Annotated in this window: 63 protein-coding genes and 1 tRNA gene (2 of these 64 cut by a window edge); 50 read left to right on the top strand and 14 right to left on the bottom strand. The window is 65.4% G+C overall.

Annotated features, from left to right (window positions below):
• Positions 1–425: the 5' end (the start) of an endonuclease/exonuclease/phosphatase family protein gene (locus GQ651_RS08175; RefSeq protein WP_227257995.1), read on the bottom strand. Its footprint begins 430 nt before the window's first position; only the first 425 of its 855 coding nucleotides appear in the window; it begins with the start codon at positions 423–425; the stop codon falls past the left edge of the window.
• Positions 426–534: 109 nt separating this feature from the next.
• Positions 535–624 (bottom strand) — tRNA-Ser (locus GQ651_RS08170).
• A 127-nt stretch (positions 625–751) separates the two neighbouring features.
• Between GQ651_RS08170 and GQ651_RS08165 the strand changes: the two genes are divergently transcribed.
• From GQ651_RS08165 to GQ651_RS08130, 8 genes are all read left to right on the top strand, one after another.
• Positions 752–1,573 (top strand): DUF2059 domain-containing protein, encoded by an 822-nt coding sequence (locus GQ651_RS08165; RefSeq protein WP_160763679.1) that lies wholly within the window; start codon positions 752–754, stop codon positions 1,571–1,573.
• Between the two features lie 202 nt (positions 1,574–1,775).
• Positions 1,776–2,438, top strand: coding sequence for a 50S ribosomal protein L21 (locus tag GQ651_RS08160; protein WP_160763678.1), 663 nt, complete (start codon positions 1,776–1,778; stop codon positions 2,436–2,438).
• A 5-nt stretch (positions 2,439–2,443) separates the two neighbouring features.
• The gene (gene rpmA, locus GQ651_RS08155) at positions 2,444–2,713 is read left to right on the top strand and encodes a 50S ribosomal protein L27 (protein ID WP_160763677.1); all 270 of its coding nucleotides are present in this window, start codon (positions 2,444–2,446) and stop codon (positions 2,711–2,713) included.
• Positions 2,714–2,872: 159 nt separating this feature from the next.
• Positions 2,873–3,412 (top strand): GNAT family N-acetyltransferase, encoded by a 540-nt coding sequence (locus tag GQ651_RS08150; RefSeq protein ID WP_160763676.1) that lies wholly within the window; start codon positions 2,873–2,875, stop codon positions 3,410–3,412.
• A gap of 4 nt (positions 3,413–3,416) precedes the next feature.
• Complete coding sequence (locus tag GQ651_RS08145; protein WP_160763675.1) at positions 3,417–4,448, top strand: GNAT family N-acetyltransferase; 1,032 nt, start codon at positions 3,417–3,419, stop codon at positions 4,446–4,448.
• Positions 4,445–5,479, top strand: a complete 1,035-nt coding sequence (gene obgE, locus GQ651_RS08140; RefSeq protein WP_160763674.1) for a GTPase ObgE — start codon at positions 4,445–4,447, stop codon at positions 5,477–5,479. Before GQ651_RS08145 ends, obgE begins: the two co-directional genes overlap by 4 nt.
• Positions 5,467–6,567: a glutamate 5-kinase gene (proB, locus tag GQ651_RS08135; protein WP_160763673.1), complete on the top strand. Its 1,101-nt coding sequence runs from the start codon at positions 5,467–5,469 to the stop codon at positions 6,565–6,567. The genes obgE and proB overlap by 13 nt, the downstream gene beginning before the upstream one ends.
• A 93-nt stretch (positions 6,568–6,660) precedes the next feature.
• Positions 6,661–7,926 carry a glutamate-5-semialdehyde dehydrogenase gene (locus tag GQ651_RS08130; protein WP_160763672.1) on the top strand — a complete coding sequence of 422 codons (1,266 nt, stop codon included), beginning with the start codon at positions 6,661–6,663 and terminating at the stop codon, positions 7,924–7,926.
• Here GQ651_RS08130 and GQ651_RS08125 read toward each other — a convergent pair.
• Positions 7,916–8,509 carry a histidine phosphotransferase family protein gene (locus GQ651_RS08125; protein ID WP_160763671.1) on the bottom strand — a complete coding sequence of 198 codons (594 nt, stop codon included), beginning with the start codon at positions 8,507–8,509 and terminating at the stop codon, positions 7,916–7,918. The two genes, GQ651_RS08130 and GQ651_RS08125, sit on opposite strands and share 11 nt — an antisense overlap.
• Positions 8,510–8,557: 48 nt before the next feature.
• Here GQ651_RS08125 and GQ651_RS08120 point away from each other — a divergent pair, with 48 nt between their 5' ends.
• From GQ651_RS08120 to GQ651_RS08110, 3 genes are all read left to right on the top strand, one after another.
• The gene (locus GQ651_RS08120) at positions 8,558–8,740 is read left to right on the top strand and encodes a DUF3553 domain-containing protein (protein WP_160763670.1); all 183 of its coding nucleotides are present in this window, start codon (positions 8,558–8,560) and stop codon (positions 8,738–8,740) included.
• Between the two features lie 112 nt (positions 8,741–8,852).
• A complete protein-coding gene (locus GQ651_RS08115) occupies positions 8,853–9,623 on the top strand; it encodes a GNAT family N-acetyltransferase (protein ID WP_160763669.1) in 771 nt (256 codons plus the stop codon).
• A gap of 17 nt (positions 9,624–9,640) precedes the next feature.
• The gene (locus tag GQ651_RS08110; protein ID WP_160763983.1) at positions 9,641–10,459 is read left to right on the top strand and encodes a lysophospholipid acyltransferase family protein; all 819 of its coding nucleotides are present in this window, start codon (positions 9,641–9,643) and stop codon (positions 10,457–10,459) included.
• Positions 10,460–10,466: 7 nt separating this feature from the next.
• Here GQ651_RS08110 and GQ651_RS08105 read toward each other — a convergent pair whose 3' ends face one another.
• Positions 10,467–11,087 (bottom strand): thiamine phosphate synthase, encoded by a 621-nt coding sequence (locus GQ651_RS08105; protein ID WP_160763668.1) that lies wholly within the window; start codon positions 11,085–11,087, stop codon positions 10,467–10,469.
• 228 nt (positions 11,088–11,315) lie between these two features.
• The gene (locus GQ651_RS08100) at positions 11,316–11,648 is read right to left on the bottom strand and encodes a TfoX/Sxy family protein (protein WP_160763667.1); all 333 of its coding nucleotides are present in this window, start codon (positions 11,646–11,648) and stop codon (positions 11,316–11,318) included.
• Between the two features lie 48 nt (positions 11,649–11,696).
• Between GQ651_RS08100 and GQ651_RS08095 the strand changes: the two genes are divergently transcribed.
• The 3 genes from GQ651_RS08095 to GQ651_RS08085 are packed head-to-tail and all read left to right on the top strand — an operon-like array spanning position 11,697 to position 15,102.
• Entirely contained in the window at positions 11,697–12,434 is a 738-nt protein-coding gene (locus GQ651_RS08095; RefSeq protein ID WP_160763666.1) for an RNA methyltransferase, read from the top strand.
• 56 nt (positions 12,435–12,490) lie between these two features.
• Positions 12,491–13,633: a heme A synthase gene (ctaA, locus tag GQ651_RS08090; RefSeq protein WP_160763665.1), complete on the top strand. Its 1,143-nt coding sequence runs from the start codon at positions 12,491–12,493 to the stop codon at positions 13,631–13,633.
• Positions 13,630–15,102: a carboxypeptidase M32 gene (locus tag GQ651_RS08085; protein WP_160763664.1), complete on the top strand. Its 1,473-nt coding sequence runs from the start codon at positions 13,630–13,632 to the stop codon at positions 15,100–15,102. The genes ctaA and GQ651_RS08085 overlap by 4 nt, the downstream gene beginning before the upstream one ends.
• Before the next feature lie 4 nt (positions 15,103–15,106).
• Here GQ651_RS08085 and GQ651_RS08080 read toward each other — a convergent pair whose 3' ends face one another.
• The gene (locus tag GQ651_RS08080; RefSeq protein ID WP_160763663.1) at positions 15,107–15,496 is read right to left on the bottom strand and encodes a DUF1801 domain-containing protein; all 390 of its coding nucleotides are present in this window, start codon (positions 15,494–15,496) and stop codon (positions 15,107–15,109) included.
• A gap of 39 nt (positions 15,497–15,535) precedes the next feature.
• On the opposite strand from GQ651_RS08080, the gene GQ651_RS08075 reads away from it, so the two are divergent.
• The 3 genes from GQ651_RS08075 (at position 15,536) to GQ651_RS18895 (ending at position 17,281) form a co-directional block, all read left to right on the top strand.
• Complete coding sequence (locus GQ651_RS08075; RefSeq protein WP_160763662.1) at positions 15,536–15,958, top strand: PaaI family thioesterase; 423 nt, start codon at positions 15,536–15,538, stop codon at positions 15,956–15,958.
• A gap of 79 nt (positions 15,959–16,037) precedes the next feature.
• Entirely contained in the window at positions 16,038–17,018 is a 981-nt protein-coding gene (locus tag GQ651_RS08070; protein ID WP_160763661.1) for a ketopantoate reductase family protein, read from the top strand.
• A gap of 131 nt (positions 17,019–17,149) precedes the next feature.
• Positions 17,150–17,281: a hypothetical protein gene (locus GQ651_RS18895; RefSeq protein WP_264464686.1), complete on the top strand. Its 132-nt coding sequence runs from the start codon at positions 17,150–17,152 to the stop codon at positions 17,279–17,281.
• A 34-nt stretch (positions 17,282–17,315) separates the two neighbouring features.
• Here the strand turns inward: GQ651_RS18895 and GQ651_RS08065 are convergent, their stop codons facing one another.
• Positions 17,316–18,047 carry a methyltransferase domain-containing protein gene (locus tag GQ651_RS08065; RefSeq protein WP_160763660.1) on the bottom strand — a complete coding sequence of 244 codons (732 nt, stop codon included), beginning with the start codon at positions 18,045–18,047 and terminating at the stop codon, positions 17,316–17,318.
• 219 nt (positions 18,048–18,266) lie between these two features.
• On the opposite strand from GQ651_RS08065, the gene GQ651_RS08060 reads away from it, so the two are divergent.
• On the top strand, positions 18,267–18,818 hold the full coding sequence (locus GQ651_RS08060) for a class IV adenylate cyclase (protein WP_227257994.1): 552 nt from the start codon (positions 18,267–18,269) through the stop codon (positions 18,816–18,818).
• A 57-nt stretch (positions 18,819–18,875) separates the two neighbouring features.
• Here GQ651_RS08060 and GQ651_RS08055 read toward each other — a convergent pair whose 3' ends face one another.
• The gene (locus GQ651_RS08055; protein ID WP_160763658.1) at positions 18,876–19,895 is read right to left on the bottom strand and encodes a ribose-phosphate pyrophosphokinase; all 1,020 of its coding nucleotides are present in this window, start codon (positions 19,893–19,895) and stop codon (positions 18,876–18,878) included.
• Positions 19,896–20,006: 111 nt separating this feature from the next.
• On the opposite strand from GQ651_RS08055, the gene GQ651_RS08050 reads away from it, so the two are divergent.
• Positions 20,007–20,606 carry a 2-hydroxychromene-2-carboxylate isomerase gene (locus GQ651_RS08050; protein ID WP_160763657.1) on the top strand — a complete coding sequence of 200 codons (600 nt, stop codon included), beginning with the start codon at positions 20,007–20,009 and terminating at the stop codon, positions 20,604–20,606.
• 13 nt (positions 20,607–20,619) lie between these two features.
• Here the strand turns inward: GQ651_RS08050 and GQ651_RS08045 are convergent, their stop codons facing one another.
• Positions 20,620–20,847, bottom strand: a complete 228-nt coding sequence (locus tag GQ651_RS08045; RefSeq protein WP_160763656.1) for a hypothetical protein — start codon at positions 20,845–20,847, stop codon at positions 20,620–20,622.
• Positions 20,848–20,935: 88 nt separating this feature from the next.
• Between GQ651_RS08045 and GQ651_RS08040 the strand changes: the two genes are divergently transcribed.
• Positions 20,936–21,823, top strand: coding sequence for a LysR family transcriptional regulator (locus GQ651_RS08040; RefSeq protein ID WP_160763655.1), 888 nt, complete (start codon positions 20,936–20,938; stop codon positions 21,821–21,823).
• Positions 21,824–22,089: 266 nt separating this feature from the next.
• Here GQ651_RS08040 and moaA read toward each other — a convergent pair whose 3' ends face one another.
• Positions 22,090–23,097, bottom strand: a complete 1,008-nt coding sequence (gene moaA / locus GQ651_RS08035; protein WP_160763654.1) for a GTP 3',8-cyclase MoaA — start codon at positions 23,095–23,097, stop codon at positions 22,090–22,092.
• Positions 23,098–23,183: 86 nt separating this feature from the next.
• On the opposite strand from moaA, the gene GQ651_RS08030 reads away from it, so the two are divergent.
• Both GQ651_RS08030 and GQ651_RS08025 read left to right on the top strand, forming a co-directional pair.
• Positions 23,184–23,630 carry a hypothetical protein gene (locus GQ651_RS08030; RefSeq protein ID WP_160763653.1) on the top strand — a complete coding sequence of 149 codons (447 nt, stop codon included), beginning with the start codon at positions 23,184–23,186 and terminating at the stop codon, positions 23,628–23,630.
• Positions 23,620–25,242 (top strand): AMP-binding protein, encoded by a 1,623-nt coding sequence (locus tag GQ651_RS08025; protein WP_160763652.1) that lies wholly within the window; start codon positions 23,620–23,622, stop codon positions 25,240–25,242. Before GQ651_RS08030 ends, GQ651_RS08025 begins: the two co-directional genes overlap by 11 nt.
• 91 nt (positions 25,243–25,333) lie before the next feature.
• Here the strand turns inward: GQ651_RS08025 and GQ651_RS08020 are convergent, their stop codons facing one another.
• From GQ651_RS08020 to glmU, 3 genes are read right to left on the bottom strand one after another with little or no spacing between them, the layout of a single operon-like run.
• The gene (locus GQ651_RS08020; protein WP_160763651.1) at positions 25,334–25,744 is read right to left on the bottom strand and encodes a hypothetical protein; all 411 of its coding nucleotides are present in this window, start codon (positions 25,742–25,744) and stop codon (positions 25,334–25,336) included.
• Between the two features lie 13 nt (positions 25,745–25,757).
• On the bottom strand, positions 25,758–27,572 hold the full coding sequence (gene glmS / locus GQ651_RS08015; RefSeq protein ID WP_160763650.1) for a glutamine--fructose-6-phosphate transaminase (isomerizing): 1,815 nt from the start codon (positions 27,570–27,572) through the stop codon (positions 25,758–25,760).
• A gap of 3 nt (positions 27,573–27,575) precedes the next feature.
• Positions 27,576–28,931, bottom strand: a complete 1,356-nt coding sequence (gene glmU, locus GQ651_RS08010) for a bifunctional UDP-N-acetylglucosamine diphosphorylase/glucosamine-1-phosphate N-acetyltransferase GlmU (RefSeq protein WP_160763649.1) — start codon at positions 28,929–28,931, stop codon at positions 27,576–27,578.
• Between the two features lie 124 nt (positions 28,932–29,055).
• On the opposite strand from glmU, the gene GQ651_RS08005 reads away from it, so the two are divergent.
• Positions 29,056–29,724, top strand: coding sequence for an HAD-IA family hydrolase (locus tag GQ651_RS08005; protein ID WP_227257993.1), 669 nt, complete (start codon positions 29,056–29,058; stop codon positions 29,722–29,724).
• A 55-nt stretch (positions 29,725–29,779) separates the two neighbouring features.
• Here GQ651_RS08005 and GQ651_RS08000 read toward each other — a convergent pair whose 3' ends face one another.
• Positions 29,780–30,262: a pyridoxamine 5'-phosphate oxidase family protein gene (locus GQ651_RS08000; protein ID WP_160763647.1), complete on the bottom strand. Its 483-nt coding sequence runs from the start codon at positions 30,260–30,262 to the stop codon at positions 29,780–29,782.
• Positions 30,263–30,388: 126 nt separating this feature from the next.
• Here GQ651_RS08000 and GQ651_RS07995 point away from each other — a divergent pair, with 126 nt between their 5' ends.
• The 27 genes from GQ651_RS07995 to nuoH form a co-directional block, all read left to right on the top strand.
• Complete coding sequence (locus GQ651_RS07995) at positions 30,389–31,552, top strand: isovaleryl-CoA dehydrogenase (RefSeq protein WP_160763646.1); 1,164 nt, start codon at positions 30,389–30,391, stop codon at positions 31,550–31,552.
• Entirely contained in the window at positions 31,549–31,839 is a 291-nt protein-coding gene (locus GQ651_RS07990; protein ID WP_160763645.1) for a hypothetical protein, read from the top strand. Before GQ651_RS07995 ends, GQ651_RS07990 begins: the two co-directional genes overlap by 4 nt.
• Positions 31,840–31,903: 64 nt before the next feature.
• Positions 31,904–32,698 carry an EcsC family protein gene (locus GQ651_RS07985; protein WP_160763644.1) on the top strand — a complete coding sequence of 265 codons (795 nt, stop codon included), beginning with the start codon at positions 31,904–31,906 and terminating at the stop codon, positions 32,696–32,698.
• Positions 32,695–33,210: a lysozyme inhibitor LprI family protein gene (locus GQ651_RS07980; RefSeq protein ID WP_160763643.1), complete on the top strand. Its 516-nt coding sequence runs from the start codon at positions 32,695–32,697 to the stop codon at positions 33,208–33,210. The genes GQ651_RS07985 and GQ651_RS07980 overlap by 4 nt, the downstream gene beginning before the upstream one ends.
• Entirely contained in the window at positions 33,207–34,811 is a 1,605-nt protein-coding gene (locus tag GQ651_RS07975) for a carboxyl transferase domain-containing protein (protein ID WP_160763642.1), read from the top strand. The genes GQ651_RS07980 and GQ651_RS07975 overlap by 4 nt, the downstream gene beginning before the upstream one ends.
• 94 nt (positions 34,812–34,905) lie before the next feature.
• On the top strand, positions 34,906–35,319 hold the full coding sequence (locus tag GQ651_RS07970) for an ASCH domain-containing protein (RefSeq protein ID WP_160763641.1): 414 nt from the start codon (positions 34,906–34,908) through the stop codon (positions 35,317–35,319).
• Positions 35,316–37,247: an ATP-binding protein gene (locus tag GQ651_RS07965; RefSeq protein ID WP_319637360.1), complete on the top strand. Its 1,932-nt coding sequence runs from the start codon at positions 35,316–35,318 to the stop codon at positions 37,245–37,247. Before GQ651_RS07970 ends, GQ651_RS07965 begins: the two co-directional genes overlap by 4 nt.
• Entirely contained in the window at positions 37,244–37,912 is a 669-nt protein-coding gene (locus tag GQ651_RS07960; protein ID WP_160763640.1) for a glutathione S-transferase family protein, read from the top strand. The genes GQ651_RS07965 and GQ651_RS07960 overlap by 4 nt, the downstream gene beginning before the upstream one ends.
• A gap of 108 nt (positions 37,913–38,020) precedes the next feature.
• Positions 38,021–38,890 carry a hydroxymethylglutaryl-CoA lyase gene (locus tag GQ651_RS07955; protein WP_160763639.1) on the top strand — a complete coding sequence of 290 codons (870 nt, stop codon included), beginning with the start codon at positions 38,021–38,023 and terminating at the stop codon, positions 38,888–38,890.
• Entirely contained in the window at positions 38,887–39,672 is a 786-nt protein-coding gene (locus GQ651_RS07950) for a crotonase/enoyl-CoA hydratase family protein (protein WP_160763638.1), read from the top strand. Before GQ651_RS07955 ends, GQ651_RS07950 begins: the two co-directional genes overlap by 4 nt.
• Positions 39,673–39,727: 55 nt before the next feature.
• Positions 39,728–40,240 carry a hypothetical protein gene (locus GQ651_RS07945; protein ID WP_160763637.1) on the top strand — a complete coding sequence of 171 codons (513 nt, stop codon included), beginning with the start codon at positions 39,728–39,730 and terminating at the stop codon, positions 40,238–40,240.
• A 108-nt stretch (positions 40,241–40,348) separates the two neighbouring features.
• Complete coding sequence (locus tag GQ651_RS07940; protein WP_160763636.1) at positions 40,349–40,714, top strand: NADH-quinone oxidoreductase subunit A; 366 nt, start codon at positions 40,349–40,351, stop codon at positions 40,712–40,714.
• A gap of 763 nt (positions 40,715–41,477) precedes the next feature.
• On the top strand, positions 41,478–42,011 hold the full coding sequence (locus tag GQ651_RS07935) for a NuoB/complex I 20 kDa subunit family protein (RefSeq protein ID WP_160763635.1): 534 nt from the start codon (positions 41,478–41,480) through the stop codon (positions 42,009–42,011).
• Between the two features lie 11 nt (positions 42,012–42,022).
• Positions 42,023–42,625, top strand: a complete 603-nt coding sequence (locus GQ651_RS07930) for an NADH-quinone oxidoreductase subunit C (protein WP_160763634.1) — start codon at positions 42,023–42,025, stop codon at positions 42,623–42,625.
• Positions 42,626–42,632: 7 nt separating this feature from the next.
• A complete protein-coding gene (locus GQ651_RS07925; RefSeq protein ID WP_160763633.1) occupies positions 42,633–42,818 on the top strand; it encodes a hypothetical protein in 186 nt (61 codons plus the stop codon).
• Complete coding sequence (locus GQ651_RS07920; protein WP_160763632.1) at positions 42,815–43,663, top strand: sulfotransferase; 849 nt, start codon at positions 42,815–42,817, stop codon at positions 43,661–43,663. Before GQ651_RS07925 ends, GQ651_RS07920 begins: the two co-directional genes overlap by 4 nt.
• Positions 43,664–43,670: 7 nt before the next feature.
• Positions 43,671–44,879: an NADH-quinone oxidoreductase subunit D gene (locus GQ651_RS07915; RefSeq protein WP_160763981.1), complete on the top strand. Its 1,209-nt coding sequence runs from the start codon at positions 43,671–43,673 to the stop codon at positions 44,877–44,879.
• 46 nt (positions 44,880–44,925) lie between these two features.
• The gene (locus GQ651_RS07910; RefSeq protein ID WP_160763631.1) at positions 44,926–45,459 is read left to right on the top strand and encodes a hypothetical protein; all 534 of its coding nucleotides are present in this window, start codon (positions 44,926–44,928) and stop codon (positions 45,457–45,459) included.
• Entirely contained in the window at positions 45,452–45,877 is a 426-nt protein-coding gene (locus tag GQ651_RS07905; RefSeq protein ID WP_160763630.1) for a hypothetical protein, read from the top strand. The genes GQ651_RS07910 and GQ651_RS07905 overlap by 8 nt, the downstream gene beginning before the upstream one ends.
• Before the next feature lie 66 nt (positions 45,878–45,943).
• Entirely contained in the window at positions 45,944–47,095 is a 1,152-nt protein-coding gene (locus GQ651_RS07900; RefSeq protein ID WP_160763629.1) for an NADH-quinone oxidoreductase subunit E, read from the top strand.
• A 65-nt stretch (positions 47,096–47,160) separates the two neighbouring features.
• Positions 47,161–47,754 carry an NADH:ubiquinone oxidoreductase gene (locus GQ651_RS07895; protein WP_160763628.1) on the top strand — a complete coding sequence of 198 codons (594 nt, stop codon included), beginning with the start codon at positions 47,161–47,163 and terminating at the stop codon, positions 47,752–47,754.
• A 136-nt stretch (positions 47,755–47,890) separates the two neighbouring features.
• The gene (locus GQ651_RS07890) at positions 47,891–48,115 is read left to right on the top strand and encodes a DUF5337 domain-containing protein (protein WP_160763627.1); all 225 of its coding nucleotides are present in this window, start codon (positions 47,891–47,893) and stop codon (positions 48,113–48,115) included.
• Positions 48,116–48,156: 41 nt separating this feature from the next.
• Positions 48,157–49,452, top strand: coding sequence for an NADH-quinone oxidoreductase subunit NuoF (nuoF, locus tag GQ651_RS07885; RefSeq protein ID WP_160763626.1), 1,296 nt, complete (start codon positions 48,157–48,159; stop codon positions 49,450–49,452).
• 30 nt (positions 49,453–49,482) lie between these two features.
• Positions 49,483–49,710: a hypothetical protein gene (locus GQ651_RS07880; RefSeq protein ID WP_160763625.1), complete on the top strand. Its 228-nt coding sequence runs from the start codon at positions 49,483–49,485 to the stop codon at positions 49,708–49,710.
• Positions 49,711–49,852: 142 nt separating this feature from the next.
• On the top strand, positions 49,853–50,251 hold the full coding sequence (locus GQ651_RS07875) for a DUF5333 domain-containing protein (RefSeq protein WP_160763624.1): 399 nt from the start codon (positions 49,853–49,855) through the stop codon (positions 50,249–50,251).
• Between the two features lie 47 nt (positions 50,252–50,298).
• A complete protein-coding gene (gene nuoG / locus GQ651_RS07870; RefSeq protein WP_160763623.1) occupies positions 50,299–52,317 on the top strand; it encodes an NADH-quinone oxidoreductase subunit NuoG in 2,019 nt (672 codons plus the stop codon).
• Positions 52,318–52,417: 100 nt separating this feature from the next.
• A protein-coding gene (nuoH, locus tag GQ651_RS07865) for an NADH-quinone oxidoreductase subunit NuoH (RefSeq protein ID WP_160763622.1) crosses the window boundary here: on the top strand, positions 52,418–53,316 show its 5' portion. It continues 139 nt past the right edge of the window; only the first 899 of its 1,038 coding nucleotides appear in the window; it begins with the start codon at positions 52,418–52,420; its stop codon lies off the right edge, out of view.

Raw genomic sequence — 53,316 nt, 5'->3', positions numbered from 1 at the left:
CCATAACCAACAGGGGAATAGTTCTTGTGAACAAAGCCTTGCACCTGTCCGATGATCGGAAAAGAGCGATGTACGAAGGTCGCAAGACCCCATTGCGATGGGATCGAGGTATCATCGTCCCAAAGCACCCCTTGCGCTGCCGGACAGAAGATTGCGAGATGCTCCGGCAGAGCGGCGCTGACGTCACGAAAAAGATTGGCGCGTTGCGGCAGAACGTGATCGCCGTCACGATAAGTCAGCCAGTCTTTTTGAGATGCTGGGCTATGGATGACTTCCTGCAGGCACAGAATATCGGGAGCCGTCCCGGCGAGATATGGCAGTAGTGCTTCATGGAGCTTTCCTCCCCAGCCATTGAGACACATGATCTCCATTGCTTGCTCCCTGTTCTTGGAGCGGACATTCGCTGCAACGAAGAAAAGAAGCAAGTTGGGCTCGAAGCAGACTTTCGCTGCAAACGCGATATGACGCGGGGGCCTTTGAAATTGGCAACCCGGATTGGACCTCATCCAAAATACTAAAAAATTCAATGGAAAGTGGCGGAGAGACAGGGATTCGAACCCTGGGTTCCCTTGCGAGAACAACGGTTTTCGAGACCGCCCCGTTCGACCACTCCGGCACCTCTCCGCGGGGGTCAGGCCGCGCTTATAGCTATCCGTGCCGGTCGCGCAACCCCTTTCGCTCAATGTTGCGGAAAGCCTTGGATGCAAGCGGGGGAGGGACTAGATTTCCCTTGTCCCTAGGGAGGTTCGATATGGCCGTGACACCGACGATCAGGGCCGCCGTTCTGGCGGTTCTCGTCTCCGCGCCTGCTTATGCCGCGAGCGAGGCCGAGCTCGATGCGCTTTACGCGGCGATCGGCACGCCGCGCCTTCTGGAGATCATGCGGATCGAGGGTATGGAGCAGGCCGGGGAGATGGCTTCGGACATGTTCGGCGACGGGGCAGGGTCCTTCACGCCGATGGCCAGCCGCATCTACGACACCGCCCGCATGGCCGAAACGTTCCGCGTCGAGTTCGACGCGGTTCTGGCGGATGCCGATGTCGGCCCGCTTCTGGATTTCTTCGGCTCCGACCGGGGGCGGCAGATCGTTGAGCTCGAACTCTCTGCGCGCGAGGCCCTTCTGAACCCCGATGTCGAGGATGCCGCCGAGCGCGCCGCCGAGGCACTGATCGACGACGACCCCGACCGGCGCGCCCTGATCGAGGGTTTCGTCGACGCCAACGACCTGATCGAGCTGAATGTGATGGGCGCGATGAACGCCAGCGTCGCCTATTATCAGGGGCTGGCCGATGCCGGCGACGTGACGCTGCCGGAAAGAGAGCTTCTGGCCGAGGTCTGGGCGCAGGAACCGGATATCCGGGCAGACACCAGCACATGGGTCTTCGCCTATCTGGGCATGGCCTATGAGCCCTTGTCAGACGACGATCTCAAGGCCTACACGGCGCTTGCCGGATCGCCTCATGGACGCGCGCTCAACCGGGCGCTGTTCGAGGGATTCGATGACGTTTTCAACGAGATCTCCTATCTGCTCGGCGGAGCGACGGTGCGCTTCGGTCAAAGCGAAGAGCTTTGACGCCGAAAGGGGCGGATTCAGGTCCTACGGGGCTTGACTTGTGACCGGCTCCGGTCAATAAGCCGGGCCTCTGGCGGGCGTGGCCCGCCTTTCATGTTTGAAGGACGCCCCGACCGGGGCGCGCAGTTCGAGGCGGCGAGATGCCGGGAACACCGGGTAACCCCGGGGGCCGAAGGACGCGGAAGCGAAAAGGAAAGACCTTATGTTTGCGGTCATGAAGACCGGTGGCAAGCAGTATCGGGTCCAGGCGGGCGATGTGCTCCGCGTGGAAAAGATCGCGGCCGATGCCGGTGAAAAAGTTCAATTCAACGACATTCTGATGGTGGGCAACACCATCGGCACCCCGTTCGTGTCGGGTGCGGCCGTGCAGGCCGAGGTCATCGACCAGATCAAGGGTGATAAGGTCATCCACTTCGTGAAGCGTCGCCGTAAGCACGGCTCGAAGCGCACGAAGGGCCACCGCCAGCAGCTGACGCTTCTGCGGGTGACCGAGGTCATGGAAAAGGGCGCCGACAAGTCGGGCGTCAAAGCCGCGATCGGTGCTGGCCTGGCAATTGCCGGTGTTGCTGCAGTCGCCGCCGGTGCGGCCGCTGCCGTCGCCGCGTCGTCGGAGAAAAAGCCCGCCGCGAAGAAAGCCGCGCCCAAGGCCGACGCCGCCGGTGCGGACGACCTCAAGAAGCTGTCGGGCGTTGGCCCGGCGCTTGAGAAGAAACTGAATGACGCTGGCGTGACCACCTTCGCTCAGATCGCATCCTGGACCGAGGCCGACGTCGCCGAATTCGACGAGAAGCTGTCGTTCAAGGGCCGTATCGAGCGTGAAGGCTGGGTCGAGCAGGCGAAAGCCTACGCCGAAGGTAAGGAGTAAGCGAGATGGCACATAAAAAAGCAGGTGGTTCCAGCCGTAACGGTCGCGACTCAGCCGGTCGTCGTCTTGGCATCAAGAAGTTCGGCGGCGAAGCCGTGATCCCGGGCAACATCATCGCGCGTCAGCGCGGCACCAAGTGGTGGCCGGGCGAAGGCGTCGGCATGGGCCGTGACCACACGATCTTTGCGACCGTCGAAGGCGCGGTGACGTTCCGCAAGGGACTCAAGGGCCGCACTTTCATTTCGGTAATGCCGGTGGCCGAGGCCGCAGAATAAGCTGATCCTTTAGAGACACATTCAAAGGGGGATCGGCGCGCCGGTCCCCCTTCACTTTTCAGGGATCGGCTTGCGCGCCGCCATCCCGGTACGCATTTCTTAATGGTTCTGCGCTGTGAGGGGGCGCAAGACCTGTGACGAGGCGAAGGAGGAAGCCCCGTGCAACTTGAAACCATTCCGAACCAGCCGGTCATCGACACCGAACGGTTGATCCTGCGCCCCTTGCGCAAATCCGACAGCGGTCCCCTTGAAATGTTTTGCGCCGACGAGCGCGTGGCGCGCATGACGCGCGACATCCCCCATCCGTTGCCCCCCGGCGCGATCGAGGGCTTCGTGGCCCGCGCCACCGCAGAAGAGCGGGACGAGGACGTCTGGGTCATGGATGGCAGCCAGTCGGGACAGGGCACGATGCTGGGCCTGATCTCGCTCGAACGCATGGACCGTGCGCAGTCCGAGATCGCCTACTGGGTGGTTCCCGCCTTCTGGAACACGGGTCTTGCCTCGGAAGCGGTGCGCGCGCTGGTCGCGGCCAACCCGCGCGGCGACAAAACCATGTTCGCCAGCGTGTTTCAGGATAACCCGGCCTCGGCCCGCGTCCTGACCAACACGGGTTTCGAATATCTGGGCGATGCCGAAGCCTATTCCGTCGCACGTGCCCATATCGTACCAACCTGGACCTATCTGAAGCGTTTGGAGTGAGCCTATGTCACACGCGGCGCTTCCCGAACTGAGGACGCCGCGGCTGACGCTCCGGCCCCTCGAAATGACCGATGCCGACGCCATCGTGGAGGGCGTCGGCAATTTCGACGTGTCCAAATGGCTGGCCGTCGTGCCCTATCCCTATGGCCGCGCCGATGCGCGGTGGTTCCTGAACCGTGTCCGCGAAGAGCGGCGCAAGGTCTGGGCGATCTGCAATGCACATGGGCTGATCGGTGTGGGCGGGATTGAGGACGAGCTCGGATATTGGCTGGCCCGGCCCGCGTGGGGCAAGGGGTATGGCTTCGAAGCGGCCCACGCCATCGTCGCGCACTGGTTTTCCGACCCGGAGGCCGGAACGCTTCTATCCCATGTCTTCGACGGCAATGACCGCTCGGCAGCGATCCTGACCGCACTCGGCTTCCGCCCCGTAGAGCGGGTCGAGCGGGATGCCCGCGCGCTCAGCCAGAGGGTGACCGCGCTTCGCGTCTCGCTGACCCGCGCGGATTGGGAGCGTCGGCAGGACTTCACGCTCTATACGCCGCGCCTGACGATCCGGCCCCTGACGCTGGACGACGCGCCCGCCTTCAAAGCGCTTACCGTGCGCGAGGTCGCGCGCAATCTCGGCCGCGTGAAGCCCGACATGACGCTGGACGAGGCGCGGGCGGACATGCCCCGCCGCATCTGGCGCGGTTATCCGGGCTTTACCCTCGCGGTCGAGCAGGGCGACCGGATGATCGGCTGGGTCGGCTTCGGGGGGCTGCCTCTCAGCGTCGGCTACGCTCTTGCGCCGGACGCCTGGGGGCAGGGGCTGATGACCGAGGCGCTCTCGGCGGTCATGCCCGAGCTTTTCATGCGTTTTCCCGTGAACCGCATCGTTGCGGACCATTTCGAAGACAACCCCACATCGGGCGTGGTCTTGCGGAAACTGGGCTTCGATGTCACTGGCGAAGACGTCTCCACATCGCAAGCAAGGCTTGAGCCTTGCCGCGTGATAACCTACGCCGTGACGCGCGACAGCCTGAAGGTGCCGGTATGAAATTTCTAGACCTTGCCCGCGTCACGATCCGCTCCGGATCGGGCGGCAACGGATGCATCAGCTTCCGTCGCGAGAAGTTCATCGAATATGGCGGCCCCGATGGCGGAGATGGCGGTGACGGCGGCGATGTCTGGGCCGAAGCGGTCGAGGGGCTGAATACGCTTATCGACTTCCGCTACCAGCAGCACTTTTTCGCCAAGAACGGCCAGCCCGGCATGGGCCGGCAGCGGACGGGCAAGGATGGCGACGATATCGTGCTCCGCGTTCCCGTGGGCACCGAGATCCTCGATGAGGACGAAGAGACCGTGATCGCCGACCTGACCGAGGTGGGCCAGCGTGTCTGTCTTGCCAGGGGCGGCAATGGCGGTTTCGGCAACCTGCATTTCAAATCCTCGACAAATCAGGCGCCCCGCCGCGCCAATCCCGGCCAGCCCGGTGTCGAACGCGAGATCTGGCTGCGCCTTAAACTCATCGCGGATGCGGGGCTATTGGGTCTGCCCAATGCGGGCAAGTCCACCTTCCTCGCCGCCACGTCAAACGCGCGGCCCAAGATTGCGGATTATCCCTTCACCACGCTTCACCCGAACCTCGGTGTGGTGGGCGTCGACGGAGCGGAATTCGTCATGGCCGATATCCCCGGCCTGATCGAAGGCGCCCACGAGGGGCGGGGAATCGGCGACCGCTTCCTTGGCCATGTCGAGCGCTGTTCGGTGCTTTTGCACCTCGTTGACGGCACGTCCGAGGATGTGGCCGCAGACTGGCAGACCATCATCACCGAGCTTGAAGCCTATGGCGGCGAGCTGGCCTTCAAGCCCCGGATCACGGCGCTCAACAAGATCGACGCGCTGGATGACGAAGAGCGCGCCGAGCGCATCGCAGCGCTCGAGGCGGTGGCCGGCCCGGTTCTGGCCATGTCGGGCGTCAGCCGCGAAGGTCTGACCGAGGTGCTGCGGGCCGTCCGGGCCAAAATCGAGAAGGACCGGAAGCTGGCCCGCGACGCCGACAAGGAGGACGAGCCTTGGCGTCCCTGAGCGCGGCCCGCCGTGTCGTCGTCAAGATCGGCTCGGCGCTGCTGGTCGAGAACGGGGCGCTTCGGGCGCGCTGGCTCAACAGCCTGGCCGAGGATGTGGCGGCGCTCAGGTCGCGGGGGGCAGAGGTCATTCTGGTCTCGTCCGGCTCCATCGCGCTTGGCCGCGCGGTCCTGAACCTGCCCACCGGGACGCTGCCCTTGGAGCAAAGCCAGGCAGCGGCGGCGGTGGGGCAGATCCGGCTGGCGCGCGCCTATGAAGAGGCGCTTCAGCCCCACGGGATCACCACGGCACAGGTCCTTGTGACCTTGGAAGACAGCCGTGACCGCCGCCGCTATCTCAACAGCCGCGCGACGCTGGAGCAGCTTCTGTCGCTCGGCGTCGTGCCCATCGTGAACGAGAACGACACGGTCGCCACCGACGAGATCCGCTATGGCGACAACGACCGTCTTGGCGCGCAGATCGCCGTGACGGTGGGGGCGGATGTGCTGGTGCTGCTCTCCGACGTGGACGGCTTCTACACCGCCAACCCCAAGGACGACCCGACCGCCCGCCGCTTCGACGTGATCGACCGGATCACACCCGAGATCGAGGCGATGGCAGGCGATGCCGGGACGGGTCTCTCCAAGGGTGGGATGAAGACCAAGCTGATGGCCGCCAAGACTGCGACGGCGGGTGGGGCGGCCATGGTAATCACTTTGGGGTCGCCCGATAACCCTCTGGAACAGATCGAAAAAGGCGCGCCTGTCACGTGGTTCGCGCCCGAGACCGACCCCCAGCTTGCCCGCAAGCGCTGGATCGCCGCGATGAAGCCGAGGGGGCGCGTGGTGGTCGATGCGGGCGCGGCGCGGGCGCTCGGTCAGGGCAAGTCGCTTCTGCCTGCCGGCGTTATGCAGGTCACCGGCGCCTTCGGGCGGGGCGACCCCGTCGATATTGTCGGACCGGACGGGGCGCGGCTGGCGCTCGGGCTTGCGCGATACACCTCCGACGAGGCTGACGCGATCAAGGGCCAGCGCTCGGATCGGATCGAAGAGATCCTCGGCTATCCGGGCCGCGCGGCGCTGATCCATCGCGACGACATGGCGGTGTAGCATAGCGCGTCGTGGCTCGGTGCGAACGTCAACAAATCTGGCGGGACGCCGAAACTTCCCTTACACTCTGACGAACCCAGAAGGACCGGACACATGAAAGACGCATCCGATATCCATGAAATCATGATGGAAATCGGCCGCAAGGCGAAAGCGGCCGCGGCTGAGCTCGCCTTCGCGCCGGCCGAGGTCAAGCGTCAGGCGCTGGAAGCCGCCGCCGATGCCGTCTGGGCGCGCCGGGGCGAGATTGTCAGCGCCAATGCCAAGGATATGGAGTTCGGCCGTGAAAAGGGTCTGAGCGACGCGATGCTCGACCGTCTGTTCCTCGACGAGGACCGGATCAGGTCAATCTGCGACGGACTCCGCACCGTCGCGGCGCAGGACGATCCGGTGGGCGAGATCATCACCGAATGGGACCGGCCCTCTGGGCTACATATCCAGCGCGTCCGCACGCCCCTTGGCGTGATCGGCGTGATCTATGAAAGTCGGCCCAACGTGACCGCGGATGCGGGGGCGCTTTGCCTCAAGTCCGGCAATGCCGTGATCCTGCGCGGCGGCTCGGAAAGCTTCCATTCGTCCGGCGTCATTCATGACTGCCTTGTGGACGGGCTGGAGCAGGCCGGGCTGCCCCGCGCCGCGATCCAGCGGGTGCCCACCCGCGACCGTGCGGCGGTGAGCGAGATGCTGACCATGACCGACCATATCGACGTGATCGTGCCCCGTGGGGGCAAGGGCCTTGTCGGGCTTGTCCAGCGCGAGGCCCGCGTGCCCGTTTTCGCCCATCTCGAAGGGATCGTGCATGTCTATCTCGACGCCGCAGCCGACCCCGAAAAGGCGCTTAAGGTGGTCATCAATGCCAAGACCCGGCGCACCGGCATCTGCGGCTCGGCGGAATGCCTGCTGATCCACCGCGATATCGTCGACACGATCGGGCAGGGCGTCATCAAGGCGCTTCTGGACGCCGGTGTCGAAGTGCGGGGCGACGAGATGCTCCAGAAGATCGACGGCGTGACACCTGCCACGGATGACGACTGGGGCCGCGAGTTTCTCGACATGATCATCGCCGCCAGGGTGGTGGACGATGTCGACGCGGCGATCCAGCACATCCGCAGCTATGGCTCGAACCACACCGACTGCATCATCACCGAGGATGACGCCGCCGCAGCCCGCTTCTTCCAGAGGCTGGACAGCGCCATCCTGATGCGAAACGCCTCGACCCAGTTCGCGGACGGGGGCGAGTTCGGCATGGGCGCGGAGATCGGGATCGCTACTGGCAAGATGCATGCGCGCGGCCCCGTGGGCGCGGCGCAGCTTACCAGCTTCAAGTATCTGGTGACAGGCGACGGAACCGTCAGAAGCTGACGGTCACCGTATCCTCGCCGAGCGCGACCGAGAGTGAGCGCCCGGCATCTCCTGCCGCAAGAGGCAATAGCGCGAAGTGCACGTCGGACGCGGGCAGCCGCTCGGGCATGGCCCGGCCGCGGGCGAGTTCCCAGAGCATCTGATCGTCCCTCAGCCGTTCGCCGTGACCGCTCACGCGCCAGGCATTGCCCGTTTCGCTGACCGTGATCGTGCCGCCCCGGGGGAGGTAGCCCTCGACGCATTGGATCGCCAGATAGGCCAGCTTGACGTCGCGGCGTGGCCGGTCGCCGTCGAGCGTCCACCTGACCGACACCCGGCCCGAGCGGTAGGTGGCGTCGAGAATCCCCATGATCTCGCTCCGTGCCATGGATGCCTCGGCCGATGCGGCCCCGAAGGCGACCCGGAAGAAGCGTATCCGCGCATTCGCGTTCTCAACCGATTCCGAAATCAGCGCCAGCTCCGGACCCTGCGCCTGTCCGGACATCTGCAGCAGCTCCACACCGTTGCCGATCGCGCCAAGGGGAGAGATCAGGTCGTGACAAATCCGCGATCCGATCAATGCGTTGAGGTCAATCCCGCTCATCGTGCTATCTGTCCTCTCGAAACCCATCTTGATCACCTCAGGACCGCTATGACCGACATGACTTCACTTCTCGAGCCGGGAATGCTCGTCCGGCACCCCGACCGGCCCGATTGGGGCACGGGGCAGGTGCAATCCAATATCGGCGGCACCGTCACGGTGAATTTCCCCGAAGAAGGGAAGGTCGTCATTGATGGAAAACGCATCGGCCTCATCCCCGTGTTCGATGCCTGACCCGACGGGTCTAGCACAACCATTGCGTGTGGGCAATTCGCATGACGCCCCGTTGCATCGCGCGGGGCCTGCACATAGAAGGCCTGAACCGTCACGACCCGCCCCGAGGGCCATGCAAGAAGACGACAGCCACCTTGTCACGCGTTTCGCCCTGTCAGAGGCTGACCGCCTCGCTGCCGAGCGTCTGCGCTATACTGTCTTCGTCGAGGAACTGGGCGGCGACGGCTCCCTTGTCGATCACGAGGGCCGCTTCGAGCGTGACCGTTTCGACGACCACGCCCGTCACCTCGTTCTCATTGACACGAGACGCGACAAGGCGGCGCTCGAACATGTGGTGGGCGTCTATCGTCTGATGGATGGCGAGATCGCCGATAAGCTCGGCGGGTTCTACAGCGAGGGCGAATACGACCTGACCCCTCTCAAATCTTCGGGCCGGAAGCTGCTGGAACTCGGGCGCTCCTGCGTGCACCCCGATTTCCGGGGCGGGACGGCGGTCTACCGGCTTTGGAACGCACTGGCCCAGCATGTCGAGGAGACCGGAATCGAGGTTCTGTTCGGCGTGGCCAGTTTCCATGGCCGCGATCCGCAAGCCATCGCACCTTCGCTCTCGCTTCTCTACCACGCTCATCTGGCCCCGCGCGAGCTGCGCGTCCGCGCCCGTGAGTACCAGCCGATGAACCTTGTCGCGCGTGACAAGATCGACAAGGCCAAGGCGATGCGCGACGTTCCTGCGCTGATCAAGGCTTACCTCCGGCTCGGCGGGTTCGTGGGCGACGGCGCCTATATCGACCACCAGTTCAACACGATCGATGTCTGCCTCGTTATGGATATGGAGCGGCTGAATGCCCGCTCTCGGGCGATCTACGGAAAATCCCGGCTGTGAGCCGCGATCCGACATGGATGGGCGAGGATGACGTCCCGCCGCTCGAGCTGACGGCTTTGGGCTATCTGCGCGCTGTCCTGCGCGGTCTGGTTCTGGCCGTTCTGGTCTTCGGCTGCCTGCTGATCCTTCTGCTCCTGCGTCTGGCCGAGCGTCCGCTTCACGGAGTCCAGCGCCCCTGGACGCCGCATATCACCCAGTTCGTCTGCCGGAACGCCTTCCGCATCCTCGGGATACGCTACGAGAGCCACGGCGAACGCATGACGGAACCCGGCGCGGTTGTGGCGAACCATTCCTCCTGGCTGGATATCTTCACGCTGAATGCCGAGAAACGGGTTTATTTTGTCGCCAAGGCCGAGGTCGCCTCATGGCCGGGGATCGGCTGGCTGGCGAGGGCAACGGGCACGGTCTTCATCCGGCGGGACGCGCGCGAAGCGGCGGCCCAGAAGCAGATTTTCGAAGAGCGGCTGACGGCTGGCCATAAGCTCCTGTTCTTTCCCGAAGGCACCTCTACCGACGGGCTGCGCGTGTTGCCGTTCAAGCCGACGCTTTTCGCGGCCTTCTTCAGCGACGCGCTCCGCGATGTGCTCTGGGTGCAGCCTGTCACCGTCGTCTATCATGCGCCTCGAGGTGCCGAAGAGCGCTTCTATGGCTGGTGGGGGGACATGAGCTTTGCCTCGCATCTCGCAAAGACACTCGCCGCATGGCCGCAGGGCCGGGTCGAGGTCTGGTGGCACAAACCTGTCCGTGTGAACGCCTTCAAGGACCGGAAAGCTCTTGCCCGTCATTGCGAAATCGCAGTACGCGAGGCCCATCCTCTGGCGGTCGGAAAGAGCTGAGCGCGCCTCAGCCCATCGCCGCGATCAGACGTCCGAGAGCCTCAGCGGGATCGTCGGTGGACCAAATTTCCTCTCCTATGGCGAAGAAATCGGTGATCGGCGCAAGCCGCGCGATGGCGTCCGCATCGAGAGCGCCTTCGGCCACCACCGGCACCTCGATCATCTCGGACCACCACGCAAAAAGGTCATCCCCGGCCCGGCTTCCGTCGCCGAGCGCTGTGGCGCCGACCGGTCCGAAGGCGACATAGTCGGCGCCTGCTTCGCCCGCCGTCATGCCGTCGTGACGGGAGGAGGCGCAATAGGCCCCGACGATGGCGTCCGCGCCGAGCGCGGTGCGCGTCTTCCGGACCGACCGGGCGCCATCGGTCAGATGCACCCCGTCCAGCCCCAGACGCTCGGCCAGTGCCACATGGGTGTCGATGACAACGGCCACGTCGCGCGCATGGGCGACCTCTCGCAGCGCATCCGCCGCCCGCGCCAGCCGGTCCTCGTCCCGCGTGGCAAGCGCGATGCGAAGGCAGGCCACCTCATGGGCGTCCATCACCCGCGCCAGCTCGGCAGGGAAGCTCGACAGCTCGATTTCGGGCGGTGTCAGAAGATAGATTTGCGGAGTCTCGGTCTCGGCCACTGGCTTGGGGTCCTTCGAAGTCTTTGCCCCTCATAGGCAGAAACGCGGAGCGGCGAAAGCCCGCTTGAATGCACCCGGCAGGAGGCGAGGGGCCAGCCCCTCGCGCTCCCCGGAGTATTTCTCAACAGAAGAAGCGAAAATTTGAGTCAAATTGTTTTCGCCTGTTCGGAAATATCCCGGGGGGAGGCGCGCGGCAGCGCGGCGGGGGGCAGAGCCCCCTCTGTCCGGTCAGACCCTGGGCGGCAGGTCGGCCACGTTGGCCAGCGCCAGCGCCATGAGAGCGGAGCGGCGCGCGTCATCCGCGAGGGCCTCGTCCGTGACGTCCACCAGACCGCCCATCGGGCGGCCGGTGAAAGCCATGGGCGACGTCCCGTCGATCTTCAGCGCCTGGGAATGGCGGGATTTGCCCACCCGGAACATGCCGCCACCCTTGTGGACGCCGCAGAGCATGTGCCCGTCCTTCATGAAGCAGAGACCGCCGAACATCCGCCTTTCCTCGATCGTTCCGAACTCTGCCAGATCGCCGCGCAAAAGCTCCGCCAGTCCTTCATCATATGCCATGACACCCTCTCTTGCGCTTGCCGTCCGTCGTCCTTAATCCCCGCCATTATGACAGACCAACCCGCATTCGTCCTCATTCGTCCGCAGATGGGCGAGAATATCGGCGCCGCCGCGCGCGCCATGTGGAATTTCGGCCTCGACCGGATGTGCGTCGCGGCACCCCGGGACGGCTGGCCCAATGCCCGCGCCGTCGCCATGGCGAGCGGGGCCGGACGGCTTCTGGACGAGGCGCGGCTGGCCGCAACCACCGCCGAGGCCATCGGCGAGGCGCAGTATGTCTATGCCACCACCGCACGTCAGCGCGACCTGACAAAGCCCGTCTTCACGCCCGAGGCCGCCATGCAGGACGCCGCTGCCCGCATCGCGCGGGGCGAGCGGGTGGCGGTCATGTTCGGGCCCGAGCGTGCCGGGTTGGAGAATGACGACATCGCGCGGGCGAACGCCATCATCTCGGTTCCGGTGAACCCCGAGTTTCCGTCACTCAACCTTGCCCAATGCGTCCTCCTCACGGCCTATGAATGGCGCCGTGCGACCGAGGAGACCGAAGCGGTGACCACCGAGATGGCCGGCACCGAGTGGGCCAGCCAGATCGAGGTCGAGAAGCTGGCTGAGCACTATGAGGACCGCCTCACCGAGGCCGGTTTCTTCTTTCCCGAGACCAAGGCGGAGGGCATGAAACGCACGCTCCGCAATCTCTGGAGCCGGATGCCGCTGACCCGCGCCGACATACAGGTGCTCCATGGCATCCTGCGTCAGATGGTCCGCTGGAAAGAGCGGGGCGACTGACTGGACGGCGTCTCGCCCGAGACATAGGTTTCGCGCAAGCGACAGGGAATGAACCGATGAGCGAGAAGCGCAGCATCTTCGAAGAGGTCGACGCAAAGGCGAAACCCGCCGCCAAACCGGCGGGCGGCGTCATCGACAACGCGGCGCGGCGGGGCGCGCGGCGTGCGATCCGTCTCTGGCTGATGGTGCTGTTCGCGCTGGTCGTTGTGATGATCGCTGTGGGCGGCCTGACCCGGCTGACAGACTCGGGCCTTTCCATCACCGAATGGGCGCCAGTCACCGGGGCGATCCCGCCCCTCAGCGAGGCCGACTGGCAGGCCGAATTCGACCTCTACCGGCAAATCCCCGAGTACCAGCTTCAGAACCGGGGCATGTCGCTGGAAGAGTTCAAATACATTTACTGGTGGGAATGGGGCCACCGGCAGCTTGGCCGCGTCATCGGACTGGTCTGGGGCATCGGTTTCCTCTTCTTCCTGCTGACCAAGCGCATTCCCACAGGCTGGACCGGGCGCCTGCTGCTTTTGGGTGGTCTGGGCGGCCTGCAGGGGGCCATCGGCTGGTGGATGGTGTCTTCGGGCCTAACCGGCACAATGCTGGACGTGGCGTCCTACCGGCTTGCCACGCATCTCGGGCTGGCCTTCGTGATCCTTGGGCTGATCGCGTGGTTCGTCTTCCTTCTGGGACGAACCGAGGCCGACCTCTTGCAGGCGCGCCGGAGCCGCGATGCCAAGCTCTTCTCGATGGGCACGGGGCTGACCCATTTCGCCTTTCTGCAAATCCTCATCGGCGCACTCGTGGCCGGTATCGACGCGGGCCGGACCTATAACGAATGGCCGCTCATGGGCGGGCAAATCTTCCCTCCGACGGCCTTCGATCTGGAACCGGTCTGGCGGAATTTCTTCGAGAACGCGGGCCTTGTTCAATTCATCCACCGGATGGCGGGGTACCTGCTCTTTGCCTTCGGCATCGTCGTCTGGCTTCGTGCCCGCAAATCGGCCAATGCGCGGACCCGCTTCGCCTTCAACGCGATGATGGCGATGATGGTCCTGCAGGTTCTGATCGGGATCATGACGGTGCTCTACTCGGCGCCGCTTCTGCTTGCGATCCTGCACCAGTTCGGCGCGGTCGTGCTGTACGTCCTGATCCTGCGGGCGCGGTTTCTTGCGCAATACCCCGTCAATCAGTCGGTGCGCGGATGAGCGGCGCCTTCGACGCGCTGATGCGCTTCCAGCGCGAGACCGAGGCGCTGAGCCAGGTCATGGGCCGTCTCGGCTGGGACCAGGAGACTATGATGCCCGAGGGCGCCGCCGAACAGCGCGCCGAGGAGATGGCGGCGCTGGCGGGTGTGTTGCACCGCCGCCGGACCGATCCCCGCATCGGTGAGTGGCTGGCCGGGGCCGAAGCCCCGGATGAGCTCGGCGCACGCCAGCTTGCCGAGGTTGCGCGCGAATTCGAACGAACGGCACGCGTTCCCGAAGAGCTTGCGAGTGCGCTCGCCCGCACCACGTCGCTCGCCCACCGGGTCTGGGCCGACGCGCGGGCGACCGAGGATTTCGCGCTCTTCCTGCCCAAGCTCGAAGAGGTCGTGGACCTCTCGCGCGAGAAGGGCGCGGCACTGGCGGATGGGGGCGACGCCTATGACGCGCTTCTCGAAGACTACGAGCCGGGCACGACGGCGGCGGATCTGGATGCGATGTTCGGCGCACTCCGCCCGCGCCTGACCGCACTTCGTGACCGGGTGCTTGGGGCCGATCGTGCGATCCCGTCGCTCGGTCGCGACTTCGACGAGGCCGGGCAACTGGCGATCTCGACCGATCTGGCGCGCGCCTTTGGCTATGACACGAACCACGGGCGGATCGACAAGGCGGTCCATCCGTTCTCGTCCGGTTCGGGTCTCGATGTGCGCATCACCACGCGGACCGAAGCGCATAACCCCGCCAATTGCTTTTACTCGACCATCCACGAGGTCGGCCACGCCACCTACGAGCAGGGGGTTGCCCGTGCGCTTCTCCTGACGCCGCTCGGGCGGGGCGCGTCCATGGGCGTCCACGAGAGCCAGAGCCGCATCTTTGAGAACCAGCTGGGCCGGAGCCGCGCCTTTACCGGCTGGCTGCATGGGCGAATGGAGGCGGAGTTCGGTGACATCGGGACCGATGCGCATGGCTTCTACGGCGCGATGAACGCCGTCCGTCAGGGCTATATCCGGACCGAGGCGGACGAGGTGAATTACAACCTGCACGTCCTGATGCGCTTCGACATCGAGCGTGACCTGATCGCGGGCCGTCTTGCACCCGCCGACTTGCCCGAGGCGTGGGATACCCGTTTCGAGTGGGATTTCGGCGTCGCGGTCGACAAACCGTCGAACGGTTGCCTTCAGGACGTCCACTGGTCCGAGGCGTTGTTCGGCTATTTCCCGACCTATACGCTTGGCAATGTCTATGCGGGCTGCCTCCATGCGGCGATCCGGGCGGATATTCCCGACCTCGACGATCATCTGGCCAAGGGTGATCCGATGCCCGCGGTCCTTTGGCTTCGCGAGCGGGTCCATGTCCACGGCGCGGCAAAGGAGCCTGCGCAGATCATCGCGGATGCAACCGGCCGGACACCGGACGAGGGGCCTCTTCTGGATTATCTCGAAGACAAGTTCGCGGCACTCTACGGCGTGTGACGCGTCAGGTCGGCTCGACGGGCCATGTCTTTGCCAGATCGTCCAGACCGGAGCGGATCAGATCGGCCAGAGCCTCGGTGTCGATCTCGTCCATCCGTTTGACGTACCAGCAGCTTTTGCCGCGCCTGTGCGGGCCGAGCCGTGCGGCGAGGGACGGAAACTCGGTGTATCCCGGCAGGATATAGATCGAGAATTCGCGCTTGCCGATGCCGAACCCGGTGGCCAGCCAGTCGCCCTCGCGCCCGCTGTCATAACGGTAGTGATATTTCCCGTAGCCGATTTTCTCGCCCCAGAGCCTGGGCTGAAATCCGGTCACCTCGCGGAAGAGAGCATCCAGGGCAAGCGCATCCTGTTTGCGGGTGTCGTCGGTCAGGGCTGCGATGGGGGCCAACATGGGATTGTCCTTTCCGGCCGCTGGGGTAAAGCATAGTTCATGGAACCGAAAATGACATTGGCCGAGTTGCGCGACTTCTTCGCGCGGGATTTCCCGCAGGTGGGACCGGAATTCGGCATCGACGCCGTGGGCCCCATGGAGGCTGTGGTCCGCTGGTCGCCCTCCGACGCGCATCTGAGGCCGGGGGGCACCGTCTCGGGGCCGACACTCTTCGCGCTTGCCGATCTGGGTGTCTATGCCGCGCTTCTGGCGATGATTGGGCCCAAGGCGCTGGCCGTGACCACCAATGCCAGCATCGACTTCATGAGGAAACCCTTGCCGGGACAGGATATTCTGGCCGAAGTGCGGCTTTTGAAACTGGGCCGCGCCCTGGCGGTGGGGGATGTTCTGATGCGGTCGGACGGGTCAGACGCCACCGTGGCCCGCGCCTCGATGACCTATTCGATCCCGCCCAAGGGATAAGCGGCGCGGGACTTCGCCCTTGCCCGGCGGCCTTATGCGGTGCCTACTGGCGATGGGACAGCGGACGGGGGGCGAAGCCATGAGCGGGGATGACTATCACGTTGCGGTTTTCGGCGGCGGTTCGGTGGGCCTTTGCCTTGCCGCGCATTTCGCCGTGGCGGGTGCGCGGGTGACCCTTCTGGTGCGGGACGCATCAATTCCGACCCTCAGGGGCAAGCCGATCACGGTGACCGGTCTTCTGGGCGATCACACCATCCCGGCCGGAACGATTGCGCTCTGCGACGCGGCCCGTCCCACCGACGATGTGCTGGGCGCGGATATGCTGGCACTGACCACCAAGGCCCAGGATGTCGAGACGGCCTTGAAACCCTTCGCCGCCGCCGGGACGTGCCCGCCGCTTCTTCTGTTGCAGAACGGTATGGGCTCGGCCGAGATTGCCCGCCAGACGGTAGGGCCGGGTGCCCCGGTCTATTCGACCGCCATGATGATCGGCATGGTCCGCGGTGCTCCGGGCGAGGTCGAGGTCACGGCGCAGGCCAGCCCGATCAACTGCGGGGCCCTTCTGGGGGACGCTACAGGACTGCTCGACCGGATGATCGACGTGGCTGGAGCCGGGTTCATCCCGATGAGGCATGACCCGGCGATCCGCGAAACCATCGCCTTCAAGCTGTTGTTCAACTGTTGCATGAACCCGACGGGGGCGCTGACCGGACAGACCTATGGCGAGCTTCTGGAAAACCCCGACAGCCGCGCCCTGATCGTCGGTCTCGCGGACGAGGCGCTGGCCGCCTTCGCAGCCGCATTCGACTACCGGCCCGCCGCCAGCGGGCAGGACTATGTCGATACGACGCTGGACAAGATCGTTTTCCCGCGCGGGATCAAACACCGTTCATCCATGCTGCAGGACCTGCAGGCCGGCCGGACAACCGAAGTCGATTTCCTCAACGGCGCGGTCATCAGGATCGCGGAAGAGCATGGCCTGTCTGCTGCTCGACACGAAACTATCCTCTCCCTGATCAAGGCCCGCGCGGCCACGGGAGAGGCGACGCGGGCGGGGTGAAGCACAAGCCGCACTTTTGCGCACGTGCGGCAACATCCTGACCGGCAACACTTTGTTTCCCACACGGCACTCGCCTTTTGTCGGCAGCGCCGCCAAAATATCACCGGGTTGTTAATTGTGGGGGGCTGGTTATGCCGAAACGACTGCTCGCGTTCATTCGCGGATCCGAAGACGCCTATCCGGGCGATTACCTTGTGGCGATCGTTGCGGTGGTGGTCATCATGCTGTCGATCGTCGCGGTAATGATGCGCGGACTGGTCTGACGGGCAGGGCCGTGGGCGAGCGGACAAGAACCGCTCAGACAGTCCTGACCAGCCGATAGCCGAGGTCGCAGGTCTCGCGGTCAAGCAGCGCGCCGTTTCGTGCGTGCCATGCGCCGCTGTCCAGATCATCCGCGAGCCTCGCAAGACCCGGCGACGCGTCCTCGAGCGCCCAGAACGAGGACATTGCCGCGCGCGCCTTTGCCTCCAGATAGACCTCCGGTCGCCGCCAATAGGCGTAGAGAAACCCGTCCACGCAATCATGCGGGATGGGAACGGCCTCGGTCTCGACCGGCCCCAGCCATTCCTCATAGGCTTCCATTGGGGGGAAACGGCGGTCGTCCTGTTCAGCGAATTCGGGGAAATAGTCGATCAGCCACGCCTCGCGGAATGCGGGGTCGAACGTCAGCAGGACGACCGGGCCCGTCGCGACCCGCCTCATTTCCGCACAGCCCCGCGCCTTGTCCGTCCAGTGATGGAGCGACAGAACCGACATGGCGGCGTCGAAGGCGTCGTCCTCGAAAGGCAGGTTCTCGGCATAGCCGCGAATTGCAGGAGCCGCGCCAGGTGGCCGCTGGCCGATCATCTCTGCGGAGGGTTCGACAGCGGTGACTTCCCTGTCGGCAGGCTCGTACGATCCCGTGCCCGCGCCCACGTTCACGACCCTGCGCGCCGAGCCGAGCGCACCGTCGATGATGGCGCCGATCCTGGGGTCGGGGCGGCGTTTCGTGGCATAGCCCTTGCCGATGGTATCGTAGGTCGGGGACATGAACCGCACTATCGTCCGTTGCCGCGCGCCCGGCAACCGCTACCCGCCGCGCAGCGGCTCCTCGTCCAAATCGGCGGGCGCGCGTCGCCCTCGGGATTGCCTCTGGCCCCGCGAGGGGGTGCCACCTATCAAGGTCGCGGGACCGGCTGTGAAAGGCCAGACCAGCGAGGGATAGGTCAGAATATGTTTGAACGGACGGAAGACCTTGAATCCAAAGGGATGTTGAGTGCTCCGGGCGACCACTTTCGCGGCCGTTACGAGGTCGAGCGCAAGTTCAGGGTGCCCGAGACCGCGCCCGTGCGACAAAGGCTTCAGGAATTCGGCGCGGTGCCTTTCACGCTTGGAAACACGGAGACTGACATATTTCTGGACCTGTCCGATGGACGATTGGAACGAAACCATCAGTTCCACACGCTCAGGGCCATGCAGCCTTCGGGCCGGGTTCTGTGGATCTCGAAAGGCCCGGCGAAAGACGCCTGCGTCGCGATGGACCTCCCGGATTTCGACAAGGCGCTCGCGATGCTTTCCTCACTCGGCTTTCAGGAGAAAAGAAGGATCACCAAGCGGCGGGACATCTATTTCCATGGCGATTTCCACGTGACGCTGGACCATGTCGATGGCCTTGGTGCCTTTGTCGAGGTCGCCGTGATGACGGATGACGAAGACCGTCTGCCTGCGCTGAGGCTGGGTGTTCAGGATGCGGTGACCGAACTCGGCCTCGCTGCGCATCAGGAAGAGTACAGGTCGTACCGCGAGATGCTTTTCGGCTAGCACCTATGCCGGACGCACACGACGGCGCCTATGTTCCGCTCAGACGTCTGCTCGGCGTCAGGCCGGCGAGTACATCCCGTCATAGATCGGCTCCAGCGTCTCGGGCTGGAACAGGCTCGACACGCTGGTGCCATGCCAGATGTTCAGAATGGCCTGCGCGAACATCGGTGCCATGGGCACGATGCGGATGTTCTTGGCCTTCTCGACCTGGGGCGTCGCCTGGATCGAGTCGGTGATGACGAGGCTCTTCATCACCGATTTGCTGACCCGTTCAACGGCCGGGCCGGACAGAACACCGTGGGTAATATAGGCGTGGACCTCTTTCGCGCCGGCTTCCATCAGGACTTCCGCCGCCTTGCAGAGCGTCCCGGCGGTGTCCACGATGTCGTCCACGATCACGCAGATACGGTCCTTCACGTCACCGATGACGGTCATCTCGGCCACTTCGCCTGCCTTCTCGCGGCGCTTGTCCACGATTGACAGCGGCGCGCCGATCCGGGTCGCCAGTTCGCGCGCCCGCGCCACGCCGCCCACGTCGGGGGAAACAACCGTTACACCGTCCAGACGGCCCCGGAACGCGTGCTTGATCTCCAGTGCAAAGACCGGCGCGGCATAGAGGTTGTCGACGGGGATGTCGAAAAAGCCCTGAATCTGCGCGGCGTGCAGGTCCATGGTCAGCACCCGCTCGATGCCTGCGCTCACCATCATGTTGGCGACCAGCTTGGCGGTGATGGGGGTGCGCGCCTTGGTGCGGCGGTCCTGACGGGCATAGCCGAAATAGGGGATCACGGCGGTGATCCGCTGCGCCGACGACCGGCGGAGCGCATCGGACATGATCAGAAGCTCCATCAGGTTGTCATTGGCCGGGTTCGACGTGGATTGCAGGATGAACATGTCCTCGCCACGCACGTTCTCGAAAACCTCGACGAAGATCTCCGCGTCGTTGAACCGCTCGACCCGCGCATCGACCAGCCCGACATTCATGCCGCGATGCATGGACAGGCGCCGGGTGACGGCCTTCGCCAGACGCTGATTGGAGTTTCCGGCGATGATCTTGGGCTCGTCGACGTTGGGCATGGCGGCGCGCTGTCCTTGGCTTCGAGGTCTGATGACAGAATCGTGACGTTGACACCGCTTAGCACGGGCATAGGGTCTCGCAAACGCACAAAGCCCCGGGACATATCAGAAATGGCGCATATCGACTATTATCTCGCAACGATCTCGCCCAATTGCTACTTTGCCGGGCGCCGCCCCGGCGAGATCGCTGCAAAGCATGGCGCCACGATCACCTACAAGCCGCTCGACATCATGGGCCTCTTCGGCCGGACCGGTGGTTTGCCCCCCGGTCAGCGGCACCCCAGCCGTCAGGAATACCGCCTGATCGAGATCGAGCGGACGGGCCGGGTGCTGGACATGCCGGTCAACGTCAAGCCTGCGCATTTTCCCACGAACCCTGCGCCTGCATCCTATGCGATCATTGCGGCGCAATCGGCAGGCGGCGGCGATGTGGGCGATCTGGTGGCCCGGATCACCGAGGCCTGCTGGGCGGGCGAGAAGGACGTGGCAGATGACTCCGTGATCAAATCCTGTCTCGAGGCGTCGGGCTTCGACCCGTCACTGGCCGACAGCGGCCTTCTGGCCGGTGCGCAGGCTTATGAGCAGAACATGGAGGACGCGGTCGCCGCCGGCGTCTTCGGCGCGCCGTTCTTCATCACCGATGACGGGGCGCGCTTCTGGGGTCAGGACCGGCTCGACCAGCTCGACCTCCACCTGGCGGGGAAACTCTGACGGGGCGGGCGCCTCAGAACCGGCCGGGATAGACGCTCATCATGCACTGGATGTCGGCCTCGCTCTGAAAGGCGTCGCCGTTCCGGTCCAGCATGTCGGTCAGAAGGGCCCGCCGCGCGCGGCACTCTTCTGCTGTTTCCGGAGTGGACGGCACCTCGGGTGCGAGCCATTTGAAGAACCGGCCGATCATCCCCGGAATATCGGTTTCGCGTCGTGCCATTCCTGCGTCGATCATCGCCATTTGGGCCTCCTGATGTGCTGTCTTGCTCAAAGCTAGCGAAGCGCACTCAAGGCTGGTATCCGGCGCGGCGTTGTGCTGTTCTACAAAAATGAAGAGCCAATTCGCGAATTGGTCGGATGTTCGGGTCTTCCTCGCGGTACTCCGCGAAGGCTCGACCCTTGCCGCCTCGCGCAAACTGGGGATGGCGCAGCCCACCGTGGCGCGCCGGATCGACGCGCTCGAACACGCGCTGGGGCTGACGCTCTTCGACCGCGATACGCGCGGTTTTCGCCCGACACCGGCAGCGCAGGAGCTGACCCAAGCGGCAGAAGCCATCGAGCGGGCATCCTGCACTTTTTCCGAGCGCGCCACCGATCTGGCCCGGCCACGTCCAATCCGTGTGACCGCGTTCAGCGCCAATTTCTCAAGCCGGGCAAGTGCGATCTTCAGCGACTACTCGCAGCGTCACCCGGAGGTGGATTTCGAATTTCTGCCGAGCACGTCGCGGCTCGATCTGTTGGCAGGCGAGGCGGATATCGCACTGCGCCTCACCCGGCAACCGCCCGAGCCCGAACTCATTCAACGCAAGATCAGCACTGCCCGCTTCGCGCTCTTCGCCTCCCGGTCCTACGGAGACGAAAATGGGCTGCCCTCGTCCGAGACCGACCTTGCCGGACACCGGTTCATTTCCTTCAGGCGCAACGACGTCCCCGCCTATTTCGACACCTACCTGCGCGCCCGCGTCTCCCCCCAGCAGATCATCATGACATGTTCGGAGATCGACCTGATGACCGCCGCCATCCGGTCGGGACGCGGGATCGGCATCATGAATGTCAGGCTGGCGGAACATGAGGCTGATTTCGTCCAGTGCTTCGAGCCTCCGCCGGAACTCGACGCCGAACACCTCCTGCTGGTCTCGCCGGATGCCTGGCGGCGGCCCGAGGTGAAGGATTTCGTGAAATTCTTCGCTCCGCGCTACGCCGCGCTCTACAAATAGCGCCGGAGCGATCTGCTTCTTCTGTTCGGAAATACTCCCGCCGGAGGCGGAAATCGCCGCGAAGCGGCCCACCGCGACGGCGAAGCCGGCGCAAAAAGGTCGTCAGCCGATGGCTCGAGGCAGATGTTCGGCCTGCCCAGGGCTCGGCCCGTTCGGCTCAGAAATCGGCTCACCGGACCGATTTCCGGGCGCGCCCTGCCTGGGCTCCGCCCGTTCGCGCCTTGAAAGGTCCACTGGACCTTTCACCGGCTACGCCGGACCGGCGCTCACCCGCCAGTATGGCTCATGTGGCGGCTGACCTGACCGTCGGCGCGCTGGCGGGAATAGTCGAAGTCGTGGCCCTTGGGTTTCCGGCCGATTGCCGCGCGGATCGCGTCTTCAAGCGGTGCGTCCGACTCGGACGCCCGAAGCGGCGCCCGAAGGTCGGCCATGTCCTCCTGACCGAGGCACATGTACAATTCGCCCGTGCAAGTCAGCCGCACCCGGTTGCAGCTTTCGCAGAAGTTATGAGTGAGCGGCGTGATGAAGCCTACCTGCTGCCCTGTTTCTTCCAGCCGAACATAGCGCGCCGGGCCACCGGTCCGGTAGTCGAGATCGGTCAGCGTATAGCGCTCGCGCAACTGGCCGCGCAGGTCCTTCAGCGACCAGTACTGGCCCACCCGATCCTCGCCGCCGAGATCTCCCATAGGCATGACCTCGATGAAGGTCAGGTCCATGTCGCGCTCGGCGCACCATTCGGTCAGACGGAACAGCTCGTCCTCGTTGAAGCCCTTCAAGGCCACCACGTTGATCTTGACGCGAAGACCCGCCTTTTGCGCCGCGTCGATCCCCTTCAGAACCTGGGGCAGGCGACCCCACCGGGTGACGCGGGCGAACTTGTCCTCGTCCAGCGTGTCGAGCGATACGTTGATCCGGCGCACACCGGCGTCGAAAAGATCGTCCGCAAAGCGCGCAAGTTGCGAACCGTTCGTGGTGACCGTCAGTTCCTTGAGCGCGCCAGACTCCAGATGCCGGGTCATCGAGCGGAAAAACGTCATGATGTCCCGCCGGACCAGCGGTTCGCCGCCGGTGATCCTGAGCTTCTCGACCCCCATCCGCACAAAGGCCGAACACATCCGGTCCAGCTCTTCCAGCGTCAGAAGCTCCTTCTTGGGAAGGAAGGTCATGTTCTCGGCCATGCAATAGACACAGCGGAAATCGCAACGGTCGGTGACCGAGACGCGCAGGTACGTGATGGCGCGGGCGAACGGGTCTATGAGCGGCGGTGTCGACATATCCTGCAGACGATATGTGCGCTGTCTGCCGCCTGCAAGAGGAAGCGGCGATTGCCGAAGCCCCTCGCGGCCCCTAGGTTTCGGGCATGACTCGTTTTCTTTTTATCCCCGCCATTGTCGTCAGCCTCGCGGGCTGCGCCGTCCTCGAACAGGCGGCCGCGCCGCCGACCGGCGAGACGGTCGCCGAGACGCCGACGAATGCGCCCCCGCCGCCGCCCGCGAATGCGCGTACGGTCGAGGATTTCGACACCACAAGTGCCGAGGACCGCGCGGCCGCCGCGACGGTTTCGGCGGATGGCCGTCTTCTGGGCTCGGTCGTTGCCTCTCTGGGCGACCCGACGCGGCCGGGCTTCTGGATCGAGACGCCGCTCGTGAGCGAGGCCGGCCGGGGGCGCGTGGCGCTGTCGGGCGGGAAAAGCGTCGAGGTGGACCTGATCCCGGGTGCGGCAGGCAGCCGGCTGTCGCTGGCCGCGCTTCGCCTGCTTGAGGTGCCGCTCACCGATCTGCCCACCGTTCAGGTCTATGCGTTCTGACCGCCGGACGCTCGGCCCCGGCGACTGGCCGTCGGTCCGCGCGGGCTTCCGCTGGAACATCCCCCAGCAGTTCAACATCGCCGCCGCCTGCGCCGATGACTGGGCGCGGGTCACGCCCGACGCGCCCGCGATCATCGATATCGGCGGCGACGGCCTCCGCCGCGTCTGGACGTATGCGGAGCTGAAAGACGCCTCCGACCGGCTGGCGAGCGCGTTCAGGGCATGGGGCGTGGTCAAGGGCGACCGGGTTGCGGTGCTGCTCAGCCAGTCGCCCGAGGTCATGGTGGCCCATTTCGCCGCGATGAAGCTGGGCGCGGTGGTGCTGCCGCTCTTTACGCTTTTCGGCGAGGATGCGCTCGCGTTCCGGCTGTCCGACAGCGGGGCGAAAGTGGCCGTGACGGACGACGCCAATCTCGACAAGCTCTTGGGCGTCGCCGCCGGGCTCGACACGCTCGAGACGGTGGTGAATGTGGGCCACCGGGGCAGGGGCATTCCGCGGCTCGACGATATTCTGGCCGAGGCGGCGCCGCTCCCGGCGCCCGAGCCGACGCTGGCCGACGATCCGGCGATGCTGATCTATACCTCGGGCACCACGGGCGACCCAAAGGGCGCGCTTCACGCGCATCGCTTCCTGATCGGGCATCTGCCGTCGGTCGAGATGCATCTCGAACGCTTCCCGGCAGACGGCGACGTCTCTTGGACGCCCGCCGACTGGGCGTGGATCGGGGGGCTGATGGACCTCGCCATGCCGACGCTCTATTTCGGGCGGCCGCTTGTCTCGCACCGGATGCGCAAATTCGACCCCGACGCGGCCTTCCGGCTGATCCGGGACGAGTGCGTCTCGACGCTCTTCCTGCCGCCCACTGCGCTGAAGCTGATGCGGCAGACGGATGTGCCGGGCGGGCTGAAGATCCGGGCGATCGGTTCCGGCGGCGAAAGCCTTTCGGTCGACCTGCTGGACTGGGGTCAGGACAAGCTCGGCGCGCCGATCAACGAGCTTTACGGCCAGACCGAGTGCAACCTCGTGGTGTCGTCATGCGCCGGGCTGGGCGTATTGCGCCCCGGCACGATGGGGCAGGCGGTGCCGGGGCACCATGTGGCGATCCTCGATGCCGAGGGGAGGGAGGTTCCGCCCGGCACCGTTGGCGAAATCGCCGTCCGGCGGCCCGATCCCGTCATGTTCCTCGGCTATTGGAACCAGCCTGAAAAGACGGCGGCCAAGTTCACGGGCGACTGGCTGAGGACGGGGGACCTCGGGCAGGCGGACGAGGACGGGTATCTCACCTATGTCTCGCGCGACGATGACGTCATCACCAGCGCGGGCTACCGGATCGGGCCGACCGAGATCGAGAATTGCCTCACGGGCGACCCCGACGTGGTGATGGCCGCCGCCGTGGGCCTGCCCGATCCGGTCCGGACCGAGATCGTGGCGGCCTTCGTGGTGCTCCGGGCCGGGGCCGCTCGGGACGGGCTGGAGGAGCGGCTGGTGGCCCGCGTGCGCGAGCGCGTCAGCCCACACGTGGCGCCGCGCAGGGTGGTCGTGGTCGAAAGCCTGCCGATGACGGCCACGGGAAAGATCATGCGCCGGGCGCTGCGGGAACGGGCGGATTAGGGGGCTCCGCCCCCGGCCCCTGAAGGGGCCTCCCCCGGAGTATTTTGGAACAGAAGAAGCGCAAATTTGATTTAAATTGTAGCGGTTTGCCTCAGACCGTACAGAGGAGGGCCGAGCGCATATGCACGAGGATCACGAGCGTCTGGAGGATCAGCGCCGTGACGATGGCCGGGCGGAAGGGGGCGAGGCGGGCCCGAAATGCGCGTCCGCCGAAGGCCGATGCAAGACTGAGGCTGATAACGCTCAGTCCGAAGAGGAGCGTTGCGGCGGGAAATCCCCAGATGCCCGTCAGGCAGGCCCGCATCGCGATACTGCGTTCGGCGGTGAACCAGAGGCCAAGAAGCGCGATTGTCGCCTGTAGCGGCACGATCCAGAAAAGCGCGGTCAAAAGTCCCGGTCGGTCGATGCCGGAGCGGCGCCAGAGGAGCGCGGCGAGACCGGCGCAAAGGGCGATCAGCAGGGCGGTATAGACCGGAGCCGGGGTGACGGCGATGTAGAGCACCGGCGCGCTGCTCCTATTCCACCGTCACCGATTTGGCGAGGTTCCGGGGCTGGTCCACATCTGTCCCTTTGGCGATGGCCGTGTGATAGGCCAGAAGCTGGGCCGGGACTGCGTAGAGGATGGGCGCGAGGACATCGGGCACGTCCGGCATCTCGATCACGGCCATGGCACCGTCGCCGGCCTCGGCCGCGCCGGTGCTGTTCGTGACGAAGACGATCTGGCCGCCGCGGGCCATGACCTCCTGCATGTTCGAGACGGTCTTGTCGAAGAGCGCGTCATGGGGTGCCATGACGATCACCGGCACAGTGCGGTCGACCAGCGCGATGGGGCCGTGCTTCAGCTCGCCCGAGGCGTAGCCTTCGGCGTGGATATAGCTGATTTCCTTGAGTTTCAGGGCGCCTTCCAGCGCCAAGGGGTACATCTGGCCCCGGCCCAGGAACAGGATGTCATCGGCCTCGGCCAATTTGCGGGCGACCTTTGCGATCCGATCCGAGGTCTGAAGCGCCTGGTTCATGCGTCCGGGGAGGGTGCGCAACCCCTCAAGTGTCTCGGCCAGCGTCTCGGGCGCCAGGCGGCCCCGGTCCGTTCCGGCGCGGAGCGCCAGAAGGAGCAGCACCAGAAGCTGGCAGGTGAAGGCCTTGGTGGACGCCACGCCGATCTCGGCGCCGGCGAGGATCGGCAGGGCCACGTCCGATTCCCGCGCGATCGAGCTTTCGGCCACGTTGACCACCGACAGGATCTGCGCCTTTTCGGCGACATGGCGGAGCGCGGCCAGCGTGTCGGCGGTCTCGCCGGACTGGCTGACGAAGATGGCCAGAGTGTTCGGGCCGATGGGCGGTTCGCGGTAGCGGAATTCGGACGCGATATCGACCTCGACCGGGATGCCCGCCATCCGTTCGATCCAGTATTTCGCCGTGGCACAGGCCAGATAGGCGGTGCCGCAGGCGACCATGACGATCCGGTCGATGGTCGCGAAATCCGGGACTGCGTCGGGCAGGTCGATGGTGTCGCCGGAAAGGTAATGGCTGAGTGCATCGGAGAGGACCGTGGGCTGTTCCGCGATCTCCTTGGCCATGAAGTGCTTGTGCCCGCCCTTTTCGATCCGGGTGGTGTCAATCTGGACGCGGCGCATCTCGCGATTGGCGCGGCGACCGTCGGCATCCACGATCTCGACGCCGGCGCGGGTCAGGACAGCGATGTCGCCTTCTTCCAGATAGGTCACGCGGTCGGTCATGGGCGCGAGCGCGATGGCATCCGAGCCGAGGAACATCTCGCCGTCGCCATGGCCCACGGCAAGGGGCGAGCCCTTGCGCGCGGCGACGATCAGGTCCTCTTCGCCGTCGAAGAGGAAGGCCAGCGCGAAGGCGCCCTCCAGCCGTGCCACGGTCTGTTCGGCGGCGTCGCGTGGGGCGAGGCCCTGATCCAGATAGGATTGCGCCAGGAGCGACACGGTTTCCGTGTCGGTTTCGGTTTCGGTCTTGTAGCCCTTCTCGGTCAACTCGGCGCGGAGCGCCTTGAAGTTCTCGATAATCCCGTTGTGCACGACCGCGACCGGGCCGGAGCGATGGGGGTGCGCGTTGGTCTCGGTCGGTGCGCCGTGGGTGGCCCAGCGGGTGTGGCCGATGCCGATCTTGCCCGCCAGCGGCTCGTGGACCAGCTTGTCGGAGAGGTTGACCAGCTTGCCCACCGCGCGGCGGCGGTCGAGATGTCCGTCCGAGACAGTGGCGATCCCGGCGCTGTCATAGCCGCGATATTCCAGCCGCTTCAGCGCCTCGACCAGAACCGGCGCCACCTCGTGGTTTCCCAGAATTCCGACAATGCCACACATGGCCTATTCCTTTGATTTCGCAGCCTTTGCCGCGCGAAGTTTTTCGAAAAACCTTGTGGCCAGACCGGCCTTGTTCACCTGGGGCGCACGACCCAGGGCCATATCGCCCGCGGGGACGTCCTTGGTCACGATGGTGCCTGTCGCGGTCATCGCGCCGTCGCCCACCGAGACGGGGGCGACCAGCATGGTGTTCGAGCCGATAAAGGCGTTCCGTCCGATCTCGGTCCTGTGCTTGAAGACGCCGTCGTAATTGCAGGTGATGGTGCCCGCGCCGATATTCGTGCCGTCACCGATCGACGCATCGCCGATATAGGTCAGGTGATTGACCTTGGCGCCCTCTCCGATCTCGGCGTTCTTCACCTCGACGAAATTGCCGATGCGGACACCGTTCGACAGCTCCGCGCCGGGGCGGAGGCGGGCATAGGGGCCGACGATGGCGCCCGCGCCCACATGGCAGCCCTCCAGATGGCTGAAGGCGCGGATGCGCGCGCCGGATTCCACCGTCACGCCGGGGCCGAAAACCACGTTCGGCTCGATCACTGCGTCCCGCCCGATATGTGTGTCGAGCGACAGGTGCACCGTTTCGGGCGCGACCAGCGTCACGCCATTGGCCAAGAGTTCGGCACGCGCGCGGGTCTGGAAGATCGCCTCGGCGGCGGCCAGTTCGGCACGGGTGTTGATCCCCAGAGTTTCGGCCTCGTCGCAGATCACGACCTGTGCGGTCAGACCGCGTTCCCGCCCGAGTGCCACGATATCGGTCAGGTAATACTCGCCCGCCGCGTTGTCGTTGCCGACGGCGGCGACGAGGTCGAAAAGCGTGCCCGTGCCAGCCATGACGACGCCCGAATTGCAAAGCGTGATCGCGCGTTCCCCCTCGCTGGCGTCCTTCCACTCGACGATCCGCTCAAGCCGGTCTCCGTCGGTGATCAGGCGTCCGTAGCGGCCCGGATCGGCAGCGTCGAAGCCGAGAACGACGATATCCGCACCACCCGCCCGCGCCTCGGCCATCGCTTCCAGCGTTTCGGCCCGGATGAAGGGCGTGTCGCCGTAAAGGACCAGCGCGTCGCCATCGGCATCGGCCAGTGCGTCGGCAGCGGCGGCCACGGCATGTGCCGTGCCGAGTTGCTCGGTCTGGCGGGCGATACGGATGTCGGGGTCGATCTCGGCGGCGGCCTTGGCGACGTTGTCACCGTCATGGCCCACAACCAGCACGCGTTCGCCCGGCGCCTCCAGTTCGGCCACGGCGCCAAGCGCATGGGCGAAAAGCGGCGCGCCGCCGATCTCGTGCAAGACCTTCGCCCGGTCGGACAGCATCCGCGAGCCCTCGCCGGCGGCCAGAAGGATCAGATGGGTGGACATGCCTGCTCTTTCCTTTTCTTGTCCGCCGTTTTAGCCACACGAGACGCGCACGCAAGCGGCGTTGCCTTCACTTGATATTGCCACAGGTTACAGCGCTGGCGGGGATTTGCCGACAGGAGCAGATATGCAGACCGTGATTTTCGACCTGGATGGCACACTTGCCGACACGAGCGGTGACCTGATCGCGGCGGCGAATGCCACGTTCGAGCATATGGGGCTGGGTCCACTGCTCGACCCCCAAGCCGACAAGCTGACGGCCTTTCACGGGGCGCGCGCCATGCTCAGGCTTGGATTTTCTCGGATCGAGGGCGGCGGCGAGGACGATGTCGAGGCGGGCTATCCATTCCTGCTCGACCACTACGCCGCCAATATCAACAACCTGACGGTTCTCTATCCGGGCGCGCGCGACACGGTCGAGGCGCTGCTCGGGCAGGGCTACAAGGTCGGCATCTGCACAAATAAGCCGGTCGAGATGGCCGATGACCTGATGCGTCGGCTCGACATGCGCGACCTCTTCGCCGGGTTCGTGGGGGCCGGGACGCTTTCGGTCTCAAAACCCGACCCTGCGCCCTACAGGCTGGCGGTGGAACAGTCGGGGGGCGCAGTCGAACAGTCCCTCATCGTGGGCGACACGGCGACGGACGCAAAGACGGCGCGTGCCGTCGGCGTGCCTGCGGTGCTGGTGGGCTTCGGCCCCGAAGGCGACGAGGTGGGCCGGCACGGTGCGGATGCGGTCATCCCCGATTTCCCTGCCTTGCCCGACACGGTGGCGCGCCTGATCGGGCGGCCATGAGAAAAGGGCGCCTGCCGCCCGGCAAACGCCCTTTCCCTGTCGGTGTGAAGCTTGTTCAGGCCGCGAAGCTCAGCCGTCCGTGCGAGCCCGTTTCAGGCTTCTCGCCGGTCACGTTGGCCTTGGCGATTTCGAACAGGAATTTGAGGTTGCCTGCCGTCTGCCAGACCTCGGCCTCGGACAGGTCGAAGCGGATGAGTGCGATGTCGTCGTCCTTCTGGCCATCTTCGAACCAGGCGGCGCTGACCACCGACCAGATCTCGTCCAGCTTCGCCGGATCGATGACCAAGGTCGCCAGACCGTCGATCGTGGCGTAAAGCTCGCCGCTTTTCGACGCGACGACATGGCGTCCCGATTGCGGCCCGCCGCGGAGCGCGGCCTCAAGATCGGTACCCTTGGCGGTGATGAACCAGAGCGCGTTTTCGTCCCGGTCCACGTAATGGCTCATGGGCACCGGACGGGTCTGATCGACCGAGAGCATGCCAGCGACGATGTCGTCGAGACTGTTGTAGAAAGTATTGTGTGTAACGTCTTCCGTCATGTTGTCTTTCCTCCGAATATCCTTTGCAGACTCAACCTGCCGCACCCCCTCCGGGTTCCCCGAGACTTGACCGATGGCAGGGGCGCGCATAGAAATGAACAACCGTTCAATAAACGGAGAGACAGCATGTTCACCGCCTCCATGCGCTTCGACCTGGGCGAGGATGCGAATGCGCTTCGCGACATGGTCCACCGTTGGGCGCAGGAGCGTGTGCGGCCGATGGCATCCGAGATCGACCGATCGAACGATTTTCCGCGTCCTCTCTGGCGCGAGATGGGCGATCTGGGGCTCTTGGGGGTCACTGTCAGCGAAGAGTATGGCGGCGCCGGCATGGGCTATCTCGCCCACACTGTTGCGGTCGAAGAGATCGCCCGCGCCTCGGCCAGCGTCGCGCTGTCCTATGGCGCGCATTCGAACCTCTGCGTCAACCAGATCAGCCTGAACGGCACGGCGGAGCAGAAGGCGCAATACCTGCCCAAACTCATCTCCGGCGAGCATGTCGGCGCGCTTGCCATGTCCGAGGCGGGTGCAGGGTCCGACGTGGTCTCCATGTCGCTCCGCGCCGAGCGGCGAAACGATCACTACCGGCTGAACGGCACGAAATACTGGATCACCAACGGTCCCGACGCCGATACGCTCGTCGTCTACGCCAAGACCGACCCCGAGGCGGGTGCCAGGGGCATCACCGCCTTCCTGATCGAAAAGACCTTCAAGGGGTTCTCCACCTCGCCCCATTTCGACAAGTTGGGGATGCGCGGTTCGAACACGGCGGAACTCGTTTTCGAGGATGTCGAGGTGCCCTTCCAGAACGTCCTCGGCGAAGAGGGGCGCGGCGTCGCCGTCCTGATGTCGGGTCTCGATTACGAGCGGGTGGTGCTGGCGGCCATCGGTCCGGGGATCATCGCCGCCTGCATGGACGAAATCATGCCCTACATGGCCGAGCGCAAGCAATTCGGCCAGCCCATCGGGTCGTTCCAGCTCATGCAGGGCAAGATCGCGGATATGTACACGGCGATGAACTCGGCCCGCGCCTATGTCTATGAGGCGGCTCGCGCCTGCGACCGGGGCGATATTACCCGGCAGGACGCAGCGGCCTGCTGTCTCTATGCGTCCGAGGTCGCCATGCAACAGGCCCATCAGGCGGTGCAGGCCATGGGCGGGGCGGGCTTCATGAACGACCATCCCGTAAGCCGTCTTTTCCGCGACGCCAAGCTGATGGAGATCGGTGCCGGCACCAGTGAAATCCGCCGGATGCTGATCGGGCGCGAACTGATGGGGGCGATGCGGTGAAACTGCCCCGCATCCTCTACTGGGTGGTGGGTCTCCTGCTGGTGATCGCGGGCTCGCTCGGATTCATCGCCGGGCAGAACGCGCTTCCCACCGAGACCGCCGTGATCGAGGCCGGGGCGGACCTTTTCGCGGAGCAGACGGGCGGCGCGCGCACCGCCTGCGTGGGCCGTCCGGGCGAGGGCGAGGTCTGGATTATCGTCCGCTGCGATGACGGAGTGGCCGCGCGCACCTATCTCTTCAACAGGCAGGGGCGTCTCCTTGCCTTCGAGGGAGGGCCGCGAGCATGAATCTGAATTCAATTTCATTCAACAATCCCAATATCTTGGGATGCGTTCCTGCGTTGGTTTCGCGATGAGCGATCTTGCAACTGTCCCCTACGTTCAGACGGTACTGGCCGAGCAGGATGCCTACCGCGCCGCGCCGCCCTCGGCCTTTCCGCGCGCGGTGCGTTCGATCGCTAAGCCGGTCAGCTTTCTCACCAATCGTCTCATTCCCGGCGAGGTGATCGAGGCCGTGATCCGGAGCGCCGACTGGGCGGCCAGCGGCTCCATCCGGAAGGCGGCACTCGATCACGACTTCACCGACCTTGCCGCCTGCGACGAGGCCGCGTCCGAGGTCCGGCGCTGGGCGCTGGGCTATGCTGTCACCGGCGGTGGCGCGGCCGGGGCTCTGGGGGCTGTCGGGCTGGCGCTGGACGTCCCCGCCACCATCGCGCTCGCGCTCAGGACGGCGCGGCTGACCGGGCTCTGCTATGGCTTTGGCGGAGATTCCGAGGCCGAGCGGGTGCATATCCTCGACATTCTGCAACTGGCGGGCGCGAACAGCCGCGCCGAAAAGGACGACGCCATCGCGCGGCTCGCTTCGGAGAGGGGCGATTTCACACCCGAGGACTGGCGCAAGATCGTTCGCCTCACCGGTCAGACCACCGGATCGGTGGCTGCCACGCGAAGGGTGGCGGCGACGCTCGGCGTCAACCTGTCCGCACGGAAGGTGGCGCAGATCGCCCCCGTGATCGGCGCGGCAGTGGGCGCCGGGGTCAACGCCGCTTTCCAGAATGACGTGGCGACAGCGGCGCGCTTCGCCTACCGTGCGCGCTGGATCGAGGTGAACGAGAATATCGTTGAAGGGAGGATCGGAAGTTCATGAAATCAGGTGTTTTTCTGATAGCTCTCGCGGGCGCTGCGATGCCTCCCGCGGCGGTCTTGGCCAATGACCTGTCTTTCACGCCCGAGGCGACGGAAACCTGTCTCGCCGATGCCGGAGATATGCCGGAACGCCTGTCCTGTATCGGGCTGTCAGCGCAGGCCTGCATCGACACGCCCGATGGCTACACCACGGTCGGCATGGGTTTCTGCTATGGCGTCGAGGCAGGTTATTGGGACTACAGGCTGAACGACGCCTTTGCCAAACTGATGAGGGCCGAGAGGGCGCTGGTCGCGGAAATGACCGAGATCGGCGCAAGAATGCCCGACGCGCCCGGCGCGCTTCGCGACATGCAGCGCGCCTGGATCGGCTATCGGGATGCGCTTTGTGGCTATGAATACAGCACATGGGGCGGCGGCACCGGGGGCGGTCCGGCCCATGCCGCCTGCCTGATGCAGGAGACCGGGCGGCAGGCTCTCCTGCTGGAAGATCGTCTGGAAGAGCGCAGCCGTTGAAACTTTCCTCCACCATATCAACCTCCTCCGAGGCGTTCCGCAGGAACGAGACCGCTAATCGCGACCTTCTGGACGAGGTGCGGCGCGCGGCCGAGGCGGCGGCACAGGGCGGGGGCGACAAGGCGCGCGAGCGGCACCTGTCGCGCGGCAAGATGCTGCCCCGCGACAGGGTGGCGGGACTTCTCGATCCCGGCGCGCCGTTTCTCGAGGTGGGCGCGACGGCGGCGCACGGGATGTATGACGGCGCGGCGCCTGCCGCCGGTGTGATCGCAGGGGTGGGCCGGGTCCATGGCCGGGACGTGATGGTCATCGCCAACGACGCCACCGTGAAGGGCGGCACCTATTACCCAATGACGGTCAAGAAGCACCTCCGCGCGCAAGAGATTGCCGCCGAGTGCCACCTGCCTTGTGTCTACCTCGTGGATTCGGGCGGTGCGAATCTGCCCAATCAGGACGAGGTCTTTCCCGACCGGGACCATTTCGGGCGCATCTTCTACAATCAGGCACGCATGAGCGCGGCGGGTATTCCCCAGATCGCGGTCGTCATGGGCTCCTGCACGGCGGGCGGCGCCTATGTGCCCGCCATGTCGGACGTGACGATCATCGTGAAAGAGCAGGGCACGATCTTTCTGGCAGGTCCACCGCTGGTCAAGGCCGCCACGGGCGAGGTGGTCAGCGCCGAGGACCTGGGCGGTGGCGATGTCCACACCCGGCTCTCCGGGGTGGCCGACTACCTGGCCGAGGACGACGCCCATGCGCTGGCGCTGGCGCGCGAGGCAATGCGGCACCTGAACCGGTCCACGCCCGCGGGCGTGGACTGGCAATCGCCCGAACCGCCCGCCTATGACCCGTCCGAGCTGCTCGGTGTCGTGCCCGCCGATCTGCGCACGCCCTACGATATCCGCGAGGTCATAGCCCGGCTGGTCGACGGCTCGCGTTTCGACGAGTTCAAGGCGCGCTACGGCGAGACGCTGGTGACCGGTTTCGCCCATCTCGAGGGCTGCCCGGTGGGGGTCGTCGCGAATAATGGCGTCTTGTTCTCCGAGTCCGCCGAAAAGGGCGCGCATTTCGTCGAGCTGTGCTCACAGCGGAAGATCCCGCTCGTTTTCCTGCAAAACATCACCGGCTTCATGGTGGGCCGCGCCTATGAGGCGGGCGGCATTGCGCGGGCAGGCGCCAAGATGGTGACCGCCGTGGCGACGACCGCCGTGCCCAAGATCACGATGATCGTGGGCGGCTCCTTCGGCGCGGGCAATTACGGCATGGCGGGGCGGGCCTATGGACCGCGCTTTCTCTGGACATGGCCCAATAGCCGGATTTCGGTCATGGGCGGGGCGCAGGCAGCGGGTGTGCTGGCGACCGTGAAGCGCGACGCGATCGAGCGGGCGGGTGGCGCGTGGTCCGAGGACGAAGAGGCGGCCTTCAAGGCGCCTACCATCGCGCAATTCGAGGAACAGTCGCATCCGCTCTATGCCTCGGCCCGGCTTTGGGATGACGGGGTGATCGATCCCCTCAAGGCGCGGGACGTGCTGGCGCTGTCGCTTGCGGCCAGCCTGAACGCGCCCATAGACGAGACACGCTTCGGCGTGTTCCGGATGTGATGCGGGCCGGGCAAGGCGGTCTCGGGGGGCATCGAGCCCCCGCTCGCCCGGGCCGCGCCCCGCGGCCAGGGGCCGGAGGGAGAGGGTAGGAGAGATGGAGAGCATCGAAAGTCTGCAGAAGCGCTATCCCGGCGCCGTCACCTTCCGCTTCGGCGACAGCGCAGAGATGTCGTCATGGCTCCTCCGCCTCGTCCGCGCGGGGCAGAAGACCGCCACCTGCGGCGCGCTCCGCGATTTCGCCCCCGGCGGCGAGCCGAAGCCGGTGGCCGGACGGCGGGACATCGCGCTCAACTGGGACGGCACGCCCGCGCTGGTGATCGAGACGGTGTCGGTCGAGGAAATGCGCTTCGATGAGGTGGGTGAGGAATTCGCACTGGCCGAGGGCGAAAACGAGACTTTCGAGGGCTGGCAGCGCGATCACCGCGCGTATTTCGACCGTCACGGTGGCTGGTCGCCCGACATGATGCTGATCTGCGAGCGCTTTCGCGTCATCGAGGACCTGGCGTGACCGGACGGCCCTTTTCCACGCTGCTGATCGCCAACCGGGGCGAGATCGCCTGTCGCGTGATCGCCACCGCGCGTGCCATGGGTCTTCGCACGATTGCCGTCTTCTCCGAGGCGGACGCGGAGGCGCGGCATGTAGCGCTGGCGGATATGGCGGTACCCATCGGTCAGGCGGCGGCCGCAGAGAGCTATCTCCGGATCGACAAGATCGTGGAGGCTGCGCTCGAGACAGGCGCAGAGGCCATCCATCCGGGCTACGGCTTTCTGTCGGAGAACCCCGATTTCGTCGACGCTGTCGAGGCGGCGGGGCTGATCTTTGTCGGGCCGTCGGCGGATGCGATCCGGGCCATGGGCCTGAAGGATGCGGCCAAGGCGCTGATGGAAAAGGCCGGCGTCCCGGTCGTGCCGGGCTATCACGGGGACGACCAGTCCGACGCGCGGCTCGCGGAGGAGGCTGATCGCATCGGCTACCCCGTCCTGATCAAGGCGGTCGGCGGCGGCGGCGGCAAGGGGATGCGCGCGGTGGAGGCCCCGGGCGGGTTCGCCTCTGCGCTGGCGTCGGCGCGCGCCGAGGCGGCGTCGGCCTTCGGCAATGCCGGCGTTCTGATCGAGAAGCTGATCCAGACACCCCGGCATATCGAGGTGCAGGTCTTTGGCGACGGCGCCCGCGCCGTGCATCTCTTCGAGCGGGACTGTTCGCTCCAGCGCCGCCACCAGAAGGTGATCGAGGAAGCGCCGGCCCCCGGCATGACCGAAGAGATGCGCGCCGCCATGGGGGCCGCCGCTGTCCGCGCGGCGGAGGCGGTGGGCTACAGGGGCGCGGGAACGGTGGAGTTCATCGTCGACGGCTCGAACGGGCTCAGCCCTGACCGGTTCTGGTTCATGGAGATGAACACCCGGCTTCAGGTCGAGCATCCCGTGACCGAGGCGATCACGGGCGTGGACCTTGTCGAGTGGCAGCTTCGGGTGGCGATGGGCGAGGGGCTGCTGCTGGAGCAGGAGGCGCTCCGGATCACGGGCCACGCCGTCGAGGCGCGGCTTTATGCCGAGGATGCAGGCGCGGGGTTCCTTCCGGCGACGGGGCGGCTCGACCGGCTGGTCTTTCCCGAGGACGCGCGCATCGACACTGGCGTCGTCGAGGGCGACCGGATCAGCCCGCATTACGACCCGATGATCGCCAAGATCGTGACCCATGGCGCGGATCGCGAGGCGGCGCTCAAGGCAATGGATCGCGCGCTCGCCGGGACCGGCATCGCGGGGACCGTCACGAACCTGGGTTTCCTCTCGCGGCTGGTGGCCCAGCCGGACTTTCGCGCCGGCCGGGTCGATACCGGGCTGATCGGGCGGGAGATTGAGGCGCTCGCCCCCGATCCCGAGCCATCATCGGTGGCGGTGGCAGTTGCCGCCGTGGCCGCACTTGACGCACATGACGGGCCGATGGCGGGGTTTCAGCTCTGGGGCGGGCGCCGTCACCGGGTTCTGCTTGGGGAGCGCGAGATCTGGGTCACGGTGACCGGGGACGGTTTCGAGGTTGACGCAGGCGGGACGCGGCACCGCGTCAGCCGGGACGGGACCCGCTGGTGGGTCGACGGCATCCTCCGGGACCTAGCAGTCCTTGCCGCACCGGGCGAGATCGCGCTTCACGGCGGTGAGCGGACACGTTTCACTCTTGCCGATCCGCTGGCCCGCGCGGCATCGGCCAGCGCGGCAGGGGCCATCGAGGCGCCCATGCCGGGGCGGGTCACGGCGGTCCGGACGCGGGCCGGGGACGAAGTCCGCGAGGGAGAGGCGCTGTTGACGCTGGAAGCGATGAAGATGGAACACGCGCTCGCCGCGCCCCGCGACGGGGTGGTGGCCGAGGTGCTGGTAGTGGAGGGCGGTCAGGTCGAGGCCGGCGCGGTTCTGCTGAGACTGGAGGAATTGCCCGAATGATCGTGCTGCACCATGCCCACCAGACCCGTTCGATGCGGGTGCTCTGGCTGCTCTACGAACTAGGCGTCGAGTTCGAGCTGCGCGTGCGCCCGTTCGACAGGACGCTCCGAAACGAGGAATTCCTTTCGCTTTCGCCCGCGGGACGGGTGCCGGCGCTCGAGATCGGGGGCGAGGTGCTGTTCGAATCGACGGCCATCCTGCAGGTGCTGACGACGCGCTTTCCCGAAGCCGGGCTTGGACGGATGCCGGGCGATCCCGACTGGCCAGACTGGCTGGTCTGGCTGAATTTCGCGGAGACGCTCAGCCAGCACGTTGCGGCGCTGACCCAGCAGCATGTCGCGCTTTACGAGGACCATATGCGGTCGCCCGTGGTCATGCGGCTGGAGGCGGCGCGGGCGCGGAAATGCTTCGAGGCGATCGAAGCGCGGCTGTCGACGCCGGTCGAGAACCGCGACACGCTTCTGACGGCGGGCTTCTCGGCGGCGGATGTAGCGGTGGGGCAGGCGGTTTACATGGCGCTGCATTTCGTTCGCGCGGACGAGTTCCCGGCGCTCAGCGCATGGTACGACAGCCTGTCGGCGCGTCCCGCCTTCCGGAAATCGCTGCCGGGGCCCGCTGACGAGCGGCTATATGCCCGCGCCTTCTACGAGCCCTGGGATGGCTGAAGCTTTCCGAATTGAGCGGCCTCCGGCCGCACATGAGGTTTTGCGCCCGGCTGCGCCGGTCGCGGTGCCTCCGGCGGGGATTTTCCGGACCCAAAGAAAGGCGGGCCTATGAGCGGTGATGGCGACATGGTCGAGATCGTCGAGGTGGGGCCGCGTGACGGGTTGCAGAATGAGACGCGAGCGATCCCGGTGGCGGAGAAAGTGGCACTGATCGACCTTTTGTCCGAGGTGGGGTTCCGGCGGATCGAAGCCGCGAGTTTCGTCAGCCCCCGCTGGGTGCCCCAGATGGCGGGCTCGGCGGAGGTGATGGCGGGGATCACCCGCAAGGCTGGTGTCAGATACACGGCGCTGGTGCCGAACCTGAAGGGGGCCGAGGCGGCGGTTGCGGCCGCGGTCGACGAACTGGCGGTCTTCGCGAGTGCGTCCGAGGGGTTCAGCCGCGCCAATATCAACGCAAGCATCGACGAGAGCCTTGCGCGGTTCGGGCCGGTGATGGCGCGCGCGCGGGAGGCTGGGCTGCAGGTGCGGGGCTATATCTCCTGCGTGACCGATTGCCCCTATGACGGGCCGGTCGCGCCCGAGGCGGTCGCCCGTGTGGCGGCGGCGCTTTTCGGCATGGGGTGTTTCGAGGTCTCGCTTGGCGACACGCTGGGCCGGGCGGTGCCCGAACGGGTGGACGCGATGCTGGCGGCGATTCTCGATCTGGCGGAGCCCGGTCAGCTTGCCGGGCATTTCCACGACACGTCGGGCCGCGCACTGGAGAATGTCGAGGTGGCGCTTGGGCGCGGCCTTCGGGTGTTCGATGCCTCGGTGGCGGGGTTGGGCGGATGTCCCTACGCGCCGGGAGCGGCGGGGAACCTGTCCACCGGCAAGCTGGCGCGGTTTCTTGCGGATCGGGGCTTTGCTCACGGTCTGAACCTGGAGCTTTTGCAGCGGGCCGAGGCGATGGCCGTCGGAATGAGGGAGGTGCGGGGATGACCGGGATCAGATGCGAGACCGACCGGCGCGGCGTGGCGCGGCTGGTGCTGGCGCGGCCGGAGAAGCGGAACGCGCTCGACAGCGCCATGATCGGCGCGCTGGCCGAGACAGCCGGGCGCCTTGCCGGGGATTCAGGCGTGCGCGTGGTCGTGCTGTCCGCCGAGGGCCCGGTCTTTTCCGCGGGTGGCGATCTTGACTGGATGCGCGCGCAAATGGCCGCTGAAAGCGAGACGCGCCGGCGCGAGGCCCGGGCGCTCGCCATGGCGCTCAAGGCGCTGAACGACCTGCCGAAGCCTTTGATCGGGCGCGTGCACGGGGATGCCTATGGCGGGGGCGTGGGGCTGATGTCGGTCTGCGACGTGGTGCTGGCCGCGGCGGGCACGCGGTTCGGCCTGACCGAGACGCGGCTGGGTCTCAGCCCGGCCACCATCGGGCCTTACGTGGTCGAAAGGATGGGGGCGGCGCGGGCGCGGCAGGTGTTCTTTTCGCCGCGGCTTTTCGGTGCGGAGGAGGCAGCGACGCTCGGTCTGGTCTCTCGGGTGGTCGACCCAGGGGCGCTGGACGCGGCGATCGAGGACGAGGTCGCCGCCTATCTGACCGCCGCTCCGGGCGCCGTGGCGGCGTCGAAGGCGCTTGTGGCGCGGCTCGGCAGCCGGGTCGATGAGGCCGCGATCGAGGCCAGCATCGACGCACTGGTCGCCCGGTGGGAGACGGACGAGGCCGAGGAAGGCACGCGTGCCTTTTTCGAGAAGCGCCCTCCGGGCTGGACCCGTCGCGAGTAACCGCTTCTTCATTCGGGGCTGCTAGTCCGGGCGCGGTTCCAGAAAGGAGAGCGTCATGAATGATGTGAGCATGTCCCAGGGGCTGGGCAACCGCCCGGTCGAGCGGCCTCAGATGGGGAAAAGCGCCGAAGCGGTCGGTCAGCGGGCGAAGGCGGCCGTTGAGACCGCCCGTGCGGCAGGCACGGATCTGCCGAAGAACGCGCAAGGGGTGGCGGCCTCGGGGCTGGCCCGCGGCGCGACGGCGGAAAGCCTGTTCGCGGCCCTGGTCAGCGAACCGGGTGACGGTGGCGGCGCGGTGCCGCCGGGCGGTGAGGGTAGCGATGTCGTGGCGGATGACGGGGCGACGCCTGCTCCCGCGACGGAAGAAGGTGATGTTGCCGGTGGCGGCGACCCCTTGCCGGATGGCGGTGACGTGGCCACAGGCGACGGCGCGGTGGACGACGGTGGTTCGGTGCCGGCCGACGATGGGGGCGATGAGACGGTGGTGACCGTGACAAGCGATCTGCCACCCGTGGGGATAGATGCCGAGGCGATCGGGGAGGGCGACGATCCTTATGAAGCGATCTGAGGCGGCTGACCCGCTCCGATCGTGGCTTGTGGGCGTTGACCCTGTCTTCGGGGGCCACTAGGAAAGGGACACGCGCACCATCCACGCGCAAAAGACCGGGAGCCTGCTGTGGAAGACCTGCTGAGAGAATACCTGCCGATCCTCGTATTTCTGGGGCTCGCCATCGCTCTTGGGCTTGTTCTGATCCTGGCTGCGGCGGTTGCCGCGCCTCGGGACCCCGATCCGGAAAAGCTGTCGGCCTATGAGTGCGGCTTCAACGCGTTTGATGACGCGCGGATGAAATTCGATGTGCGTTTCTATCTGGTGTCGATTCTGTTCATCATTTTCGACCTTGAGATCGCGTTCCTCTTCCCTTGGGCCGTGGCGTTTGGGGACCTGTCGGATGTGGCGTTCTGGTCGATGATGGCCTTTCTTGCCGTGCTGACCGTCGGCTTCGCTTACGAGTGGAAAAAAGGCGCACTTGAATGGGAGTGAGCACCGGTCCGCGCAGCGGGCAAAAAGGTCCGGTGGACCTTTTTGAGGGTGAGCGGCGGTCCGGCTTTGCCGGCGAAAGGTCCGGTGGACCTTTCGAGCAGCGAACGGGCGAAGCCTGAACACCCTGAGCCCCTGCGAAGGGTCAACCGGCCCGCGCAGCGGGCAACAAGATCCGGTCGGCATTCCCAAGAGTAAGCGGTTGATTGGCGGCTCCGTCGAGAAGCAAAGTGGTCTTCCCGGTTTGATCTGAGTATCAGTTATGCCAACCGCCCCCGCCCGAATGCTTGAAAAAAAGGCAGAGCCCCCGCTAAGGAAAACGCGCCGGGCGGCGGCGCAGGCAGCATGACCTTTCCAGACATCGGCTCTTCCGGTCAGATGGACAGACAGACGCTCAGGAAGTTTTGGGGGCCAATCGGCAGCCTTCTATGAAGACACTTGCGCCATCAGGCGGAGTTGACCGCCCAAAGGGCCGAGACATGGGGCTCGCCACGGCTATGCCGCTTCGGCACGCCCAGAGAACGGCTGGCCCCTGGCAGTCCGTGACCCGGCACGCCTTTGCCAGCACCATGATCGGTGCCCCGTCACCCGCCGCACTGCCGCTTTTCCGGGCAGTCTGGCTCACCTCCTGGCGCCCCGCGATGAGGCACGGGACAACTCGCCCCAATCTGCCCGGAGCGCGTTGAACTGATCGGGGCTGTAGGTTAGATACCTTTCGAACGGCACGCGAAAACGACGTGCAGAGCCAATCCGGGATGGAGCCAGGATGTCTGTAGCCACCACAGCGAATTCCGCTGGACCCGACCGCGAGGTCGCCACTCAGGCGCTGAACAAGGAACTTCAGGACAAGGGGTTCCTCGTCACGTCCACCGACGACATCATCAACTGGGCGCGCACCGGCTCGCTGCACTGGATGACCTTCGGGCTTGCCTGCTGCGCGGTCGAGATGATGCATACCTCGATGCCGCGCTACGACCTCGAACGCTTCGGCACCGCGCCCCGCGCCAGCCCGCGGCAGTCGGACCTGATGATCGTCGCCGGTACGCTGACCAACAAGATGGCGCCGGCACTCCGCAAGGTCTATGACCAGATGCCCGAGCCGCGCTACGTGATCTCGATGGGGTCCTGCGCCAATGGTGGTGGCTATTACCACTACAGCTACAGCGTGGTGCGCGGCTGCGACCGGATCGTGCCGGTCGACATCTACGTGCCCGGCTGCCCGCCAACGGCCGAAGCCCTGCTTTACGGTATCATGCAGCTCCAGCGGAAAATCCGCCGGACCGGCACCATCACCCGCTGACGAGGACTGCCATGAGTGAAGCCCTGACCGAGCTTGCCCAGCATATCGAGGCCAAGCGCCCCGATTGCGTCCTCTCGTGGGAGATTTCCCACGGCGAGCTGACCATGAATGTGACGCTGTCCTCGCTTGCAGGTTTCGTCGAGTTCCTGAAGACCGACCGGAACTGCCGCTTTTCCACGCTGGTGGATATCACCGCCGTCGACCTGCCGGACCGCGATCCGCGTTTCGACGTCGTCTACCACTTCCTGTCGATGTACCAGAACCACCGCATCCGCCTGAAACTGGCTGTGCGTGAGGATGACATGGTGCCGTCGATCACCTCCGTCCACCCGTCGGCCAACTGGTTCGAGCGCGAGGTCTTCGACATGTTCGGCCTTCTGTTCACGGGCCACCCCGATCTCCGCCGGCTGCTGACCGACTACGGCTTCCGTGGCTATCCGCTGAGGAAGGACTTTCCGACCACCGGCTATACCGAGGTGCGTTATGACGAAGAGCAGAAGCGCGTCGTCTACGAGCCCGTGAAGCTGGTGCAGGAATACCGTCAGTTCGACTTCATGAGCCCCTGGGAAGGCGCCGAATATATCATGCCCGGCGACGAGAAGGCCGAGGGCTGAGGCGATGATGGGCGGCGGCTCTCTCATCTGGTTCCTGATCATAGCGGTGGCCATCGTGGTCCCGTTCTGGAAGCTGCTGCCGCGCTTCGGCATCTCGAAATATTTCGCGCTTCTGGCAGTGTTGCCGGCCATCGCGTTGGTCCTTCTCTGGATCATGGCGTTCAAGGACGACATCGACGGGAGCGCGGAATGAGCGTCGTCTTCTTCTGCGTCGGCGCCGCGAAGGCGGGCACAAGCTGGCTTCATGCGCAGTTGGCCGACCATCCGGAGTGCCATTTCCGCGCGATCAAGGAACTGCACTATTTCGACGCGGTCGAGGCAGGTCAGCTCGACAGGGAACATGAAAAACACCGGCAGGAACATCTGCGGGTTCAGGGCTATGCGGGCGACGACCCCAACGAGCGGCAGGAAGTGCTTTTGCGCGACCGTGCCGACTGGATGGACGTTTTGTCCTCGGGCCGTCAGGACGACGCAGCCTATCTGGCCTATCTCCGGGGTGGCGCGGGCGCGGCCCGTGTCGTGGGCGAGGTGACGCCCGCCTACGCGCTTCTGCCCCGCGAACGGCTCTCTGCCATGGCCACCGTCGCGCCAGATGTGCGCGTTCTCTACATGCTGCGCGACCCGGTGGAGCGGCTCTGGAGTCATGTGCGCATGATCGCCGCGCGCCGCGACGACGAGGGTCGTGTGACCGCACGGCGGGCGGCGAATATCCTCCGCCGCGTGTTTCGGGGCGAGGAAGACCAGATCGAGCGGCGGGGCGACTATGCCCGCGCGCTGAGGAAACTTCAGGCGACGATCCCACAGGGTCGCCTGATGCTGGGTGTGTTCGAAGAGATGATCGCGGGCGGGCTCGACCGGCTGGCGGCGTTTCTGGGGATCGCGCCTTTTGCACGGGTGGTTGCGCCGGTTCATGCGGGCCAGCCGCTGGACATGACGGCGGATCAGAGACAGGCGGCCGCGGCGTTTCTCCGGCCGCAATACAAGGCGGTCGAGCGGGCGCTCGGCCGGGTGCCCGACAGCTGGCACTGGAAAGGATGAGCGGATGATGGACGGCAATTTCGACGACGCCCTGACGGGCGAGCAGAAAATCCGGAATTTCAACATCAACTTCGGCCCGCAGCACCCTGCGGCGCACGGGGTTCTCCGGCTGGTGCTGGAACTCGACGGGGAGATCGTCGAGCGGTGCGACCCCCATGTGGGGCTGCTGCACCGGGGTACGGAAAAGCTGATGGAAAGCCGGACCTACCTGCAGAACCTGCCCTATTTCGACCGGCTCGACTACGTGGCTCCGATGAACCAGGAACATGCCTGGTGCCTCGCCATCGAAAAGCTGACCGGTGTCGAGGTGCCGCGCCGCGCCTCGCTGATCCGTGTCCTTTATTCCGAGATCGGTCGCGTTCTGAACCACCTCCTGAACGTGACCACGCAGGCCATGGACGTGGGCGCGCTGACGCCGCCGCTCTGGGGTTTCGAAGAGCGCGAGAAGCTCATGGTCTTTTACGAGCGGGCCTGCGGCGCGCGGCTTCATGCCGCCTATTTCCGCCCTGGCGGCGTTCATCAGGACCTGCCGCCCGAGCTGATCGACGATATCGACACATGGGCCGACGAATTCCCGGCCGTGCTGGCCGATATCGACGGGCTTCTGACGGAAAACCGCATCTTCAAGCAGCGGAACGTGGATATCTGCGTCGTGTCCGAGGAAGAAATTCAGGACTGGGGCTATTCCGGCGTGATGGTGCGCGGCTCGGGCCTTGCCTGGGACCTCCGCCGCGCGCAGCCCTACGAATGCTACGACGAATTCGACTTCCAGATCCCCGTCGGCACCAAGGGCGACTGCTACGACCGCTACCTCGTTCGTATGGCCGAGATGCGGGAATCGGTAAAGATCATCAAGCAGGCCTGCGAGAAACTCCGGAACGAGCCGGGCGACGTTCTGGCCCGCGGCAAGATCACGCCGCCGTCCCGGACCGACATGAAGACCTCGATGGAAGCGCTTATCCACCACTTCAAGCTTTACACCGAGGGTTTCCACGTCCCCGAGGGCGAGGTCTATGCCGCCGTCGAGGCGCCCAAAGGCGAATTCGGCGTCTATCTGGTGGCCGACGGAACCAACAAGCCCTACCGCGCCAAGCTGCGCGCGCCGGGTTTCCTGCATTTGCAATCCATCGACCATGTCGCCAAGGGCCACCAGCTGGCGGATGTGTCCGCCATCATCGGCACGATGGACGTGGTGTTCGGCGAGATCGACCGGTGATTGTACGGGTGCACGGCGATTTGCCCCGGCGGTCGTCGCGCTGAACATGCCGAAAGGCTCGAATTTTCTTCTGGCCCTGTCGACGCTGATCGCGGCGATCTTCGTCGGTGCGCAGGCCTGGATCGCGCGCACCGCCCTTGTCGAGGCGTCCGAAACCCGGCTTCTGGAAAAGAAGCTGGACATCTGTTTCGAGAATTTCGACGCCGCGACCGCTCTCGATGCCGAGTTGCGTGCCCTCACGCCGGGTGTCGGTGAGGACGAGGAGTGGCCACCCAGTGTCAGCGTGATGGAGCCGCAGACGCTCGTCCTCATCCAATCCAATATCGTTCCCTTGCTGAATCAGCTCGAATCCAGCCTTGCCAAGGCCACCATTCTGGGCGAGCCGGACCGCTTCCGGCTCTATCTCGCCGGTCAGGCCCAAGGTCTGAGCCAGCAGCTCATGATGATTTCGCCCGCCCGGCTCGACGAGCCCGAAACCGAGGCCGCACTGACCGAAATCCTCGATACCTTGAGCGAGTTCCTGGGCGCGCAATATTCCGTTTTCGAAGGATGCAGCCTCGTGGCGGCGGGCGATGCCTGACGGCGAGACGCTGACGGTCCTCGCGCTCGGCATGGGCTGGGTGGCGCTGCTCCTTGTCGCGGGGCTTGCCCTTGCCTTTGCGCATGATCCCGATGCCGGGCTTTGGACCCGCGCCCATCGCCACGACCAGCTGCCCCGTGTCATGGCCAGCCGCTATGTGGCTTTGGGGCTCCTGCTGGCGGGAATTCTTCTGGCGGGCTCGCTGCCGCTCTTGGCGCTTTTCTTTGCGGTCGGCGCCTATCTCGGCCTGACCGACGCACTGATTTACCGCCGCGCCGGCGGAACGGTCTGGCCACATGCCGCCGCCGCCGGGGCCGGTGCGCTCGCCGCACTTCTGACCCTCGCCGCGCTGCTCCTGACCGACGCGGGCGCAGTCGGCGCGGCCGCGGGTGCCGCGACCGGAGCATTGGGGGACTGAGCCTCTCCCCCTTGAATCCGGCGCCCGTCTGGGCGAGAGACAGGGAAAGACCGAAGGGAACCCGACATGCTCCGCCGCCTGCACCCCGAACAACCCGACAGCTTCGAATTCACCGAGGCAAACCGGAAATGGGCCGAGGCCCAGATTTCGAAATACCCCGAGGGGCGGCAGGCATCGGCCATCATTCCGCTTCTGTGGCGCGCGCAGGAACAGGAAGGCTGGCTCAGCCGCCCGGCGATGGAACACGTCGCCGCGATGCTCGACATGGCCTATATCCGCGTGCTCGAAGTCGCGACCTTCTATTTCATGTTCCAGCTTCAGCCGGTGGGTTCGGTTGCGCATATCCAGGTCTGCGGCACGACCTCTTGCATGATCTGCGGGGCCGAGGACCTGATCGGCGTCTGCAAGGACAAGATCGCCGCCAACGCGCATGAGCTCTCAGCCGATGGCAAGTTCTCGTGGGAAGAGGTCGAGTGCCTCGGGTCGTGCTCGAACGCACCAATGGCCCAGATCGGCAAGGACTATTACGAAGACCTGACCGCCGACCGCATGGCAGAGATCCTCGACGAACTGGCGGCGGGCAAGGTGCCGACGCCCGGGCCCCAGAACGGGCGCTTCGCGTCCGAACCGCTTTCAGGGCTGACCAGCCTCGAGGACGGTGAGACAGGCCACACCAAACACAACGCCTCCGTGCAGCTTGCCGTCGATATCGGCGACACGGTCAAGCGCATCGACGGCACCGAGGTTCCGCTCCGCGCGCCTTGGCGCGAGGCCGGCACCGCCGACCCGAACCAGGTGGCTGCCGCGCGTGACGACCTGATGCCGCCCGAGGGACCGGATGGCAAACAGGGCGGCCGCGTCGCGGGTGAGGCGCCGGCGGATCGCGATGTGGGCGCAAGCTCGGACAAGAGCGGCGAGGTGCCGGGCGAAGGCGCGGGCGTCGAGGCCAAGGCCAAGCCGCCCGCGGGCGAAAAGCCCGCACCGCTCGATGGTCCGCGCGACGGTGCCGCCGACGATCTGAAGAAGATCAGCGGCGTCGGCCCCAAGCTGGAAGCGCTTCTGAACTCGCTCGGCGTCTATCATTTCGATCAGGTGGCGGGCTGGTCCGAGGCCGAAATCGCATGGGTCGACGAGAACCTTGAAGGCTTCAAGGGCCGTGTCACGCGGGATGAATGGGTGCGTCAGGCGAAGGAATTGTCAGCGAAATCTGACACCTGATTTTCCTAAGCGCCAAAGCCTGCTATATGGTGGGACATTCTGACGCAACCGGAGGCGCAATTCCAATGTCAAGACACACTCAGGGCTCGCTGGCGATCGTAGGTATGATCGCAGGGGGCATCTTCCTCGTGGCCTTTGTGGCCCTCCTGGTCGTGGGGGACGCGGGCTTTAATCCGTCATGGTTCTTTGCGGCACTGGTCTCGCTCGTCGCGGCAATCGTGCTCTATCGCGGCTTCCAGACCGCGCCTTCCGCGCCCGCGATGCGTGCGCCCGTCATGCCCGCCGCTGCCCCCGCTCCGGCACCGGCACCCGCTGCCGTATCCGAGCCCGAGCCTGCCGCGGAACCCGTGGCCGAGGCTGCGTCGGAAGAACAGTCCAAGCCCGAATTGCTCGACGGCCCGCGCGAAGGCGGTGCCGACGACCTTAAGAAGATCAAGGGTGTCGGTCCGAAGATGGAAGAAATGCTGAACGGCATGGGCATCTATCATTACAGCCAGGTAGCAAGCTGGGGCCCGTCGGAAGTGGCCTGGGTCGACGACAACCTCGAAGGCTTCAAGGGCCGCGTCAGCCGCGACAACTGGGTCGAGCAGGCCAAGACGCTGGCCGGCGGCGGCGAGACCGATTTCTCGAAACGGGTCGATGACGGCGACGTCTACTGACACCGCCCGCGAAAGCGGATAGACATTTCCGCGCGAGGGCGGTCCAACCGCCCCGCGCACCGAAGGGGAACCATATGTGCATCCGGGTCAGGCCGGGTGCCTCCGACGGCGAAAGACGCCGCGAGGGGTGGAGGACATGAACGAACCCGACCATCAGGACAAGGCACAGGCCCGCCAGGCGCGCGTCGTGTCGATCGTGATTGCCCTCACCATGATTCTCTGGATGCTTGCGCAATATCTGGGCAGAGAGATGGGGCTTCCGGACCGCTTCGTCTTTTTGTTCGATCTGTTCGCGCTTGCGGGTTTTCTCTGGGCGCTGATCGTGACATGGCAAATCTGGCGCAAGCGCCGCGACAATTGAGACGGGTGCGGACCGGGGCCGGTCCGCGGTAAGAGGTGAGCATGCTCGAAGACAAAGACCGCATCTTTACCAATCTCTACGGGATGCACGACCGCACGCTGGCGGGCGCGAAATCGCGCGGCCACTGGGACGGCACCGCCGGTATCATTCAGAAGGGCCGCGACTGGATCGTGGACCAGATGAAGGCCAGCGGCCTGCGCGGCCGGGGCGGCGCGGGCTTCCCCACAGGTCTCAAATGGTCGTTCATGCCCAAGGAATCCGACGGGCGCCCGTCCTATCTTGTCGTGAACGCCGACGAATCCGAACCCGGCACCTGCAAGGACCGGGAGATCATGCGCCACGATCCGCACACGCTGATCGAAGGCTGCCTGATCGCGTCCTTCGCGATGAATGCGCATGCCTGCTACATCTACATCCGCGGCGAATACATCCGCGAGAAAGAGGCGCTTCAGAACGCCATCGACGAGGCCTATGACGCCGGGCTTCTGGGCCGGAACGCGGCCGGATCGGGCTGGGATTTCGACCTCTACCTGCACCATGGGGCAGGGGCCTATATCTGCGGCGAGGAAACGGCCCTTCTCGAAAGCCTCGAAGGCAAGAAGGGCATGCCCCGGATGAAGCCTCCGTTTCCGGCGGGCGCGGGGCTCTACGGCTGCCCGACCACGGTGAACAACGTCGAATCCATCGCCGTCGTGCCGACGATCCTGCGCCGTGGCCCCGAATGGTTCGCGGGCTTCGGCCGTCCGAACAACGCGGGCACCAAGCTCTTTGCGATCTCGGGGCACGTGAACAACCCCTGCGTCGTCGAAGAGGCGATGTCGATCACCTTCGAAGAGCTGATCGAAAAGCACTGCGGCGGCATCCGTGGTGGCTGGGACAATCTCAAGGCGGTGATCCCCGGCGGCTCGTCCGTACCCTGCATCCGTGGCGAGAACATGCGCGAGGCGATCATGGATTTCGACTATCTGCGCGAGCAGCGGTCGGGTCTGGGAACGGCGGCTGTGATCGTGATGGATCAGTCGACCGACATCATCAAGGCGATCTGGCGTCTGGCCAAGTTCTACAAGCACGAAAGCTGCGGCCAGTGCACGCCCTGCCGCGAAGGCACGGGCTGGATGATGCGCGTGATGGACCGTCTGGTCCGGGGCGAGGCCGAGGTCGAAGAGATCGACATGCTCTTCGACGTGACCAAACAGGTCGAAGGCCACACGATCTGCGCGCTTGGCGACGCCGCCGCCTGGCCGATCCAGGGCCTGATCCGCAACTTCCGCGACGAGATCGAGGACCGGATCAAGGCGCAGAAGACCGGCAAGATCAGCGCCGTTGCTGCCGAGTAATCGCATGATGCGCGCGGCGGTCGCGGTCTGATGCGCCGCGCCGCCGACGGCTTTCTCAGCCTCATCGCCGCGCTTGTGGCGCTATCGGTCGTCGGGTTGCCGATCTGGGCCGCGGTCACGGCGCTTTTATCCGATCTTGTGCCTGTCTGGGTCTGGGGGCCGGTTGTGCTGCTTGGTGGGATGGGCGGAATTATCGCAGCCAGTTTTGCGCGAAAGGCCGTCCGGGGCGTGCACCCCATGCGTGACCGCCGACGCTGACGCGCGGTCCTTTGCCGACGCTGCGTCAGGTTTGAAACATTTCATCAACTCTTCCTGCAAGCGCAGGGCAGGGGCTCTATATTGGTCTCACGGCAGAGGCGGGCTGCCGGTGTGTGAGTGACCAATGAACAGGCAATGACCGATGAAAAGACTGGCAGTACCATTTCTTGTCCTGGCCATGGCGTCCCCGGCGCTGGCCAAGGTTCCGCTTCATGAAAATCCGACCGTTGTGAACGGTTTCTACGCCATCGGCCTTGCCGATGAGGTGCGCAAGAACTGTGACAGCATAAAGCCGCGCTGGCTTCGTGCTTATAACTATCTGAAAGCGCTTGAGAAATACGCTCAGGACGCCGGCTATTCCGAGGCCGAGATCGAAGAGCTGACGGACAACAAGGCCGAAAAAGAAGCTCTCCGGTCCCGGATTCGCGCCGATCTGAAAGCGCGTGGCGCGTCGCCGCAAACGCCGGAAGGCTATTGCACTGTCGGGCGCGAAGAAATAGCCAAGGACACGGCTGCGGGGAGGCTTCTCCGGGCCGATTGACGGCCGCCCGGACAAGAGGCGGCGGAACCGAAGGGGACCGAAGCCACATGTCCGATACCCGCACGATCATCATCGACGATATCGAAATCGAGGTCGATCCGGCGCTGACGCTGATCCAGGCCTGTGAGCAGGCCGGAATCGAAATTCCGCGTTTCTGCTATCACGAGCGCCTGTCGATCGCGGGCAACTGCCGGATGTGCCTTGTCGAGGTCGTGGGCGGCCCGCCGAAGCCGGCTGCCTCCTGCGCCATGCAGGTGCGCGACCTTCGCCCCGGACCCGAAGGCCAGCCGCCGGTCGTGAAGACCAAATCGCCCATGGTCAAGAAGGCCCGCGAAGGGGTGATGGAGTTCCTTCTCATCAACCACCCGCTCGACTGCCCGATATGCGATCAGGGCGGCGAATGCGACCTGCAGGACCAGGCAATGGCCTATGGCGTTGATTTCAGCCGCTACCGCGAGCCGAAGCGCGCCGTGGACAACCTGAACCTAGGCCCGCTCGTTGGCACCCACATGACGCGCTGCATCTCGTGCACGCGCTGCGTCCGCTTCATCACCGAAGTGGCGGGGATGCCCGAGCTGGGCCAGACCGGGCGCGGCGAGGATGCCGAGATCACGTCCTACCTGAACCAGACGCTCGACAGCGAAATGCAGGGCAATATCGTCGATCTCTGCCCCGTAGGCGCGCTGACATCCAAGCCCTATGCCTTCACCGCGCGGCCCTGGGAGCTGACCAAGACCGAGACGATCGACGTCATGGACGCGCTCGGCTCGAATATCCGCGTCGACACCAAGGGGCGCGAGGTCATGCGCATCCTGCCCCGCAACCATGACGGCGTGAACGAGGAATGGCTCTCGGACAAGTCGCGTTATGCGTGGGACGGCCTCCGCCGCCAGCGGCTCGACAAGCCCTACATCCGCGAAAACGGCAAACTGCGCCCGGCTAGCTGGGGCGAGGCGCTTGCCGCCGCCGCTGCCGCGATGAAGGGCGGCAAGGTTGCGGGCCTCGTGGGCGATCTGGCCCCGGTCGAGGCGATCTATGCGCTGAAAGGCGTGGTCGACGGCCTTGGCGGCGAGATCGAATGCCGGACCGATGGCGCGAAACTGCCCGCCGGCAACCGCTCGGCCTATGTCGGCACCGCCCGGATCGAGGATATCGAGAACGCGCAGGCGATCATGCTGATCGGCACCAACCCGCGCGCCGAGGCACCGGTCCTGAACAGCCGTATTCGCAAGGCGTGGTCCAGAGGCGCGAATATCGGCCTGATCGGCGAGGCTGTCGATCTGACCTACGACTACGCTCATCTGGGGACCGGCCGCGACGGCCTTCGCGGGCTGTTCGACATGCAGCCTGAAAACGCTCACGGCAAGGAAACGGTTGTCATCGTGGGGCAGGGCGCCCTGACCGGGGATGGCGGCAAAGGCGTTCTGGCCGATGCGATGGCCTATGCCGAGGCAACTCAGTCGAAACTTCTGATCCTGCACACCGCCGCCAGCCGCGTCGGCGCGCTCGATCTGGGTGCCGTGAACGCGGGCGGCGTGGAGGGCGCGCTCGACGGTGCGGCCTGCGTCTACAACCTCGGCACCGACGAGATCGAGATCCCCGCAGGCCCGACGGTCATCTATCAGGGCAGCCATGGCGACCGTGGCGCGCACCGGGCGGATATCATCCTGCCCGCCGCCGCCTGGACCGAGGAGAACGGCCTTTTCGTGAACACCGAAGGCCGTCCCCAGCTTGCCATGCGGGCCAGCTTCCCGCCGGGCGAAGCCAAGGAAAACTGGGCCATCCTGCGCGCGCTTTCCGCCGAATTGGGGGCCAAGCTGCCCTATGACAGCCTTGCCCAGCTTCGGAAGGCGCTGATCGGTGACGTGCCGCATCTGGGCCGCATCGACGAGGTGCCGGAAAACGAGTGGGAAGCGGTCGAGGCGGGCGGCGACGGCTCGGGCGATTTCGGGCAGGCGGTGCGCGATCACTACCTGACGAACCCGATCCTGCGCGCGGCACCTTTGATGGGCGAACTTCAGGCGGCGGCGCGCGAGCGCAAGACCGGCAAGCTCGCTGCGGAATAGGCCCGGTTTATTGGGCCGTTAGGGCTGGCACTCAGCGGCCAGATGCTGTTTACAAGGGGCGGCGCAAAGACGCCCGAGGGAACCCGAAACGTGGGGTGACATGGCAGAATTCTTGACAACGCCGGCCGGCATTCTGGTCACGATCATGGCACAGGTGCTTCTGGTCATCGGCTTCGTGATGATCAGCCTTCTGTTTCTGGTCTATGGCGACCGCAAGATCTGGGCCGCGGTGCAGATGCGGCGCGGGCCGAACGTGGTGGGGCCGTGGGGCCTGCTTCAGACGGTGGCCGACGCGCTGAAATACGTCGTGAAGGAAATCGTCGTGCCCGCCGGGTCCGACCGTTTCGTCTTCATGATGGCGCCGATGACCTCCTTCGTGCTGGCCATGATCGCCTGGGCCGTGATCCCGTTCAACGACACTTGGGTTCTGGCCGACATCAACGTCGCGATCCTCTATGTCTTCGCGGTCTCGTCGCTGGAAGTCTATGGCGTGATCATGGGCGGCTGGGCGTCGAACTCGAAATACCCGTTCCTCGGCTCGCTCCGCTCGGCGGCACAGATGATCTCTTACGAGGTCTCTCTGGGCCTGATCATCATCGGTGTGATCATCACAACCGGCTCGCTCAACTTTGGGGACATCGTCCGGGCGCAGGACGGCGACTGGGGCTTCTTCTCGTGGTACTGGCTGCCGCATTTCCCCATGGTCTTCCTGTTCTTCATCTCGTGCCTTGCCGAGACGAACCGCCCGCCCTTCGACCTGCCAGAAGCGGAATCGGAGCTGGTCGCGGGCTACCAGGTGGAATACTCCTCGACGCCGTTCCTTCTGTTCATGGCGGGCGAATACATCGCCATCTTCCTGATGTGCGCGCTGACCTCGCTTCTGTTCTTCGGTGGCTGGCTGTCGCCGGTGCCGTTCCTGCCGGACGGTCCGATCTGGATGGTCCTGAAGATGGCGTTCTTCTTCTTCCTCTTCGCGATGGTGAAGGCGATCGTGCCCCG

Source organism: Kangsaoukella pontilimi (assembly GCF_009830125.1).
Lineage (GTDB): Bacteria > Pseudomonadota > Alphaproteobacteria > Rhodobacterales > Rhodobacteraceae > Kangsaoukella > Kangsaoukella pontilimi.
Note: the sequence above shows the minus strand (reverse complement) of the source record. Positions and strands in the feature narration are given on the sequence as shown.

Excerpts from the sequence above, each read along its gene's own strand:
- GQ651_RS07980 (WP_160763643.1), top strand. The coding sequence starts at position 32,695 with ATGAAATCAGGTGTTTTTCTGATAGCTCTCGCGGGCGCTGCGATGCCT.
- GQ651_RS08030 (WP_160763653.1), top strand. The coding sequence starts at position 23,184 with ATGACTCGTTTTCTTTTTATCCCCGCCATTGTCGTCAGCCTCGCGGGC.
- nuoG (WP_160763623.1), top strand. The coding sequence starts at position 50,299 with ATGTCCGATACCCGCACGATCATCATCGACGATATCGAAATCGAGGTC.
- GQ651_RS07955 (WP_160763639.1), top strand. The coding sequence starts at position 38,021 with ATGAGCGGTGATGGCGACATGGTCGAGATCGTCGAGGTGGGGCCGCGT.
- GQ651_RS08120 (WP_160763670.1), top strand. The coding sequence starts at position 8,558 with ATGACCGACATGACTTCACTTCTCGAGCCGGGAATGCTCGTCCGGCAC.
- GQ651_RS08075 (WP_160763662.1), top strand. The coding sequence starts at position 15,536 with ATGGAACCGAAAATGACATTGGCCGAGTTGCGCGACTTCTTCGCGCGG.
- GQ651_RS07935 (WP_160763635.1), top strand. The coding sequence starts at position 41,478 with ATGTCTGTAGCCACCACAGCGAATTCCGCTGGACCCGACCGCGAGGTC.
- glmU (WP_160763649.1), bottom strand. The coding sequence starts at position 28,931 with ATGTCCACCCATCTGATCCTTCTGGCCGCCGGCGAGGGCTCGCGGATG.
- GQ651_RS07875 (WP_160763624.1), top strand. The coding sequence starts at position 49,853 with ATGAAAAGACTGGCAGTACCATTTCTTGTCCTGGCCATGGCGTCCCCG.
- GQ651_RS07960 (WP_160763640.1), top strand. The coding sequence starts at position 37,244 with ATGATCGTGCTGCACCATGCCCACCAGACCCGTTCGATGCGGGTGCTC.
- GQ651_RS08000 (WP_160763647.1), bottom strand. The coding sequence starts at position 30,262 with ATGACGGAAGACGTTACACACAATACTTTCTACAACAGTCTCGACGAC.
- GQ651_RS08065 (WP_160763660.1), bottom strand. The coding sequence starts at position 18,047 with ATGTCCCCGACCTACGATACCATCGGCAAGGGCTATGCCACGAAACGC.
- GQ651_RS07985 (WP_160763644.1), top strand. The coding sequence starts at position 31,904 with ATGAGCGATCTTGCAACTGTCCCCTACGTTCAGACGGTACTGGCCGAG.
- GQ651_RS07880 (WP_160763625.1), top strand. The coding sequence starts at position 49,483 with ATGCGCCGCGCCGCCGACGGCTTTCTCAGCCTCATCGCCGCGCTTGTG.
- GQ651_RS08005 (WP_227257993.1), top strand. The coding sequence starts at position 29,056 with ATGCAGACCGTGATTTTCGACCTGGATGGCACACTTGCCGACACGAGC.
- GQ651_RS08055 (WP_160763658.1), bottom strand. The coding sequence starts at position 19,895 with ATGCCCAACGTCGACGAGCCCAAGATCATCGCCGGAAACTCCAATCAG.
- GQ651_RS07905 (WP_160763630.1), top strand. The coding sequence starts at position 45,452 with ATGCCTGACGGCGAGACGCTGACGGTCCTCGCGCTCGGCATGGGCTGG.
- GQ651_RS08115 (WP_160763669.1), top strand. The coding sequence starts at position 8,853 with ATGCAAGAAGACGACAGCCACCTTGTCACGCGTTTCGCCCTGTCAGAG.
- GQ651_RS08040 (WP_160763655.1), top strand. The coding sequence starts at position 20,936 with ATGAAGAGCCAATTCGCGAATTGGTCGGATGTTCGGGTCTTCCTCGCG.
- GQ651_RS08085 (WP_160763664.1), top strand. The coding sequence starts at position 13,630 with ATGAGCGGCGCCTTCGACGCGCTGATGCGCTTCCAGCGCGAGACCGAG.
- ctaA (WP_160763665.1), top strand. The coding sequence starts at position 12,491 with ATGAGCGAGAAGCGCAGCATCTTCGAAGAGGTCGACGCAAAGGCGAAA.
- GQ651_RS08045 (WP_160763656.1), bottom strand. The coding sequence starts at position 20,847 with ATGGCGATGATCGACGCAGGAATGGCACGACGCGAAACCGATATTCCG.
- obgE (WP_160763674.1), top strand. The coding sequence starts at position 4,445 with ATGAAATTTCTAGACCTTGCCCGCGTCACGATCCGCTCCGGATCGGGC.
- GQ651_RS07970 (WP_160763641.1), top strand. The coding sequence starts at position 34,906 with ATGGAGAGCATCGAAAGTCTGCAGAAGCGCTATCCCGGCGCCGTCACC.
- glmS (WP_160763650.1), bottom strand. The coding sequence starts at position 27,572 with ATGTGTGGCATTGTCGGAATTCTGGGAAACCACGAGGTGGCGCCGGTT.
- GQ651_RS08050 (WP_160763657.1), top strand. The coding sequence starts at position 20,007 with ATGGCGCATATCGACTATTATCTCGCAACGATCTCGCCCAATTGCTAC.
- GQ651_RS07950 (WP_160763638.1), top strand. The coding sequence starts at position 38,887 with ATGACCGGGATCAGATGCGAGACCGACCGGCGCGGCGTGGCGCGGCTG.
- GQ651_RS07995 (WP_160763646.1), top strand. The coding sequence starts at position 30,389 with ATGTTCACCGCCTCCATGCGCTTCGACCTGGGCGAGGATGCGAATGCG.
- GQ651_RS08060 (WP_227257994.1), top strand. The coding sequence starts at position 18,267 with ATGTTGAGTGCTCCGGGCGACCACTTTCGCGGCCGTTACGAGGTCGAG.
- GQ651_RS07930 (WP_160763634.1), top strand. The coding sequence starts at position 42,023 with ATGAGTGAAGCCCTGACCGAGCTTGCCCAGCATATCGAGGCCAAGCGC.
- GQ651_RS08165 (WP_160763679.1), top strand. The coding sequence starts at position 752 with ATGGCCGTGACACCGACGATCAGGGCCGCCGTTCTGGCGGTTCTCGTC.
- GQ651_RS08160 (WP_160763678.1), top strand. The coding sequence starts at position 1,776 with ATGTTTGCGGTCATGAAGACCGGTGGCAAGCAGTATCGGGTCCAGGCG.
- GQ651_RS07910 (WP_160763631.1), top strand. The coding sequence starts at position 44,926 with ATGCCGAAAGGCTCGAATTTTCTTCTGGCCCTGTCGACGCTGATCGCG.
- GQ651_RS08130 (WP_160763672.1), top strand. The coding sequence starts at position 6,661 with ATGAAAGACGCATCCGATATCCATGAAATCATGATGGAAATCGGCCGC.
- GQ651_RS07915 (WP_160763981.1), top strand. The coding sequence starts at position 43,671 with ATGGACGGCAATTTCGACGACGCCCTGACGGGCGAGCAGAAAATCCGG.
- GQ651_RS18895 (WP_264464686.1), top strand. The coding sequence starts at position 17,150 with ATGCCGAAACGACTGCTCGCGTTCATTCGCGGATCCGAAGACGCCTAT.
- GQ651_RS08110 (WP_160763983.1), top strand. The coding sequence starts at position 9,641 with ATGGGCGAGGATGACGTCCCGCCGCTCGAGCTGACGGCTTTGGGCTAT.
- nuoF (WP_160763626.1), top strand. The coding sequence starts at position 48,157 with ATGCTCGAAGACAAAGACCGCATCTTTACCAATCTCTACGGGATGCAC.
- GQ651_RS08095 (WP_160763666.1), top strand. The coding sequence starts at position 11,697 with ATGACAGACCAACCCGCATTCGTCCTCATTCGTCCGCAGATGGGCGAG.
- moaA (WP_160763654.1), bottom strand. The coding sequence starts at position 23,097 with ATGTCGACACCGCCGCTCATAGACCCGTTCGCCCGCGCCATCACGTAC.
- GQ651_RS08070 (WP_160763661.1), top strand. The coding sequence starts at position 16,038 with ATGAGCGGGGATGACTATCACGTTGCGGTTTTCGGCGGCGGTTCGGTG.
- GQ651_RS08080 (WP_160763663.1), bottom strand. The coding sequence starts at position 15,496 with ATGTTGGCCCCCATCGCAGCCCTGACCGACGACACCCGCAAACAGGAT.
- GQ651_RS08025 (WP_160763652.1), top strand. The coding sequence starts at position 23,620 with ATGCGTTCTGACCGCCGGACGCTCGGCCCCGGCGACTGGCCGTCGGTC.
- rpmA (WP_160763677.1), top strand. The coding sequence starts at position 2,444 with ATGGCACATAAAAAAGCAGGTGGTTCCAGCCGTAACGGTCGCGACTCA.
- GQ651_RS07945 (WP_160763637.1), top strand. The coding sequence starts at position 39,728 with ATGAATGATGTGAGCATGTCCCAGGGGCTGGGCAACCGCCCGGTCGAG.
- GQ651_RS07895 (WP_160763628.1), top strand. The coding sequence starts at position 47,161 with ATGTCAAGACACACTCAGGGCTCGCTGGCGATCGTAGGTATGATCGCA.
- GQ651_RS07920 (WP_160763632.1), top strand. The coding sequence starts at position 42,815 with ATGAGCGTCGTCTTCTTCTGCGTCGGCGCCGCGAAGGCGGGCACAAGC.
- GQ651_RS07900 (WP_160763629.1), top strand. The coding sequence starts at position 45,944 with ATGCTCCGCCGCCTGCACCCCGAACAACCCGACAGCTTCGAATTCACC.
- GQ651_RS08100 (WP_160763667.1), bottom strand. The coding sequence starts at position 11,648 with ATGGCATATGATGAAGGACTGGCGGAGCTTTTGCGCGGCGATCTGGCA.
- GQ651_RS08125 (WP_160763671.1), bottom strand. The coding sequence starts at position 8,509 with ATGAGCGGGATTGACCTCAACGCATTGATCGGATCGCGGATTTGTCAC.
- GQ651_RS07925 (WP_160763633.1), top strand. The coding sequence starts at position 42,633 with ATGGGCGGCGGCTCTCTCATCTGGTTCCTGATCATAGCGGTGGCCATC.
- GQ651_RS07890 (WP_160763627.1), top strand. The coding sequence starts at position 47,891 with ATGAACGAACCCGACCATCAGGACAAGGCACAGGCCCGCCAGGCGCGC.
- GQ651_RS08145 (WP_160763675.1), top strand. The coding sequence starts at position 3,417 with ATGTCACACGCGGCGCTTCCCGAACTGAGGACGCCGCGGCTGACGCTC.